This is a genomic window from Sphingobacterium detergens (assembly GCF_003610355.1).
Taxonomy (GTDB): Bacteria; Bacteroidota; Bacteroidia; order Sphingobacteriales; family Sphingobacteriaceae; genus Sphingobacterium; species Sphingobacterium detergens.
The window spans coordinates 346030-403700 of sequence record NZ_RAPY01000004.1 but is presented as its reverse complement, the minus strand read 5'-3'; the positions used below and the strand labels follow the sequence as shown (position 1 = coordinate 403700).

The window sequence follows — 57671 nt, the reverse complement described above, 5'->3', positions numbered from 1 at the left end:
TACAATTGATCGCTGTAGACAAATCTGATTTCTTCTCTCAAATTATAGCGGGAAGCCATAACTTCACCATAAGCTCCTGCAGAACGAATAGCGATCAAGTCACCACGTTTTGATACCGGCAAAGGTACTTCCTTTCCAAAACAATCCGAGGATTCACAGATTGGCCCTACGACATCGTAGTTTAATGCTTCTGTAGCGCTGCCTTCACTAATATTTTCTATTTTATGGTAAGCTTGATACAAGGCTGGTCGCATCAATTCAGTCATCCCTGCATCCAGTACCAAAAAGTTTTTCTTGACACCATTCTTAACATATAATACACGGCTCACCAAGCTTCCACATTGAGCAACCAAAGCTCTGCCCAGTTCAAAATGAACTTCCTGATGCGGCTTACGCTCTAGGAAACGATCAAAAATGTCAAAATAAGCTTCAAAATCTGGAACTGGATTCCCATCTGGATTTTTATAATCTATCCCAAGGCCCCCTCCGACGTTCAACACACGAATCTGTGTTCCACGCTCCTCAAACCAGTTTTTCCACTCGTTAACTTTTACACACAAACTTTTGAATACCGTCATATCGGTAATCTGGGATCCGACGTGGAAGTGTAAGCCTACCAATTCTATAAAATCACATTTCTTAAGAACAGCGGCACATTTCTCCAGATCCGCATTTGGAATACCAAATTTGTTTTCGTCGAGTCCTGTTGTAATATAATGGTGTGTATGCGCGTCAACATTCGGATTTATTCGCAATGCAACATTCGCTTTTACACCTTGTTTTGATGCCAATTCGTTAATAACTTCAAGCTCCTGAATAGACTCGACGTTGAATGCAAAGATATTTTGTTGTAATGCATAATTGATCTCTTTATCCGATTTCCCAACGCCAGCGAAGGTAATATTCTGAGGCGCAAAACCACACTCGATAGCTTTTTTCACTTCATTTCCGCTCACACAGTCCGCACCGAAGCCAATCTGTTGCATGGCTTTTAATAACACATCGTTAAAATTAGCTTTCAATGCATAATGAACATGGAATCCCCTTTTGTGGGAAGCTGCGTAAGCCGCTTCCAAGGTTTTGTTTAACACGGCCAAGTCATAGTAATAAAACGGCGTTTCTTTCTCTGCAAATTTTGCCGCAATAGCTGTATTTATCATATAAAACCTAATTCTTAAAATAAACGATTATGCAATGAACGTAAAGCCTCTGTTTTATGATCCGAATTCAATAAAATGGATACATTAAAATCCGAACCACCGTATGAAATCATACGGACCGGAAGATGTTTGACAGCATCAAGTACACGTGCAGCATAGCCATGGCTATTCAAACCAAAGTCACCAACTACACAGACAATTGTCTGATCGCCGTCTACGGTAACAGATCCAAAATCTTCTACTTCCTTAATGATATCGGCTAAATTTGTCGTATCATCTATGGTCAACGAAACCGCTACTTCTGAGGTAGTGATCATATCGATCGGTGTTTTATAACGTTCGAAAATCTCGAAAACACGACGCAAGAAACCGTAAGCAAGCAACATTCTTGAGGAATGAATATGAATTGCGGTGATACCATCTTTTGCCGCGATTGCCCGGATACAACCTTTTTGTGCACCATCTTTGCTAATTAATGTTCCTTTAGCATTTGGCTCCATCGTATTTAACAGACGTACCGGTACATTATATTTTTGTGCAGGAAATACCGATTGTGGGTGTAATATCTTCGCCCCAAAATAAGCTAATTCTGCTGCCTCATCGAAGCTAAGATGTGCTATCGGTGTTGTCCCTTTTACGACACGCGGGTCATTGTTGTGCATACCGTCAATGTCTGTCCAGATCTGAACCTCATCCGCACGGATAGCGGCGCCAATCAATGAAGCTGTATAATCCGATCCGCCACGGCGCAGATTATCAATTTCACCAAACGAATTTCTACAGATAAATCCTTGTGTAATAAACAAGGTATTTTCGGGATGCTGAGCAAGAATAGCACTCAATTTCTCACCGATGTATTCCACCATTGGCTCATTGTCCTCGTCGATTTTCATAAAATCCAACGCCGGCAATAAGACAGACTGAATTCCGATTTCATTGAGGTAAAAATGCCATAATGCTGTAGACATCAATTCACCTTGCGCCAAAATAATCTTTTCTTCTATCGACGTAAACAGCTCGTTCGCCAAGCTAGAGATCAGGTTAAAATGATAATCGATTAATTCCTTCCCGTTTTTATAACCAGCTTCAGTATTAAAAAGTTCCTTAATAAGGTCTTCGTACTTATCCTTGTGCTTCTTGATCAAATCCTTAGCCTCGTCCTTCTTACCTGCTGTGTAAGCTTGACCAATTTCTACTAAAGCATTTGTCGTTCCAGCTACCGCGGACAACACAACGATCTGACGTTCCGAAGGGTTTACAATATCCAACAACCCTTTGATACGTACTGCACTTCCTACTGAAGTACCACCAAATTTTAAAACTTTCATACTAAAGTTACAATTATTAAATTTCTGTGCGCCAATATAGGCAATTCATGAATGTATATTAAAAAAAATGCGGCACAAAATCATGAAAGTTTTGTGCCGCATATATTTGTTCTATGCGGAAGAATTACTTCTTCAAGTTTTCGATCAGTAAACCGGCCAATTCTTCGCCGATTCGTTCTTGTGCTTCATTTGTCGCTGCGCCAATATGTGGTGTCAACGAAATCTTTGGATGTTTTAAAATTTCCTCACGTGGTGTAGGTTCGTTGTCGAACACATCTAAACCTGCAAATGCTACTTTACCTGCATCTAATGCCTTCACTAATTCCAACTCATCAATAACACCGCCTCTAGAAGCGTTGACCAGTCCAACACCATCTTTTAACAGCGGAAACTCTGCTGCGCCAATTGCTGGTTTGTCCAAAAATGGCACGTGCAAGGAAATAAAATCGGAAACTTTCAATAAGTCTTCCATTTCCACCTGTTTGATCGGAACCTCAACCTGAATACCACCAGAAAGTTCAATCGTTAAACCTTTGGGTCCTTCGAATAAATCTGTATAGACTACATCCATTCCCAGACCGATCGCGATTTTAGCTACTTCACGACCGATACGGCCAAAACCAACAATACCGATTGTTTTACCGCGAAGCTCAGTTCCGGCACCATAGGCTTTTTTCAAAGCACCAAATTTGGTATTTCCTTCAACAGGCATCTTGCGGTTGGAGTCATATAAAAAGCGTACACCGTTTAAAAGATGCGCAAAAACCAATTCAGCCACCGATAAAGAAGATGCAGCAGGAGTATTGACAACAGCAATACCTTTTGAACGTGCGTATTCCACGTCAATATTATCCATTCCTACGCCACCACGACCGATTACTTTCAAATTTGGGCAGCCATCAATTAATTCCTGACGAACTTTAGTTGCGCTACGTACAGTGATTGCATCATAAGCAAGCAGCTTTTCAGCTAATTCCTCTTGTGGTATATGATTTGTATCTACAGTATGACCAGCATCCTCCAACATTTTCTTTCCTAGTGGATCGATACCGTCATTTGCTAATATTTTCATCCTTTATATTTATTTATGAATGTCGATTTTTCATTGTATACATGAATCTTCGACACCCTGATTGTTTATTTAAGTGATGAAGCAATCAGATTCATTCGGACAGCGACGTGAACGGAATGAATCCGATGATTTCATCAAAATATTTTTGACCGAATAGACTATTTGCGTGTGTCTTCAAATTCCTTCATGGCATCAATCAATGCATTTATACTGCTCAATGGCAATGCGTTGTAGATAGAAGCTCTAAAGCCACCTACCGAACGATGTCCTTTGATCCCAATCAGATTACGTTCCTTTGCCAAAGCTAAGAATTCCGCTTCCAATTCAGGAGTATCCATCACGAAAGTCACGTTCATGCGTGAGCGGTCTTCAACAGCAGCAGTGCCTTTAAATAAAGGGTTGCGGTCGATCTCATCGTATAAAGCACGTGCTTTAATAATATTCTCTTGCTCTAAAACTGGCACACCACCTTTTGCTTTTAACCAACGTAGGTTCAACATGGAAACAAAGATCGAGTATACCGGAGGAGTATTATACATGGAACCGCCATCGATATGCAATTTATAATCTAACATCGAAGGTAGAACACGTCCGGATTTACCTAAAATATCATCCTTCACAATAACTAGTGTTACGCCAGCAGGACCCATATTTTTTTGTGCTCCAGCATAGATCAAATCGTAATCTGCGACATTGATCTCGCGGGAAAAAATATCTGAAGACATATCTACAACCACTGGTAATTCCGTCGCTGGTTTTTCAAACACCTCAGTACCGTAAATCGTATTATTTGAAGTATAGTGAAAATAAACGGCATCTGAAGGGATTGAATACCCTTTAGGTATATAAGAATAGTTTTTATCAATCGATGAAGCTACAACATCTACTGTTCCGAATTTCTTCGCTTCTTTTAAGGCCTTTGTTGCCCATACACCTGTATCCAAATAAGCGGCTTTACCGCCTTCAGGTAAAAGGTTAAGTGGTGCCATCGCAAATTGCAGACTCGCTCCACCTTGCAAGAAAAGAATCGAATATCCTTGTGGTACGGCTAATAATTCTCTTACTAACTGAGTCGCCTCATCTATCACTGCTTCAAACTCTTTGGAACGGTGAGAGATCTCTAAAATTGATAAACCTGTGTTGTTAAAATCAATTACAGCTTCTGAGGCTTGTTGAAATACTTCCTTTGGCAGAATACATGGACCTGCTCCAAAATTATGTTTCATTGATGTTATAGTTTGTTTGATTGCTCATTCAGAACCCTAGTAAAGCAATCTGTTGTTTTAAAAACCAAAGGTAAAATAAAATTATATATTTTTCAACTATTCTGTTTTTTTATTGAAAATTTACAAAATTCTGAATCATTTCAATAAAAATATTACACAAGTAGATCCCTGTTGGTTATTAAAACAATCACAGAAGAATCACTTTCCAAGCCATATCTAATTGATTATCTTGCAAATACTCCTTTGCTTTAAGCTGAAGATGGACGTTACGGGAGGATTGGTCCCCGATAAAGGCATTTAACAATTCGTAAATTTCGGGCAAGGACGTAATCTCATCCACCTCCAACGGTGTAGGCAGTCGGTCTAACTTTGCCAGTTTAATTTTATCTTCCGTACTAAAAACGGTGGATTCCTTTACAAAAGGAGGAAGTTGGTCGTAGTCCATAAAAAAAGCAGAAATTTTACTCAAATTTCTGCTTAATATCTTAAAAAAGAAAATCCTTATAATTTTTCGATGATCCGATCGGCAAACTCACTGGTTTTCACTAAGGTCGCATCATCCATCAGATTGTAAAAATCAACAGTGACCGTTTTCGCAATAATGGTTTCCCCCAATGCACGCACAATTGCCGCCGCTACTTCTGTCCAGCCCAGGTATTCAAACATCATCACACCGCTCAGGATTACGGATGAAGGATTCATGGTATTGGTATTCGCAAACCGAGGTGCTGTACCATGGGTCGCTTCAAAAACAGCGTGACCGGTTTTAAAGTTAATATTCGCTCCCGGTGCAATTCCTATCCCGCCAACCATGGCTGCCAAAGCATCCGAAATATAATCCCCGTTTAGATTTAAGGTTGCCACCACAGAAAAGTCGCGCGGATTAAGCAAGATTTGTTGCAGGAAGTTGTCTGCGATAATATCCTTAATCAATATTTTACCTGAAGCCAAGGCTTCTTTTTGTTCCTGATTGGCCGCGGCCTCGCCTTGCGCTGCTTTGGTACGTTCCCATTGCCCCCAAGTATAGGTCTTATCTGCAAATTCTGTTTCTGCAACCTCAAAACCCCAGATTTTAAAGGCTCCTTCTGTATATTTCATAATATTACCCTTGTGCACTATAGTCACCGAGGGTAATGTATAATGGATAGCATGTTCAATCGCTGCTCGAACCAAGCGTTTGGATCCTTCTTCAGAAACCAGCTTGACCCCTACCCCTGTGGTACTCGAAAAGTTATAGTCAATATCAAGTTCGTCATGTAAAAAATCCTGTAGTTTATTGGCTTCTGCACTTCCCGCCTGAAACTCTATTCCGGCATAGATATCTTCGGTATTCTCCCGAAATATGACCATATCCACATATTCTGGATGTCTGACCGGAGATGGCACACCTTGGAACCACTTCGTCGGTCGCTGGCAGACATAGAGATCCAGATCCTTCCGTAAGGCAACATTCAAGGAGCGTATGCCACCACCTACAGGTGTGGTCAAAGGCCCTTTTATACCAACCAGGTATTCGCGCAATAGATCCAATGTCGCTTTGGGCAACCACTCTCCGGTTTCATCAAATGCTTTCTCCCCTGCCAAAACTTCCTTCCAACTGACTTTTCGTTGTCCGTTATAAGCCTTCTCCACGGCTTTATCAAAAACACGCACGGCGGCATGCCATAGGTCAGGACCTATACCATCACCTATGATAAAAGGAATCGTTGGGAAATCTGGAACCTGTAATGTTCCATCGTTGGACATTGTAATCTTATTTGACATAATCAGCGTTTTTTGCGGATAGCAACTATCCTTTATTAAACATATTTCCAATCTCTTTACTAATCTTTCGGAATATCGGAGCAGCCTCAACATCCTCGTATTCGTCGATGTGTGCATTCTCTACCCTACTAGGAAACACCAAAACAAGGTTTTCGTTTGCATAGATCCGATCTAATTTTTTTGCCACACCATCCAACGAATCGCGATATGAAACCTCTCCATTTCGTGCAGACACAAAAATGAACATGGACTCTTCGTCCTTAAACGCTTTTAATCCCTGTAAATTATCCCAGTCATCGTAGTGTTTAAAAGTAACCGGTACGGAGTTCTTTATTTCGACCAAGTGCGCCTCAATTGCAGATGTAGAGCGCGTATCCACAACAAAAGAGATTGGAACAGATAGTTCCTGTGCAAGTTTAATAACCTTCTCCAACCAATACTCGAAACCAAACTCTGCCTCACACATTGGTGGTGCAAATACAACGATAGCTTTATTGGAAATAAAGGGTTTTCTAAAATGGCAGAGCATCACATTTGCCGACGTTCTGTTGAGGATACTTTCTGTCTTTTCGCCAACAAATTTATCCATAAAATTTGCTGCGCTTGGCCAACCAAGCACAATACAATTTGCGGAAACTTCTTTCGCTGACCGAGCTACACCGCTTGCAATATTTAAATCTATCGTTGCACTGATATTAACATTGGTCTCCGAACCAGAAGCATAACGCACCATATTGTCCAAATTTTTGCGCGCTTTGCTCATATTCAGCTGTGCCTGTTCATTATCTTTTACTACGGATACAATATTCACAGGCTGAGTGCATTTTTTACTCTTGATGTAAGTGGAAAAGTCAAGGATAGGTTCCATATTGTCCATATTCGCAATAGAGATCAATATATTTTCGTCTTTCTCCTTCACCACATCAGTATGTTCTTCATCTTGCTCCCCATCCATAACCACTTTCCGGGAAGCATTCCCTGTCACAATAGTGGCAACAATACAAGTTACCAAGATCAACAAAATCGTACCATTCAAGACATTTTCATCAATGATCCCATTTTTATAACCAACCATAATAACAGCCAAAGTCGCTGCAGCATGGGCGCTGCTCAAGCCAAAAATCAAGTTGCGCTGCCCACGGCTATATTTAAATGTTTTCTGTGTCAGCCAAGCAGCGGCATATTTCCCCACGATTGCAACGACGGTCAAGGTACCTGCTATAATTAATGCCTGAGGTCCTTTTAAAATTACACTCACATCCACTATCATACCGACTGATATGAGGAAGAAAGGAATAAAAATGGCATTCCCGATAAACTCAATTCGATTCATCAGAGCCGAAGAATGCGGAATCAATTTATTCAAGGCCAGACCAGCCACAAAGGCCCCGATAATAGGTTCCAATCCCGCAATTTCCGCTAAGAATGCCGCAAAAAACACTACGGAAAGTACAAAAATATAGTTTGATGTCTTTTCGCTGCCCAACCGTTCAAAAAACCATTTTGCGATCCGCGGGATAATACCGAACATGATAAAGAGGAATATGGCGAAGGAAATCCCAAGTGTAACCCAAAATTCATTACCAATATTACCCTGTGAAACTCCGGTAATAACAGCCAATATAATCAGTACTGCCGTATCGGTCAGGATCGTACCACCAATCGTAATTGCCACAGCTTCCATCTTGGAAATACCATAACTATTCACAATGGGATAAGATACCAGGGTGTGCGTCGCAAACATACTCGAGATCAAAAGACTCGCCAGTACATCGTAACCCAACAACAAATGACAAACAGGATAACCTATGCTTATAGGCACAATAAATGTAAAAAAACCAAACAGCAAACTTTTGTTCTTGGTCTTTTTAAATTCATTCATATCCAATTCCAAACCGGCAATAAACATGATATACAAAAGCCCTATCGTGGAAAACAGATTAATTGCAGAGTTTTTTTCCAGCCAATTTAATCCATGGGGTCCAATAATAACACCAGATATAATCAAACCAATAATACCCGGCACCTTGATCGGTCTGAGGATAATGGGTGAAAGTAGGATAATAAAGAGTACCAGTGAAAAAATAAGTACGGGATTCTGTAAGGGCGCTTCGAAAGCGTGGGAAATATGCTCGAAAGTTTTATTCATATGTGCTCGTATGCTATCGGTAAAATGTGTCAACTTATTTTTCGTTACCAGCCGTAAAATAGCTAACAGCTTTAAAAATACAATTTTTCCAACAAAACGACGTCTAAAAAAGGGCTTACTTAAAAGAAATTGCTTTTATCGGACTAATCTTGGTGATTAACATCGAAGGAATAAACAAGGAAACCATGCCAATAAATACCACCGCAAGATTGACCAAAATAACGTCAGACCAATAGAGTTTTACGGCAACATAAGAAATATAGTAGGTCTGCTGATCCAGTTTGAAAAAATGGGTATAATCCTGTAGAAAATAAAAGCCCAACCCGATGAGATTTCCAATCAGTAAACCAAGTCCTATGAGATACAGGGCACTATACATAAAGACACGGCGTATACCGGCATTATGGTAACCCAAAGCCTTTAATATACCAATCATGGATGTGCGCTCAAGGATGGTGATCAATAAAGCTGAAATCATATTGATAATCGCTACCACCGTCATTAAGATAAAGATAATTTTGGTGTTCATATCCAATAAATCCAACCACTGGAAAATATCGGGCACCTGGTCTTTAATATTGATTGCCTGCATATCAATAGGCAGCATATCTTCTATTTTTTGTGTTGTCTGTTGGAGTTGGCTGAAATCCTTGATTCGAATCTCATAGCCACCGACCTCATTATCATCAAGATTGCTCAGCTTCCTAATGACATTCAAAGATCCGATTACGTAAACTTTATCAAGCTCCTCCGACCCGGTATTAAATATTCCCTTGATGACAAACTTTCGCTTACGGATGGGCTCCTGGACAAAATACATAATAAAATCGTCACCTACTTTCAGCAACAATCTATCTGCCAGATATTTAGAAATTAAGATCTGATTATCGGTGTTCTCGGATTTAAAATCTATCGTATTCCCTTCGAGCAGCATCTTTTTTATAGGCTGCTGATCGTATAGCGAATCAATACCTTTCAAAACCACGCCTTCCACTTCGTCGTTCACATTGATAATCCCAGCTTTGGTTGCAAATGGATTAATGGAATATACTTCAGGGTCTGCTAATATAGACTTATGGAGTTGAGGCGTAAGAGAGATGGGTGAATTTTCATACGATTTATTGAGATCATAACGTAGCACCAATACATCCGCAAAAAAACCACGTTGCTTGCTGATGATCTCCCCCTTAAATCCCCGCAAAACCGCAATAGATATGATAATGGCAGCAATGGCTAGCGCAATTGCACCGATCGTAACCCGAACGATCAATTTTGAGAACGTCCGTTTACCTGAAAATGCTATTCGATTTGCTAAAAAATAAGGAAAATTCAAGCTTTCAATATATTTATGTAACTTCGCAAAGTTATAAAAATTTGTTATTTACAAAACTTTAATAGCAAATTATTAGCGTTTTCGCAGATGATTTCTATCATCCCAACGATTTTATTGATTTTAAGGATTTTACAAAAAACACAGCTCTTATGCGTATTATTTTCATGGGCACTCCTGACTTTGCCGTTGCTTCACTTGATGCACTCATTCAATCTGGCGAACAAGTCGTTGCTGTAGTTACAGTACCGGACAAACCGGCAGGCCGTGGGCAAAAGATACATGAATCAGCCGTTAAAGTATACGCTACCCAACACCATATCCCCGTCCTTCAACCAGTCAAACTTCGGGATGAGGCCTTTCTTGCCGAACTCAAAAACTATCAAGCCGACCTTCAGGTCGTGGTGGCATTCCGTATGCTGCCTGAAGTTGTCTGGAATATGCCGAAACATGGAACCATTAACGTCCATGCCTCTTTGCTCCCACAATACCGCGGTGCAGCTCCAATCAATCATGCCATTATGAATGGGGAGAAAGAATCCGGAGTGACTACATTCTTATTGCAACATGAGATTGATACTGGAAATATACTTTTAGCCGAAAAAGTTACAATAAATGAAACTGACACCGCTGGAGATCTTCACGACAACCTGATGGTTGCGGGAGCCAGAACACTCCTTCAAACGATACAACAGCTGAAAGAGGGAAATTTACAGCCGAAAAGCCAAGATGATATCCTCCCAACAGAAACGTTGAAACACGCGCCGAAAATTTTTAAAGAAGATTGTAAAATAAATTGGGACCAATCTACTGATGTTGTTTATAATTTTATACGCGGACTTAGTCCATATCCAACGGCATTTACTGTACTCAATGATAAGGTATTAAAAATATATAAAACAGAAAAAGAGCAAACAGCTACTACTGCTGCACCGGGAACAATAGAGACAGACCAAAAAAGCTATTTAAAGTTTGCGACACAAGATGGCTATATCATGGTATCGGAACTTCAACTGGAAGGCAAGAAGAAAATGAATGTGGTAGACTTTTTAAAAGGCTATAGATTCTAGTTTTTCTCGTCATCTCCATCATAATATTGCAACAAATCACCAGGCTGACAGTCTAGCGCTTTACATATTGCTTCAAGTGTATCTAATCGCAGGGCCTTAGCCTTTTGATTTTTTATGATTGAAAGATTAGAAAGTGTAATCCCTACACTGTCACTCAATTGGTTAAGTGACATTTTTTTCTCTTTCATTATTTTATCCAAATGAATTAAGATTGGCATATTATAATTTTTATTCCTTTAAATTTATTTAATGTCTCTTGTAAAACAAAACATATATCTTTTTGTTTTATCATAAAATTATCATTTTAAAATAAATTCAAAGAATACGTTTTACGTAACATATCTGATATCATTAGATAAATTACTTGAGAATAGAAAAAAATAAAATTTGTTAGCGCTTTAAATATCAATCAGTTGAATATTACAGCCACAATTGAGAAAGAAAAACAATTTTAAATGGAATAGTTTTTGATAGTGTAAAATGAAGATCTACAAAATCATAACTCATTATAGATGAGAGGTTAGATAATCCATTTTCCATTAATAATTCAAAAATTTTTCGTATTTTCGCAAACATTTCTTAGAGAGGAGAATTAATAAAAATTAATGAGACAGCTCAAAATTACACAATCTATCACCAATCGTGAGTCCCAGTCTTTGGACAAATACTTACACGAAATTGGTAAAGTAGACTTAATTACAGCAGAAGAAGAAGTAGAATTAGCACAGCGCATCCGCGAAGGCGACCAAGTTGCCTTGGAAAAATTGACTAAAACCAACCTTCGTTTCGTAGTATCAGTAGCAAAACAATATCAAAATCAAGGATTGACCTTAGGTGATTTAATCAATGAAGGCAACCTGGGCTTAATTAAAGCGGCTAAACGTTTTGACGAAACAAAGGGTTTTAAATTTATTTCTTATGCCGTTTGGTGGATTCGCCAATCTATTCTTCAAGCAATTGCTGAACAATCACGTATCGTACGTCTGCCATTGAACCAAGTAGGTTCTCTAAGCAAAATCAGTAAAGCTTTCTCAAAACTAGAACAAGAATACGAGCGGGAACCATCTCCAGAAGAATTGGCGGATATCCTTGAAACCACAGTTGACAAGGTTTCGGATACCCTAAGTAATTCTGGGCGTCATGTGTCTATGGATGCACCTTTCGTTCAAGGTGAAGAAAACACACTCTTGGATGTATTGGAAAACCATGACCCAGACACCGATAGTTCTCTAATTGATGAATCTCTATCAGAAGAAATCAAGCGATCATTGGCAACTTTAACAGAAAGAGAACGTGAAATCATCGTTCTATTCTTTGGATTAGGTTCCAACCACCAACTGTCGCTCGAAGAAATCGGTGAGAAATTCAATTTGACACGTGAACGCGTCCGTCAAATTAAAGACAAGGCTCTTCAACGTTTGAGACACACTTCAAGAAGCAAAATCTTAAAATCTTATTTAGGTTAAAAGAGATATTTATTGAAATTTTTGGTAATCCCAATCAGAAATGATTGGGATTTTTTGTGTAATAAAGTTTTTTGTACAATAAAGGCTGCTTGCTTTTCGCAAACAGCCTTTACCCTGCATTGATATTGGACCAATGTTATTCTTTATTTAGAATCCGGCATTAAAATAAATTCGAAAAGCCGATCTTTCTTCAGATATTTTCCAGCTACATCTTGTATTGATTTTGGCGTCACCTTATTCAAATTCTCCATCCGACGTGTATATCTACTGATATCCAAATCATTTTGATAAGAACTCGAAATGTAATTCAGCCAGTAGCCATTTTCACGTAAACTCAATTCATTCTGTCTTTTTTGTTCAGCCACAAATTTTTCAATATCTACTTTATCCGCACCTTGATTCTGTATCTTTTTCACTTCATCCAAAGCAGAAGCAATCAAAGCATCCGCTTTATCCACTGCTGAACCAAAACCAATTGAAAAGGCATAGCGTGCTTTAGGTAATTTGCCGAAGCTGGCACGGGCACCAACACCATAAACACCACCTTCTTTCTCACGCAGTCGTTCAAGCAATTTGATTGTCAATACACTTTCCAAAGCTTCCATATTGACATTTTCACTTTCACTATAATTATAGTCTCCGTAATAAGCCAACTGGGTACTTGCTTTTTCTTCCTTACCTTTATGAACAACCACACGTTCCCCTTTATTCGGTTCCAGAATATTTAAGTCTTTGTAAGTCTCTCCTCGTTTGACCGCAGGAAGGGAAGCAAGATAAGTCTCAATAAACGGTTTAATTTGCGCTTCGTCAAATGAACCTACAATGGTGAACACAAAATCTGAAGCATCTGCAAATCGCTCTTTGTAAATTGCCAGTGCACGATCACGGTCGATTTTTGTAAGCGTCTCGACAGTAGCATTTTGTCGACGAACGTTATTCCCATAAAGCACTGCCTTCACTTTATCTGAAAAAACATTATTTGGATCGCTCAATCTATTTTCCAAAGATCCTTTTGCCCTTGTCATTGTACTTTGGAAAACGTCACTATCCAAACGAGGCTCTGTAAAATAGCCATAAATCAGCTCAAAAGCATTTTTCAAGCCTTCTTTGTCTGTGCTACCTGAAAGTCCCTCATATCGTTCTGAGATATATGGCGAAATCGACACATCTTTTCCGGCAAGATACTTAGTCAGCTCCACATTGCTCATCTGTCCGACACCGCTCGCATCGACCAATGAAGAGGCATTTGAAGCGGAGAAATAATCAGCATCAGTATACAACGATGTTCCTCCAGGGCTATAGGCCATAATCTGGATTTCGTCATTTTTAAAGTCTGTAGGTTTTAAAATCACCTTCACGCCATTGCTCAAAACCAATTCTTTAGCTTGGACAGCTGCGATATCCTTTGAAGACACAATTGTACCTTTAATAGGTTCTTTGGAAAGCAAGGGAAGATTGGAAACCTTATCCTCATAAGCAGAAACCGGACTATCTTCGACCGCCTTCACCCATCCCAAAACAGCTTGTTCCGTAGGCAGGTTCGCCTTTTCCTTTTCTGGCCCCATAATTAATATATCACGATTTAAATCGGTATAATATTTTTTGACCAGACCATTCACTTCTTCGAGTTTCAATGTAGGCAACAACTGTTTCGTTAAGCTATAAGAAGCTTCATTGCTCAAGGCCGGCTCATTGTCGATGAAATAGTTCAGATAACGGTTGACATAGCTATCGGATTTCTTCTTATCCCGCTCGATATATGCCATTTCATTTCCTTTCTTCATATCGGCAAGCGCACGATCCAATTCGGTCTGCGTGAAACCATATTTTTGAATACGTTCAAATTCAGTCAGCATGGCCTTAAATCCAGACTCCAGTTCACCCGGTTTAGGTACAACCAATAAAGAGAAGGTATTTAAATTAGCAACAAAATCACCAATACTACCACCAGCTTGCATAAAAGGTGGATTCGGTTGCTGCATCAGTTCAGAAAAACGACCAGCAATCATCTGATTGAAAATATTTTTGAGTAATTCATTACGGTAGTCTCCGACAGTGACAACCTTGTCTTTCTCATTTTTGATTAAGACCTGAGCGACAGTATAAGGCAATTCCGGATCCGAAATAGTCAAAAACTGATTTTTATTTAATAAATCGACCTTGTACTCTTTGCGTGGAAGCACCTTTTTCGGCATTGTCATATCCGAAAATAATACTTTCACTTTTTCCTCAATTGCTTTGGGATCAATATCACCTACAATAATGAGCGCTTGTAGATCTGGTCGATACCAATCCTGATGAAATTTGCGTATTTCAGTATACGGAAAACTCTTTAAAATTTCTTCGGTACCAATAGGTAGACGTTTTGAATAGAGGGAGCCATTAAGCACCATAGGAAAATACTGATCTTGCAGACGTTGCTGCACACCTCTTCCACCACGTTTCTCTTCCAAAATAACACCACGTTCTTTGTCAATTTCTTCACCGTCCAATAAAGCATCCTGTGCCCAATCGCGCATGACCTGTAGTCCATTTTTCAGCAATTCCGGATCATCAGATGGGATAGGTAATTGATAGACAGTCTGATCAAAGCTTGTGTAGGCATTCAGATCCGAGCCAAATCGTACACCAGCTTTCTGAAGGTAATTGACAAGTTCATTTTTCGGAAAATGCTTCAAGCCATTAAAGTTCATGTGCTCTAAAAAGTGCGCCAACCCAAGCTGTTTTTCGTTTTCTAGGATTGAACCCGCTTTCATACCCAAATACATGGTAACACGCCCCTTAGGCTCAGTATTTTTGCGGATAAAATATGTAAATCCATTTTTCAATTTACCAGTGACAACTTCATTGTCGAAAGGTAGCTTTTGGTTTAAGGCCAAACTATCCTGCGATAGAATAGCCCTGGCATGTGCCGTTAAAGTAGTTGGCATTTTTGCCTCTACGCCGTAAAATGTAGCCGGAAGCAAAAAGGCTAATGCAAGTGGTTTAATGAATTTCATACAAAAAAATCTCTTTTTTTTTAGTCAGTTATTTTTTGCTAATTGTTTATATTAGGGTAAACGGAACTGGAGACCAATTGTCCCGATAAATAGTAAAATACAGATAAATAATATTTATTAATATCCCTTATGGGATGGAGCGTATCATTGCTATAGCTTATGGTTTGTAAAAAACACGTTTAAAAATACAGAATATCTTTCGAAAAGAACAATAGTTAATTGTAATTTTGTTGCAAATGGATTTTAGCAACTGGCAGGTCATTAAAAAAGAATTCGAGCAATTTCTAAAGTTCGAACGGGGTTTGAGCATTAATTCGATCGAGGCTTACCTCAACGATGTCTCCAAATTCCAAATCTATTGTGAGGACAACGGACTCCTTTTAAACAAAATTGTCAGGAAAGATATTCAGGATTTTCTACACTGGTTACAGGAGTTCAATATCTCACCATTCACACAATCCCGCTTGATATCCGGACTAAAAACCTTTTTTAGTTTTCTGATCATTGAACATGAACTAGATAATAATCCAACAGAATTGCTACAGGCTCCACGTCTTGCGAGGAAACTCCCTAGTGTACTGAGTATTCATGAGATCGATCAACTGATAGCTGCCATAGATCTTTCTTCCACGGAGGGGCAGCGCAATAAAACAATTATTGAAGTTTTATATGGTTGTGGATTACGTGTGTCCGAACTCGTCAATCTCAAGATCTCCAATTTGTTTCTCGACGTAGAATTTATCAAAGTGGAAGGTAAAGGTAGCAAAGAACGACTGATTCCGATTGGCCAACAAGCGATCAAACATCTCAGGCTTTATTTAGATTCCATTAGACCACATATTAAGATCAAGAATGGGAATGAGGATATTGTATTTCTGAACAGAAGAGGTTCGGCTTTGTCTAGGGTTATGATCTTCCTGATCATTAAGGAGCTTGCTCAAAAAATTGGACTACAAAAGGTAATCAGTCCCCATACCTTTAGGCATAGTTTCGCCTCCCATCTCGTTGAAGGCGGTGCTGATCTAAGAGCTGTACAAGATATGTTGGGGCATGAAAGTATTACGACAACCGAAATATACACCCATATTGATCGGGATTACCTCCACTCCATCATCACACAATACCATCCCAGATCGTAATCAGCTAACATGTTTATGCAAGTCATTGTATTCGCTATCCTTTGCCCCTGGGACAATTCATGAACTTTAGTTATCGATTTAACGACAAGATTCTTTGCCCTACTTTTGCTGAAACTAGATTCGATTATATTTATTTCAGTTTGAATCCCAAAAGGAATTTGAGCTCAGAATAAAGCCAGCGAATAAACATCGTAGTGTACAACAAGGGCTCACTTGAATACATATTGCTTATAGACAAAAAGTTAGCGCAGAAAAGCGGAATGACGCAAATTATAAAAGCAGTGAGGTCAAAAACCACGAGAGATATACACCGGAAATTCCCCGTTCAAAAGTTTAAATTTTATAGCAAAGATTATTTGTAAGATCTAGAAAATAGTATATCTTTGCGACACGTCCCCGTAGTTCAATGGATAGAATTTCAGATTCCGGTTCTGACGATATGAGTTCGAATCTCGTCGGGGACACTTCCTATTTAACAATAAAAAAGACGATCAATTGATCGTCTTTTTTATTTAACAATTATAACTCCAAGCTCTTCAAGGATATCCAGCTAAAATTCTATTGCAGCATGCTTGTCTAGCCCGACGTTTATGACAAATTCTTTTGCAGTAATTTATGCTGAGATGCCGTAAATATATTCCGAAACAAAATATTGATTTCATTGTCAGCGGCTGCGCCCGAAATCCCCGTATGGGGATAGAGTTTAATGACATTGGACAAAATAATCTCCACAAAGTCTCTACTTTCTATCGCTATACGCTCATATAATGAGGTATTATCAACCTTATCCTTGAGATTCTCCCAAGAACGAGCAGCCAAATCCATTACAGAATGCGCTCTCGCGATATAGTCCTTTTGCATTTCATCCAATTTTCGGAAAGCAGCTTTACTTTCCATTTGCTCCCATTTCCCCTGATTGGACTTCAATACAAATAACTTCTCGATCAGATCCAAAAAACGATGGTACATCCCCATAAAATTCACCAATAAGGTCAACTCTGCAAATGGCATAAAAGGGTATTGATAGAGTAGCTCAGGTCGTGTACTTTTTGAGGCATCAATAAAAAAAGACTGGTTTTCGTCTACCTGTATATTATCTAGTGAAAAAGAATGCGATGCCGTCGCCTCAAGGCCGAAGGTATCCCAATCGTAATGAATCAATGCAAATTCACGCGCGACAAAGAAAGATTTTACAAGTGGATTTCCATCCTGATCCAACAGTTGTTGTCCATCCGCCTGAATATAGGCGTTCAAGGTAAAATGTGTCAGGTGGGGTGCTCCAGTAGCATATTTCCAAAGCCCTTTCAAGCGATAAGACTTGCCCTCACGCTCAGCGATGCCTGCAATCTGCCCACTTCCTCCAAAACATACCTGTTTTGAAGTGAAAATATCCTGCCCAACTTCAGGACCAATAAAACCAACAAAAAGATTCGCTCCCGCACATAAAGTTACCGTCCAGGCCAATCCCCCGTCCTGGTAGGCCAGCGCCTTCAACAGGGAAAGCCCACTAACCAGATCCAGCCCCAAGCCATTCAGGGATTGTGGTACCCAGATTTTAAACCACTTGTTCAGGTATATCAGTTCAAGCTGCTCATCAGACAAACTCTTTTGCTGAATTGCTTTACGTTGCTGATCTTTTAGAACAGCGATAGCTGCATCAGTCAGTTGCATATTTTTTTTCATCACTTAATATTCTCCGCCAATTAAAATAGCCACTAAAAGCCATCACAAATAAAAATAAGGTTAAACCAGCATAAAGGAATAGACCTTTGTGTATAAGCAAGGGAATTGCCATCAGGTTACTGATGTTCAACAAAATCCAATTTTCAAGTTTACGCTTTGCCAGCAGCCACATCCCCGCCCAGGCTGTACAGGAAACAAAAGAGTCCCATAACGGAACATCCGAATCAGTTAAATGCACCAGACCAAAATAGAACAATAGGAAACCGACTACACAGATAAAACCAACAATCTGCCAATCTCTGGCTGTATTACGACTGATCGGAACGATCGTATCACTGCTATATTTCCAATAGATCCAGCCATAGATGCTCATCACCAGATAATAGAGATGCAACAAGATTTCTGCATATAATTTTGCATGGAATAATACATATACGGATATAATAATGCCTATTATCCCAAAGAGGTAATTGATCGATTTATTTTGCCTTGAAAACCAAACCTGCAAGATACCAAAACATACCCCCAGCCATTCAGCTATGGTGGCTTGCTGCATTTGTTGAATAAAAGCCTCGAAAATTGTATCAGAAGTCATTCAATTGTTTATTAGTTCGTGTAATTACATAATAAACTTATGAGCGGAAAAAACGGATGTTTTTATTGAAATTAAAATCCCTACGCCAGCATTATCCGGATCAGGTATATAAAAGCGATTGCACAAGGTCGTACAATCGCTTTTATTGGGTATAATCTCAGCCCAGATGACATTGTCATTTCCGAGCACCCCATAAGTATATTGTATATTGAAATTAATCTATATCAATTAATTTCAACGCTTTATGCGTACGGATACGCGTCTCTCTACAAAGCTCAGCATCATCATTTAACGCTTTGCCATGCGAAGGAATCATCTCGCGTAATTTCTTGCGGTATTCATCTGATTTAGCACGCTCAGGGAAACATTTCTTCAATAGACTGATCATGATCGCTACCGAAGTTGATGCACCTGGAGAAGCTCCCAATAGCGCAGCGATAGAACCGTCTGCACTTGAAACCACTTCTGTACCAAACTCCAAAATCCCACCTTTCTTCTCATCCTTTTTAATCACCTGAACACGTTGACCGGCTTTCTCAATAACCCAATCTTCCAATTTAGCTGTTGGCATAAATTGTTTCAGCGACTCCAATTTATCTTTAGGAGATTTCATGACTTCCGTGATCAGATATTTGGTCAACGGCAAATTGTCAAGTCCTGCCGATAACATCGGACGGATATTGGATAATTTGATCGATGCAGGCAAATCAAAATAAGAACCTTGCTTCAAGAATTTGGTTGAGAAACCAGCATAAGGACCGAAAAGTAAGGCTTGTTTTCCATCGATATAACGGGTATCTAAGTGCGGTACAGACATCGGTGGCGCGCCAACAGATGCTTTACCATAGACTTTAGCATGGTGCGTATTGATAATTTCTTCGTTTACGCATCTCAACCATTGCCCTCCTACAGGGAATCCACCGTAACCTTTTGCTTCTGGAATACCAGATTTCTCCAGCAATAACAAGGAGTGACCTCCAGCGCCGATAAAAACAAACTTCGCTTTTAGCTCCCTCTTTACCCCCGTTTTCAAATCTTTCACTTCGATTTCCCAACGGCCATCGTCTTCACGTTCGATATCAACAACTTCGTGGTTTAAGGAAATTGAAATATTTTCTTTGTTTGCTAGGTTATTAATCAAATCACGTGTCAATGAACCGAAATTCACATCGGTACCTAAATCCATCTTGGTTGCAGCGATTTTCTCACTTGCATCCCGCCCTTCCATCATCAAAGGAATCCATGACTTCAATAGCGTTGCATCTTCGGTATATTCCATGCCTTTGAACAAGGTTTGGGTGTTCATTGTTTCCCATCTTGTCTTCAGGAATTTCACATCTTTTTCACCAAAAACCGCACTCATATGGGGAATGCTACGGATAAAGTTCTCCGGTTGGGCAATAATACCCTTATCAACCAAGTACGACCAAAACTGCTTAGAAACTTCAAATTGCTCAGCAATTTTAACAGCTTTATCAACTTTTACGGAACCATCTTTTTGTTCCGGTGTATAATTCAATTCGCACAAGGCCGAGTGACCTGTACCAGCATTATTCCAAGCGTCAGAACTCTCAGCCGCCACAACATCCAAACGCTCGAGAATTTCAATATTAACGTCTGGGCTTAATTCATTGATTAGAGTACCCAAAGTAGCACTCATAATCCCGGCGCCGATTAGAACAACGTCAACTTCTTTATTTGATTTTTTGCTCATGTTTTTGTGATTGATGCAAATTTAATATAGTTTTTGGTAAACCCCCAAGTCTTTTGTCAAAAAACTGTACTTTTTAGAAACACTTATTCAAAAATACCATTGATTTATTAAAATAATCCTAAGCATAACCGAAATTCTACTTTTTCCAGTTTTCTAAGGCCATACATAGGATATCGTTCATCGATACGGGAATAAATAATCTAAAATAAGACAAAAGCCCATTGCTTTTTGAATCGTTATTTATCGAAAGATTTTGTGTTATAATATAGTTTTAACATTTTTGCAAAAACATCAACGAATAACATTACACTCTTATATGAAACTACTTGAAGGAAAAATTGCTTTGGTAACTGGAGCATCAAAAGGAATTGGAAGAAAAATTGCGGAAGTGTTTGCACAACACGGCGCCAATGTTGCTTTCACTTACCTTTCGTCTGTAGAAAAGGGACAAGCGCTAGAAAAAGAGCTTCAAGCCTACGGAACAAAAGTAATCGGCTACCGTTCTGATGCTTCGAAATTTGAAGAAGCAGAACAATTAATCAATGCAATCGTTGCAGATTTTGGAAGCCTGGATATCGTAGTCAATAATGCTGGCATCACAAAAGATGGTCTGCTTATGCGTATGACGGAAGAAAACTGGGATGACGTCTTAAACGTCAACTTGAAATCCGTATTTAATGTTACAAAAGCTGCTTCAAAAATAATGATGAAAAACCGTAAAGGTTCTTTCATCAATATGTCGTCCGTTGTTGGCGTCCAAGGGAATGCTGGTCAATCAAATTATGCCGCTTCCAAAGCTGGTATCATAGGATTCACCAAATCCATTGCTAAAGAATTGGGTTCACGTAACATTCGTGCAAACGTTGTCGCTCCTGGATTTATCCGTACAGAAATGACAGATATATTGGATCCTAAAGTGATCGCGACATGGGAAGCTGGAATTCCTTTGAAACGTGCTGGATCTCCAGAAGATGTAGCCAATGCCTGTCTTTACCTTGCATCTGATTTATCCGCATATGTCACTGGACAGGTTCTTCCTGTTGATGGTGGTATGTTGTAGCATAACTAAAGTTGGTGTCGGATATCTTCATCTTGACACCAACTTATATATTCAGTTAGACGCATCAGAAATTCCCTACCCATCTTCTCCTCATTTAGCTCTATTGGATCAATATTCTACATTTATATAATACTTGAATTATGCTTACCAAAGAAGATTTAGCTTTATTTAAGAGTCAAAGTAAAATCATCCAAGTCAAGAAGAATGATTTTTTTGTAAAGGAAGATGAAATTTGCAATTACATTGGTATTGTCCAAAGTGGCACCCTATATGGATATTTCGAAGACGCTGACGCTAATTTTATTGTTAGCGAATTATATGGAGAACAAAGTCTCCTTACATCTTATCGAAGTTTTTTAACGGACGTACCCTCCCCCGTTTTCATCAAAGCTTATGCTAATGCGGAGATCGCTGTGATTGATAAAACCCAATACGTCGAATTGGTGAAACAACAGCCCTGGGCCTATATTTTTAAAAAAATTTCCGACCAATTGTTTATCAATAAATGCTTCAAAGAAACAGCGTTAATTAAACTGAAGGCCAAAGACCGTTACTTAGAATTGGTTCAAACCCGTAAACAGATCGAGCAGGATTTCCCACAGCATCTTATTGCATCTTATCTAAAAATTCGTCCAGAGACGCTGTCAAGAATTAAAAGTCTTGATCTATATCAAGATAGAAAGTAAATATTCTTATGGATTTTTGTAATGAAATCAAAACTCATTACCATGCCGCTAGTAAGAATTACATTATCAGAAAATTACGATATAAATACACAGGACTTAATTTCCAATAGTGTACATCGTGCATTAATGGACGAATTTCAAATTCCAAAAGATGATTTTTTCCATATTATAGAATCTGTAAGTTCTCCTCAACTTCGTTTCCCGCAGGAATATTTAGATATAAAACATACAAAAGATATTGTTTATATTCAAATAACCGCTGCCATTGGTAGAGATGTCAACAAAAAACGAAAATTGTATCGACAAATTTCATTAAATATTTCCAATTCCACCCCTATCAATCCTCAAGACGTCATCATCGTACTCCTCGAAAACTCAAAGCACGACTGGTCTTTTGGCAACGGAGAAATGCAAACCTTTAATCACGTTTAAAATGGTAGAAATCATAAATGCGTTCCGATCTCTTAAAGAAGTATCTAAAGCTGAAGCGATCATGCAAAAAGTCGCCTTCTTAACAGGGGATGACAGCATGTCTTTGTTCATTATTGCGCTCAATAAAAATCAGGTCTTGCCCGCACATTATCACAAAAAGGGAATTGAAATTTATTATATCCTTTCCGGAAGCGCAATCTTAACAACAACTTTATTTCACCCCAAAAACCAATTGGACATTGATGTTAAGACTGTAATTAAGGGAGATACATTCTCAATCCCCCCCTTTAATATACATCAGATAGCAAACCATCGTGCTGAAATAGTGATCATTTTGGCAATAGCGCCAAAAAATCATAATCATATCGACCGTTATTTTGTTGAACTAGATCTTAATAAGCAATGAAATTTTCTAAAATAAAATCGACACTTATCTTACTTCTGATGCTACTGTCTTTTTCCTGTAAAGCTCAGAAAAACATAATTCAACGAGAAGATTTACAACATATTATACTAGATCAGCATTTGCATCAGGTGGAAATGCAAAAAATCACATTAAAAAAAGCGCAAAAAGCACCCGCACATTTCCACCCATGTCCAGTGATCGGTTTTGTCGTTGAGGGTGAAATTACCTTTGAAATAGCAGGACAAAAACCAAAGTTATTACAATCTGGCGACTCGTTTTATGAGCCAAAAAATGTAAAGATCCTAATGTTTAATAACAATTCTCAAATCAGAGAAGCCAAATTTATTGCAATTTATTTAAAAGAAGATAATGAAAAATCCATCCAAATTTTAGATTTTGTCAAATAAATAGTGTTTGCGATATCCCCTCAATATTTCTAAATTTTAGCTAATTTTGTCCATCAAAATTTAAATGCTATGACGAATTGGACGGATTTTTTTGCAATTCAAACAGAAGACGACTTTAATCAACATTGTTTAGAAACTTATCACTTCCAACTGCTGCATTGTCAGGTTTACCGAGACTATGTTTCGCTGATAGGTAAAGAAAAAAATCAAGTCAAGCATTATAGCGAGATCCCCTTCCTGCCGATAGAATTTTTCAAAACACAAAAAGTCCTGGCTGCCGGAATGGATCCCCAAATTGTGTTTTCAAGCTCAGGCACAACAGGTATGGTCACATCCAAACATCTTGTTGCCGATGTATCCATCTATGAGCAAACTTTTCGACGTATATTCGAAGATTTCTATGGACCGATTACGGATATCGCTGTTTTGGCCCTACTCCCATCCTATCTGGAAAGAAGTGGTTCGTCCCTGATCTACATGATCGATGATTTGATGAAACAGAGTAAACAAACGGAGAGTAATTATTTCCTCTACAATCATCAGGAGCTATATGATACACTTGTTCAATTAAAAGATAACGGAACTAAAACCATCCTTTTTGGTGTCACCTATGCCTTGCTTGATTTCATTGAGCAATATGCTTTTGAATTTCCGGAACTGATTATCATGGAAACTGGCGGAATGAAAGGTAAACGCAAAGAAATGGTGAAACAGGAAATTCACCAACTGCTTGAGGATGCTTTTAAGGTCAGTGGGATCCACTCAGAATATGGCATGACCGAATTATTGTCACAGGGGTACTCTTCGGGTCAAGGGATTTTCCATTTGCCCAAATGGATGAAAGTATTAATTCGCGATACAAATGATCCTTTGAGTTTAATTTCCTCCGACAGAACCGGAGGCATTAATGTCATCGACTTAGCCAACCGCTACTCTTGTTCATTTATAGCAACACAGGATCTCGGAAAAGTGTATCAGGATGGTTCATTTGAGATACTGGGGCGTTTTGACCAAAGCGATATTCGAGGCTGTAATTTATTGGTCCAATAAAAAGCCCCATAAAAATTTATAGGGCTTATCTTTACCATACTACAGTTGGTAGCACTTATGGAATCTATTCTTACTATCTCAGACTTGGATCCTCAAACGTATTTCCGGCGCGCATGTCCCCTGAGTCATATCCTTTTTTAAACCAAGTCATTCGTTGCGCTGAGGTTCCATGTGTAAAAGATTCTGGAACAGCATAGCCTTGCGCAGCCGTCTGTAATTTATCATCCCCTACCGCTTCTGCGGCTTTCATACCATCCACGATATCGTTATAATCTATTTTTATATCCGTGTATTCATTGAGGTAATGCGCCCATACACCAGCATAGAAATCAGCTTGAAGTTCAGTCATGACCGAAATCTTGTTGTTTTCACGTTCACTTAGTTTCCCGCGGGCTTGATTGGTTTTAGGTAATAATCCGACCAGTTGTTGAATATGATGCCCTACCTCGTGTGCAATAACATAAGCCATGGCAAATTCCCCCTTGGCACCAAATTTATCGGAAAGTTCGCGGTTAAAGGTCAGGTCCAAATAGATTTTCTGATCTCCAGGGCAATAAAATGGCCCATACGAAGCCTGTCCCATCCCACAACCGTCTGTCTGCGTACCACCATCATAAAAAACCAGGGTAGTTGGCGTATAATTTTGCTGCATTTGCTCTTTAAATAGCTTAGCCCAGATATCTTCTGTACTCTGAAGTACAGTCAACGAAAACTCAGTTAACCTCTTTTCCTCAGGGTTCAGTTCACGCGGTTGCCCAGACTGCTCCGTTTGCCCACCCATATTTTGCGCCTGTTGCAACAACTGCATGGGATCGCCACCCATCAGAAAACCAATAACCAATACGATGATCCCCCCTATACCTCCCAATGCTAGCTTTCCACCACCGGACATACCTCTACGATCCTCAAAATTGCCACTTTGTTTACCTCCTTGCCATTTCATATGATTTGTATATTTATTTCAGTTAATAATCTTTTCCAACTTCGTTAGCGTACAAATTCAGTACCAATATAACAGCTCATCCTATTTTTTTTAGAGAAAGACCAGCTTTATTTTAGCAACGACAACTTACTACAATTTATATTCTTATTTTTGGGCTTTTATAGAAACAGATATGAAATTAGAAGAACAATTACTAGCGCGAGCTGGCGGAAAATGTGAGCTGACAGACACTGTAACGGACTTAATAACCTATACATTACCTCCGGAAACCAGTTCAACTTTGGATAACACCCTACTGATTTCAGCAACATTGGCCAACCAGCTCAACAAAACAGAGCAATTAAATCCTGAAGACTGGAAATTTCTACCGAATGCCATGTGGTCAGAAATCCCTGCTGTACAGATTGTCTGCTGGCGCATGTTAAATCGTCTGAAAAATGAAGGCTGGGCTTCCGAAGCACTCGATATCCTCTACCTTGATGATGAAACATTAGCCGAGGCAAAGAAAACCGGAGATCATGAAAACGACGGTTACGTTTCTTTTCATGAAGATAGCATCGGACAGCGATTATTAGAAGGCGATACGGTTGTGCTTACAAAAACATTGGATGTAAAAGGCTCTTCGCTCAAAGCAACCTTAGGTACTGTGGTTAAAAATATCCGATTAGTAGCTGATAATATTGAGCAGATCGAAGGAAAAATTGAAGGCCAGACAATCGTCATATTGACAAAATATCTACGCAAACAAAACTAAGAAGAGGAATTCTTCCCCTATAAAAATTTAGCCCTAAACCAGTAATCTTATACTACTGATTTAGGGCTAAATTATATAGATTGTGTAAATTCCCTATTGTGGATAATTGCGCATAAACTCAAAGCGATAGTTCGGATGTTGTTTAAGACTATCAATTAAATCTGACAGTAATTTCTGTCCTTTTTTCGTTTGGTACATATTATCATGGGTCAACAGGACAACATTATTTTTTGTGTAGGATGTACCTTTACGAAGCAAGTTTTTCATCTGTGTATACAGCTGGTTAACTGACAAATCCGGTTTACCTGTCACACCATTAATCTTCCATTCGCAATCCCACCCCATAATTTTATAACCGTTTTGGTGCAGTAGCTCTGCGGTAGAAGCGCCGCTTTTTAGATCAACTTTTTTACGATCCCCTACATACCAGATATTTCTTCCGGGGAGTCTCACGATTTTGTGCTCCAGGCCCAGAGATTGTTCTGCCAATTCAAAATCTTCAAATGCGGTCTGTGGATTTGAATAAAATGTACTATACTTATTATGCGCATGCCAATAACTATGATTGTAGCAATCGACCAGCGGGTTATTTTTATACCGCTCTGTATAGCCGTGTAATTTTTTGCTCATCTTATCATGCTCACCAATCAAAAATGCATTGATCTTGATACCCTTCGCTGTTGCGATAGAATCCAAATACTGGCTACCATTAAGCGGGCCGTCATCAAAAGTAAGATAAATATATCGCGGCGAAACAGAGTCCGTCAATAAAACTGTGGTATCTTTGGCGCCACTATAGGAAACATTCGCCTCCATTTTGGTAATGGAATCCTTGCGCAGCGAATCCACTTTTGTAATAGAATCCTGCACAACAATTAGACTATCTTTCTTGTGCTGTACAGAATCGACAGTAACACCCTTTTCTTCCTTTTTACCACTGTTTTGATTACAAGACTGTAATCCTAAACTAGCTATTCCCAAGCCCATCAATACAAAGCTTGATTTAATTACTTTTCCCATTACATAAATTAACTTACACGCCACATGCTATCTTTTGCACACAAAATGCCCTACTTTATTAAAGTCACTTCCTATGCTCCTGTCGCAAAATTAAGATAATTTTCATGAATCAACGCTTTATATCCTGTGATTTATTCCTTACACTTTATTTTATTGAACATATCGTTATAAAATTTTAGCATCTATCTAGAAATTACACTATACAAAAGACTAACTCAGCCAAAATCAATGCTATAAAAAAAGGGGCCTGTCTTGCGACAAGTCCCTTTCCTATTAAACGATTAAGATACTCAAACTAGACACATCCAATTAATCTCTATGTCTCCCTCTGTGTCCGTGCTCGTGTCGGTCATTATCTCTATCTCCGTATCCGCGCCCACGCCCTCTTCCTCTATCGTTATGTCTTCTATTGCTCTCACCCCAGGAATGATCTCGTCTTACACTACGTTCACTCGCAAAGGAATATCCACTACGTCCATGGTGACTATCCCGGATAGAAACCTGTCTGCCCCGTGAGTGGCCATATCTGCTTCTATAACGGTCATGGTGATGCCAAGGTGTGCGATCATTGATCACTACTTTATGCGCCCTATAAAAATCATAATGCCGATATCTTCTTGGTAAACTCGCCCTTCTTATCCAACCTCCATTGTCATAGTAAACATAACATCTCGCGGGTACATCATAATACATATTGTATTCAGGCATGTAATAATAACGGGCATAATCATAACCCACCGGTCCCCAACTTGGCTGACTCCCAATATTTACGCTGATACTTACCTGTGCATCAGCTGTCCCAGCCACAAAAAGACCTGCAATGATAGCAGCGGTGTAAAACATTTTTTTCATAAGTAGCTCCTCCCTTAGTTTTGTAATTTATTCTTTACAATACGACAACAAACTGTATGCAAAAGATTAAATGATAAATGTTAATTTTTGTTAACAAAAACTTAATCTATTCAGCACAAACAACTTAGTTTTATTTTTACATTCAAAAACAGAGAAACTTTTTAGGGAGCAAATTGTTCAACCAATAATACTATTAATACTTTAATTGAACTTGAGTATGAATACTTACAGCATTGGAATCATCGTCGGCAGTTTGAGGAAACAATCCTATAATAGAAAGATAGCTGATTTTATTCTTGAACAAACACCTAATAAGTTTAACTATCGTATTCTTGAAATTGGTGATCTTCCCTTATACAATCAGGATTTTGACGACGAAGGCAATCCGCCCGAAAGTTATATCCGGTTTCGTAAAGAGGTCGCAGCACTGGATGCTATTCTGTTCATTACACCTGAATATAATCGCTCCGTACCTGCTGTACTAAAAAATGCAATAGATGTAGGATCCCGGCCATACGGGAAGAATAAATGGGATGGCAAACCGGGAGCCATCATCTCCTCTTCGACAGGAGCTTATGGTGGTTTCGGTGCAAACCATCATATCCGGCAGTCCTTGGTATTTGTCAATATCTATCCCATGCAGCAACCCGAAGCTTATCTTGGTAATATAAAAGAGTGTATCGGCGGGAGCGGAAAAGTTGAATTACAAAAAACAAAAGACTTCCTCCTTGACTTCAAAAAGGCTTTTGAGCACTGGATCATCAGAATAGTACATACAAAAAGCCAAGATTAATCTTGGCTTTTTGTATGTTTATCAATTATTTCTTGCAAACTTAGCTTTGCTCCTCGTTTGAATCATAATTCCAACTCAGCAATTTTTCTTGCAATATCCGTGATATCTTGTTGAAATAGCGTTTCTGCTTGTAGCCCATGACCCATTGCACCCCTTGTACCGCATTGGTACAAAAAATCTCATCCGCTCTTTTCATGATTTCAGCGCTTATTTGTGCCTCCACAACTTCAATCCCTTCAGACCGTGCCATATCCATCACTACCCGTCGCATGACACCTTCGATACATCCCTCGGATAGCGCAGGCGTATATAATATTTTTTCGTAATACACGAAGATATTTGAGGTCAAGGACTCACAAAGGTAACCTTCCTGATTTAAGATCAATACATCATCAAAGGCCATTTTTTTCTTATAGATACCCGCCAGTACATAAATTTGCGAATTGAGCGATTTTAGTTTTGACAAATCACTATAAGGCTTTTTGAACTCACTATATAAGCCCACGATCAGACCGACTTTCTTATCTCGCAGATTGGGTTCTATGCGTTGTACCTGCAAGACAAATCCCGGTTTATTTGTGGTTGGACTATATAATCCACCACCCATCCGAAATACAATCAATCGAATACGAACCTGCTGTCCCAACATGTTATTCTTACGAATCAGCTCCTCCGATCTTGAACGGATAAAAAATTCGTCAAAAAGATTCGCATCATCAAGGTGTATCAATTCCATCCCCTGTTGCAAGCGCGCTACATGAAAGTTCAGAAAACGAATATCACCATCTTTATACAACATGGTTTCAAACAATCCATCACCATAGCGAAAGCCTCTATTTTCTACGCTAAATATTTCCTGTTCTTCCGGCACTACATTGCCGTTAAAATTGATATAGTTTGTCGGCATCTTTATTTGTTTTCTAAATTTTAATCATTTTCTACAGCCATGGAATTTGCGGCGTAACCACGCCACTTTTCTAAAGCTAAACGAAAATCTTCAGGATATGGTACCTCAAAATAGATATTTTCTTTTGAAGTCGGATGAATAAATCCCAATACCTGTGCGTGAAGCGCCTGTCGCGGAAGCAGGTTAAAGCAATTGTCCACAAATTGCTTATATTTTGAGAAGACAGTTCCTTTTAATATTTTATCCCCGCCGTACATCGCATCATTAAACAATGGATGACCAATGGATTGCATGTGCGTACGAATTTGATGTGTACGCCCCGTCTCCAACTGGCATTCGATCAAAGTCACATAACCCAATCGTTCCAGTACTTTATAATGCGTCACGGACCATCTTCCTTTGTCCTCACTATCGTACATGGCCATAATACGTCTATCTTTCAAATGACGACCAATGTAACCAGTAATCGTTCCATCCTCTTTCAAATCACCCCATACCAAGGCAATATATTTACGGGTAATGCTATGATCGAAAAATTGCTTAGCCAAAAATGCCATCGATTTTTCGTTCTTAGCGATCACCAACAATCCGGAAGTATCTTTGTCTATTCGATGTACCAGACCGGGACGGTCTGAATTTCCCGGCAACTGTGGCAGCTGTTGTATATGATAAGTCAATGCATTAACCAATGTACCTGTATAATTATTATAACCTGGGTGAACAACCATCCCAGCTTCTTTATTTACAATAAGGACATCGTCATCTTCGTATTTTATGTCTAACGGAATATTTTCGGGGTAAACCTCATTATCGCGTGGTGGATCTGGTAATACCAACGTAATGACATCCTCTGGTCTGACTTTATAGCTCGCCTTGATCTCTTTTCCGTTAACCATGACAGAACCTGCTTCAATGGCATGCTGAATTTTGCTTCTTGTCGCATTTTCCACCCTATTCATCAGATATTTATCAATACGGAGTAAAGCTTGCCCCTTATCCACTTCAATGCGTAGATGTTCAAATAACTCTTGTTCTTCTTGATCTTGCGATCCCATTTGTTCTGTCATTCTACAAAAATAAACCAAATGAAACAATTTTCGTTAAATTTGTTTTCATTTAATGTTATGTTGCCATTCAAAATCCATAGCCCCGAAACAGAAGTCACATTACCTTTATGGGAAAAAAAGCACATCAAGGTAACACTGAAGCGAGACGACCTGATCCATCCATTTATTTCGGGCAACAAATGGCGAAAATTAAAGTACAATCTTCAGGAGGCATTGCAGCTCCAAAAAAATCATATCGTTACTTTTGGTGGTGCATGGAGCAATCATTTGCTAGCGACCGCTTGTGCAGGAGCAACATTCCGGCTCAAAACGACAGCTTTCGTCAGAGGTGATGAACAGGTTAATAATCCGGTTCTGACCATGTGTCAATTATTCGGGATGCACCTTATTTATGTAGATCGGGATTCCTATAGGGGCAAAGAAAAGCTCTATAGCGACTATTTCGGTCAGGATCCAACGGCCTTCTATGTCCATGAAGGAGGCTATGGCCTCTTGGGAGCCAAAGGCTGTGCCGAACTTGTCGATGAGCTCCAACAGGACTACCAACATATCTTTACCGCCTGTGGTACCGGAACTACGCTTGCCGGAATTGCCAACGCAATTGACAAAAAAGATCTTTTCACCCAGATACACGGGGTACCCGTACTCAAAAACGGCAGCTTTATCAATGATGAAGTTGCTCAACTCTACCCCCATCTTGCCGCACCTATTTTACATCTGGACTATCATTTTGGAGGGTATGCTAAGACTACACCTGAACTCCTTGCATTCACACAGCATTTTATCAGCAGTACAGGGATTATGATCGAGCCTACTTATACCGGAAAATTGCTTTATGCTGTAGATGATCTCATCAAAAAAGATTATTTCACACCAGCAGATCAGCTACTGGTTGTTCATACAGGTGGGCTCACCGGATTACTCGGGATGTACGAACGCTTCGCATTTCATTGACCTAGGTCAATAAATAGGCTATTATGCCCCTAGCAGACATTTTGCTGACATTTTTTTTGTGATTATGTTGTAAGTTTGACCAGTTTAAAAATTAAAACTGATACACAGATGAAAATATTAGCATTTGCAGGAACAAGTAATAAGAATTCTATCAATAAAACTTTTGTAACAAGTACTTCCAAATATTACAAAGAAGCTGATGATAGTGTAGAGCTTCTTGACCTCAATCATTTTGAAATGCCTATTTATTCTTATGACAAGGAAGTAGAATTGGGCATTCCACAATTAGCGCATGATTTTGCAGCAAAAATGGATGCTGCGGATTTCTTGCTTATTTCACTGGCGGAACATAATGGCTCCTATACTTCAGCTTACAAAAACATTGTTGACTGGGTATCACGGATTCCGAATCGCAAAACCTTCAATGGTAAGCCTGTTTTCCTATTAGCTACTTCTCCGGGTCCAATGGGTGGTTCAACTGTGTTAAATGCTGCAGTCAATAGAATTACCTGGGATGGTGCTGATATCCTGGATTCGTTCTCCCTACCTGAATTTCATAAAAATTTTGAGGAAGGAAAAGGTATTACCAATCCCACTTTGAGAAGCCAGCTTGAGGCTAAAGTACGTAAGACTAAACGTGCTCTTGCTGAAAAATCACTGGTTCAAGGTTAACAAAAGATTAACAAATAACCATTGTAAAAACCTCTTTTAATATGTAAATTCAGAACCTACTAAAAGAGGTTTTTGATATGGCAAAAAAAATATTATTACTTGTTGGAGACTTTGTAGAAGACTACGAAGCGATGGTTCCATTTCAAGCGATGGGATCAATAGGAATAGCAGTTGATGCCATTGCCCCTGACCGAAAAAAGGGCGATGTGGTGCCTACCGCGGTACATGATTTTACAGGTGATCAAACCTATAAGGAACTACGGGGTCATAATTTTGCGATCAATAAAGATTTTGATCAGGTCAACCCTGAAGAATACGATGGACTCTATATTGCAGGTGGCCGTTCGGCGGAATATATCCGTCTTAACCAACGTGTATTGGAAATTACCAGGCATTTCTTTGAAAAGAATAAGCCTGTTGCAGCAATATGCCACGGGATTCAGGTATTGACAGCAGCAAAGGTTCTGACAGGGCGTACATTGACAGCCTATGTCGCCGTAGGGCCGGATATTGAATTGGCGGGTGGTATCTGGAAAAATATTCCAGCTGATCAGGCTGTTGTAGATGGAAACCTGGTCACATCTCCTGCTTGGCCCGGACATCAGGCCATCTTAAAAGAATTTTATAAATTATTGGATATAAACATTACTATTTAAGCGTATTTTAATGAAGAAGAATAAAAAGGTATGGCTTTTGGTCATCCCGGTTTTAGTGTTGTTGGGTTTTATTTTAAAAGATACTTTCAATCAGAAAAGTATCGAAGATCTTCCTGGCGGATTTAAGGAAGTTGCTTTTGTTAGGAATGAGCAAAATAAAGGTGGGATTATCCGTATCTATGCCGTTACAGTAGGCGACCTATTGAATGCAGATTATACAGCCTGTCTGGAGCTCCTGCCGGTCAACGATTATGGCAGTACGACCACCGTATATTTTTTCGATCGTACGGCCCCCTACCCTACAACATTAGCAATTGATGCCCCGCATTTTGACGGCACCAAGTATAAAGCGGTCCAGATTTCAAAAAAATACGGAAAAAAGAAATAACAACACAGTCAACGATGTTGTTCACCCCAAAAGGTCTCGCACTTTTTGGGGTATTTTTTTGGAAGTAGATGAAGAAAAAATAAATTAATAATTCTTTAACACGAAAAAGTTCGTTTATCGCGCCTAGACCTATAGTTTTGCTTCTTAAATTTATGTATATTTAGCTATGGCGAAAAGATTTATTCCTAGAGATATTAGCTGGTTGAGCTTTAATGGCAGAGTTTTACAAGAGGCTGCAGATGAGACTGTACCTTTGCCTTTAAGGATCAAATTTTTAGGTATATTTTCCAATAACCTGGACGAATTTTTTCGTGTACGTGTGGCAGGCCTTAAACGTGCCATCGACCTCAAGGACAAAAGTGCCAATCAATCTTTTTATGAAGATCCGCAACTGATTTTAGAAGAACTCAATATTCGGGTAATCAAACAGCAAAAGAAATTTGACAACACCTGGAATCGGATCCAAAAGGATATGGCCAAGCAAAATGTCTTTATCAAGACGAGTGAAGAGCTTAGTCCAGAGCAACAGCAGTTTGTCAGTGAGTATTATCAGGATGATGTGGAGTCGAATGTCATTCCGTTAATTCTAGATGATGTTCGTCCAATGCCTTATATCCGTGACAAAAGCCTCTATTTAGGTATCGCCATGGGAAAAAGCGAATGGCAATATGAGACTAAGTTTGCACTAATTGAAATTCCCACCAGCCAGAACGGACGCTTCGTCCAATTGCCGGCACCAAAGGATGAAAAACATATTATTCTTCTTGAAGATGTCATTAAGTTCAATCTTCCGTTGATATTTTCCTATTTTGGTTTCGATGTATTCCATGCACATGTGTTTAAGGTCACGAAAGATGCAGAATTCGATATCGATAACGACATCAATACAACGCTGGTTGAAAAGATAAGCAAAGGCGTCAAAAATAGACGGAAAGGTAAACCGACCCGTTTTATCTTTGATCAGGAGATGGATCCAAAACTCGTCGAGTTTCTGATCAAAAAACTCAACTTATCAAAAAAAGATAGTATCATACCTGGGCAAAAGATCCATAATTTCAAGCATTTCATGGATTTTCCCAATGTGTTTAAGTCCTATCATCAACCACAAGAGAGAACTTCATTTCCACATCCCTATTTTCAAAATTATGAACGGGTCACCGATACAGTTTTGAAGAAAGATGTTCTGCTCTCCTTTCCTTATCATGAGTTTCGGCCTATCATTGACCTGCTACGTGAAGCAGCAATGGATCCCGATGTAAAAACGATACAGATTACGGCCTATCGCTTAGCTTCGAATTCCAAAGTCGCCAATGCATTGATAAATGCTGCCCGGAATGGCAAGGAAGTAACGGTCATGCTTGAACTGCGGGCGCGATTTGATGAGGAGAATAATCTGGACTGGAAAGAAAAACTTGAATTGGAAGGTATCAAGGTCCTAACAGGAATTCCTAATAAAAAGGTACATGCCAAATTATGTGTCATCAAAAAGCGGACTGGCGCAAAAACAATTCAATATGGCTTTGTCAGCACCGGTAATATCAATGAAAAAACGGCGAAATTATATGGGGACTACTGCTTGTTGACGAGCAATAGAGATGTCATTGCGGATATTAATAAAGTCTTCAATTACCTCAGAAGACCAAAATCAGACCCCGCTGAGATGATCAAAAACTGTAAAAGCTTATTGATCTGTCCAATTGATATGCGCAGGGAATTGCTGCATTTTATCGATCTGGAAATCGCAGAAGCTAAGGCTGGTCGAAAAGCAGCTATCATTGTCAAAGTAAACTCGCTGAGTGATAAAGATATGATTAAAAAGCTTTATGATGCTGCAACAGCTGGAGTTAAAATAGATCTTATTATCCGCGGTATTTATTGCGCGATGAATCAGAAAACATTTAAATCCCCGATGAATGCAATTTCAATCGTCGACGAATATTTGGAACATGCCCGAGTCATGTATTTCTACAATGCCGGTAAAGAATTAATGTATATCTCCTCGGCGGATTGGATGACCCGAAATTTAGATCATCGTATTGAAGCTGCTGTAAAAATCACCAGTAAAAAAATCAAGGAAGATTTAAAGGAAATGCTTTACATTCAACTAACCGATAATGTTAAAGCTCGCATTCTGAACAACTCCCTAAGCAACCACTACGTCGAAAATAAAAAGGAGCCTTGCCGCTCGCAGATCGAGATCTACAACTATTTAAAAAGAAAAATAACAGATCATTAAGTCTAATTTCTGACAAGCCTCAGGCATTCATTCCCTGAGGCTTTTCTTATTCATCTTCTTGTTATTGTTTGCAATACGTTTTCGCCTCATAGCCGAATGCTAGAATTGAGCATCAAAATTTGTATCTTCATCCTATGAAACTCAACTTCTGTCTATCCATTTGTCTTGCTTTTTTTGCCTTCCAAACGAAAGCCCAACAAAAGATGCCAGCAAACTTCGTCTACGTAAAAGAATTCATCCCGACAATTACCCTCGAAATGCGTTATTTTGGAAGCCACAATTTTACAGGGAAACCTATCCGTGGCTACGAAAAACCTGTTGCGATTCTGACCAAGCGTGCCACATTGGCCTTACAGCAAGTCGAACAACATCTAAACAATCAAGGCTTGGCATTAAAAATTTTTGATGCCTATCGTCCGCAACGCGCAGTTGATCATTTTAAAGCCTGGTCACTGGCTACCCAAGATACGATCGCTAAGCGGGAGTTCTATCCAGAGCTGGATAAGAAAAACTTATTTAAACTCGGTTTCATTGCGACCAAATCAGGACATAGTCGCGGTAGTACCGTCGATTTAACATTGGTCAGTCTTAAAGATCACAAAGAAATAGATATGGGCGGTCCTTTTGATTTCTTTGGTGCCGTCTCTCATCATAACTATACCAAACTAACTGCAAAACAAAAGGAAAACCGCAGGATACTACGTGAGGCTATGGCTAAATTTGGGTTTAAGGCCTACGATAAGGAATGGTGGCACTATACCTTAAAGGATGAACCCTATCGTAAAACATATTTTGATTTTATTGTAAAGTAAGCATGTCCTCTATCGATAAACTCATTGACAACAGAGATTTTTTCGCTTTTCACATCAAGGGAAACAAATCCAAACCGGTCTTCAGTCCACAGCAACAACATGTATTGGCGAACAAGAGCCTTTATTCACTCTGCCTAATAAAAAAGGGGGAAACCTCTTTTATTATAAATGACGAACGGGTACAAGTTGGACAGCATCATCTGCTCTTGACTCACCCCTCGTCGAAAGTCAATGGAGCATCTGTCACCAAATCTTGGGACTGTGAAGTCTATCTGATTTTCTTTAGTATAGATTTTACGTTTAAATTGGAACTTCAAAAAGACTTTTTTGACTTCACAAAAAAGTCGCTCGCATTGGATAGCAATCACATTTTTTCACTTTCGGCACCAGATGCCGCAAACCTGTCTAACCTATTCAAGCAGTTTATTCATTACAACAAGCAAGGTGGGGACTATATTTTCAAGCCACAGATTATCAAGTCACTGACGGAAGTGCTGTTTTGTGAGATCGCGCGTTTAGCCAGCCAAAACATAAAAAATATTCCCGTGGTACCTTCACGGAAAAGGGAAATATTGGCCAATTTCTACTTGCTATTAAAACAATCTTTCCGTCGGGAACATATGGTACAGTTTTACGCTTCAGAATTAGGTATTACACCCAAACACCTCTCGGTGATCACGAAAGAACTCACCGGAAAGCCAGCGATAGAATTGATTCAGAATGTTTTGGTGGAGGAGGCTAAATGTTTGCTCCGTCAGGGGCTTTCGATCGGAGAAATCGCGAAACAGTTACATTTTTCAGATCAGTCTTTTTTTGGAAAATTCTTTAAGCGAAATGTAGGCATATCGCCTAAAGAATTTCGTCAAAAAGCCTGATTAAACAAAATCCTTGAGATCAAAGATGGTACTAAATTGTTTATCTGCGGCAGAAGTATCCTGTAGTTTATCTTCTCCCCAAGTCTGTCCTTTCAGCCATAGCGTCTGACAACCGACAGCCTTTGCTGGAGCCATATCCTTACTATAGGAATCACCCACGACTAAGATCTCAGCAGCAGGCAAACCCATCGCCTCGACACCAAGTGCATAAATTGCAGGATCTGGTTTACGTACCCCTACTACCGCTGACTCGACAACCGCTTTAAAATAGGATAAAATCCCAAAATCAGCCAACACAGCTTTTAGATTTCCATAGAAGTTGGATACCATCACAATGGGATATTGATCGGCCAGAATAGCCAATAATGGCTTTACCTGTGCTACAGTATCTTTGGCCAGAGAATAACCGTCAAATGCGATTTTATTAGCCAATTGCATATCCAGATCATAGCCGGCGGCAATGAGATATTCAAACTGTACTTTCAATTTCGCTTCAAGTACTTCCAGGAAATTGAAATCCGGTTTAATAATCGGCTGAATCGCCATTTGACGTTCGGCGTAGGCGTAGGCTTCTTGAAAGGAATTCAGGTTAACCGGAACTTGATATTTTTCGTAACCGGACCATATCACAGCTCCCCAATGTCCCCCATTCGTATCTAATGTACCACCGTAATCAAAAATGATCCCCTTAATTATAAACTTATCCATTGCTATTTCTTTTTAACTAAACTCATCCAACCTAAACCAATCATAATCCAAACAATCTCTCTGATCCTTGTCACGATCCCCATAAAAATACCGACTGAAGCAGGTAAGCCTATGCTCATCACAGCCATTGCCAAACCACCTTCACGAGTCCCTAATTGCATTGGGAAGAAAAACACCAAATTAGCAAATAAAGAGGATCCGGAACTAATGATCATCGCATCAATAAAATCAATGTTGATATCCAGTGCCAGACCGATAAAATAGATTTCAAAACAGCCGACTACCCGGGCAACAAATTCCCAGAGGAGAGCTGTATAAAATCGGTCTCTACGATTTTGAAATAGATTCTTCACCTGTTGGTCAACATCGTTCAATGTTTCGAACTTTGCCTCCAGCAGATTATTGATTTTCTTTCCAACTAAGGGCAAGCGCGACAGGGTCTTTAATAAAGAAACTGTAATTCCTTTTTTATAGAATTTTGTAAATAACCAGGTACATACAATAGCCATAACAAAAATTACGGCACAGGCAACATCAACCAGGGTACTCGCCGGTACAAACCATAGAATCAGGAAAACGGATACCACCCAAAATAAAATATGGGATAGAATGTGCATCACGCCATATAACAGAACGGATGAACCTGCTTTTGAACCGCCAACATAATTTTTCAGTTCGATAATGCGGTAAGGTTCTCCCCCTAGCGCCACAAATGGCGTAATGTAATTAATGGCATAACCAGAAACCGTTAATTGCAAAACTTTCCAGAAAGGAACATCGGTCTGTGGCAATTGCGGCTCCTGAATGATCGCTTTAAAAGCCATGGCATTCATCCAATAAAGAACAGCCCAGCTACCCAATACCGGCAAAAACCACCAACCAATTTTCTCCAGATTCGTCCAAATCTCCTGAACTCCCATTGCATGAATCATATAGGCCAAGGTGCCTATACCAATCAGCATAAAGAGTACTTTATAGATTTTACTCCCCATAAGTTGGATCGTTTGTTAATTTATCAACAAAATAACCACTTACCTTTTCCTGTCTATTACACATATAGATTAAGATCGGGTTTAAAACAAACATATCAAAGAAAAAGTAAATCCACGGTTGACCGATAAACAACCAAACAAAAAGGAAGATTACCCGTGTATTGAACTGCACAATGTTGGTGTACTTCATCAATGGTTTATTTTTCATTCTGAAATCAACCATCAATTGTTGGGGCAAATCATCTTTGTACCGGGATTTGACGATATGCAATAACTTCTGCAATTTTGGGGATAGCTTTTCCTGATTTCGGGTATAGCCCATATAACCATTCAGCACAAACTTGCTAAAAAAGTTCTTCCGCCAGGACAAGGCATCGTAATCAACTTTCAAATCACGCGTATTATCCAATTCGCTTCCTGCCTTACCTTTGATAAAAAAGAGGTGGACATTGCGGTAATAGTCAGCCATTGCAGATTGCAACATATGGGAAACCCCAGCAAGGATACAAAATACCCACAACCATTCTGGCCAGCCTTCATTGATACTGCGCAAACAGATGGCAATATGGATGGAAGCAAACCAAAAATCGCCCGCAAAGCCGTCCAGAATACGACCAAAGCGACTCTTATTATCTGTCATCCGGGCCAACTGTCCATCTGCACTATCCAAAGAGTTTGCAAAGACCAACAAAAGCATTCCGATCACATTAATCCATAGATCTTGGTAGTAAAATAAAATACCGGCCGCAACACCAAAAAAAATACTGATGATTGTCACAGCATTGGGTGTAATCCCAATTTTTGCACATACCTGTGCAATACGGAAACCAATTGGTCTATAAAACCAAATATCTATTTTTTCTTCTGTATCGTTGGATTTTAAAGATTGTTCGAATGCACTCAAATTCTCTTCTTCGATTACATTAACTTGTTCTCTCTGCATTGTGGTTCTTTTCAGTAAATTTATGGTAAACCATTTGTGCAATGGCTTCAGCTGCTTCAGCTCGACAAGGAGCAAAACTGGGCCAATCATTTAGATCAATAATATGAAAATCTCCATTTGCATCAATAATCACATCACCGCCATAGATATGGACATCCAGCACTTCAGCTGCACGATTGGCTACTTGCTTTAAATTAGCCAAATCAAATGGAAAATGGACAACTTCATCATTGATCTGTTCGTACAAATCGTACTTATGATGATTATGTTCATAGGGATAAAAGTAGAAAAAGAAATCGGTATCCCTAACCGCATAAAACTTTAATAGATCTCCTGCCAGATGCTCGGAGATAACGGCTTCCTTAATCCCCCGGAGCGCATATTCGTTTAGAATATGCTGTGCTTCTTTGAGACTGGCAGCAAAAGTGACATCTTCTTTATGGATTGCATGGAAGTCACCACGTTTGATCCAGACACCCTTTCCTTTCAGTTTTTCAAAAATAGCCTGCATGTCTGCGACCGTTGAAATGACGATACTCTTCGGATAGGGAATCCCCCCTTCCAACAACTTAAGTGTCATATTTTTTCGAAAACAGCTTTCAATACCGAAACCTGAGTTCAATACATTAACACCATTATTTTGAAGAGATTGCAACTTCTTAACCAAAGTCTTTGTTCTTCCCATGGTCAGAACATTCTTCTGTTTTATCGTATCCAAAGCTAAGAATTCGTCCTCATTACAAATTTCAACTGACGCACCTTGCTCGGTCAATTTTAGCACAACTTCATTAAATATTGCAGCATCATTCCCCACATGATTGGGAGAAAAACGGTTTTTACGTGTCACGCCTAAAATAGAAATCATTTCGCTCATTTTACTAACTAACTTCCTCACTCAAAAACTGTTCCGCTACAATACGGTCTTTCAAGTGATCGATATCTACTACTTTTTCAAACACAAATGCCTCAACATGCAAATCATTTTCCAAAAGCGCACGTTGAAAGTTACGCATTCTAGAATTTCCTGCCGCAACGGAACTTAATGCACAGCTCATTGCCGCTTTACGAAAGCAATAAATACCCCCCGAAACAAATTTTGTTTCCGCTGTAGCCTGATCTAAAAATGCTTCCACCTTTAGCTCCTGATCTGTGTTCACATAAAGCGGGCTCTCGTCATCGACAAATGGTGTAACAGCCATAAAAGCGTCTGCATTTTCTTTTTGCTGGAAAGCTGTTAGGTATTCGTGAAATTCATGGGGTCTAAAAACAGTATCTGTGGTTGTCAGACAACAGGAGGTCCAATCTGGATTGCTTTCGACCAATAAGGCAAAACTATGTAGGGAGCTTGGTGTATCCTCCTCGATCAGGACGATAGGAAGCTCGAATGCTGTATGCGTTAAAAATGTCTTCAATTCAGGTGATTGTCTGTTGATAATAACATGCACTTGCTGCGCACCTTCTTTAGCAAAGACACGAATCAATCGTTCAATTAATGGAACACCATGTAAAGGTAGCAGGGGCTTAGGCAAATTAAAGCCTTCTTTTCGCAATCGAGATCCTTCTCCCGCCGCAATGATAGCAAATTCCATTCCTTCTAATTGCAAAATAAAATCATTCATTAAAAAAATAAAACCCCTGTCACGATCTTAACGTTTGCAAACGCAAAAATTTACAGCGGGTTATTTCCGGACAATTGCTTGATAGCCCCCTCCATCATCTCTAAATAGAGCGGGTTATACAAGTTCATGTAATAATTGTCCCGAAGAAAAAGGGGAAGAACTGCCCGAAGCAATTATTCCCCTTTTTATAAAGGTAATTTATTGAATACTGTCTACTAACTCTTGGTAATAATCTAATCCCAAGTGCGTAATCAAATCCTCGCCCATAATATGACGCAAGGTATTTTGCAACTTCATTAATTGTTTGAAAATATCATGCTCAGGAGGTAAACCTGGTGCAGTTTGTGGGGATTTCAAGTAGAATGACAACCACTCTTGGATACCTGACATGCCAGCACGTTGCGCCAAATCAATAAATAATGCCAAATCCAATGCAACCGGAGCTGCTAAAATTGAATCCCTACATAAGAAATTAATCTTAATTTGCATTTTGTAACCTAACCAGCCGAAGATATCGATGTTATCCCAAGATTCTTTGTTGTCACCGTGAGGTGGATAGTAATTGATACGTACCTTATGGTATAGATCACCATATAGTTCAGGATTTTTTTTCGCATCTAAGATTTCTTCCAATACGGATAATTTAGAAACTTCTTTCGTTTTGAAGTTTTCAGGATCATCCAATACCAATCCATCACGGTTACCTAAAATATTTGTTGAGAACCAACCTTCAACGCCAAGCGCTCTTGCCTGAAGACCAGGAGCAACAATTGTTTTCATCAATGTTTGACCAGTTTTGAAGTCTTTTCCAGCAATTGCAACACCATATTCATGAGCTAATTCAACGATCGCAGGAACGTCACATGTCAAGTTTGGTGCACCATTAACATAAGGAGCGCCTTCTTTTATTGCCGCATAACAATAGATCATGCTTGGCGGAATGCGTTGATCGTCATTATCCAAAGCCTCTTCTAATTTTGCAATTGTTGAGAAAGCTTCGTTTGTTTCAATATAGCGTTCCGTAGAACCACACCATACTAATACGACACGGTCTAAGCCGTTTTTTTCTTTAAATTCGCGGATATCACGTTGTACGGCATCAGCCAATTCGCGACGTGTTTTCTCTGATTTGATGTGCGTGCCGTCCAAATTTTTAACAAAATTGCGATCAAACACAGCTTTCATTGGTTGAATTGCTTCCAATTCAGCTTTTACAGCATCAAGTTGGCCTTGTTCTAAAACCTGTGCTTTTGAAGCAGCTTCATATACGTTATCTTCATATACGTCCCAACCACCAAAAACGACATCTTCCAACTTTGCCAAAGGGACGAAATCCTTGATTAAAGGATTTCTATTCTCCGTGCGCTTACCTAAACGGATTCTGCTCAATTGAGAAACAGATCCTATTGGTTTTGAAAAACCTTTGTTTATAGATGCCACACCAGCGATCAATGTTGTAGCCACAGCACCCAATCCCGGAATAAGAATACCCAATTTACCATTGGCATCTTTCACTTGTTGTCCCATATTAATTCTATATACTTAAATTGTTATTTAATTGATGTTTTATGATAAAATAATTCTTAAAATTAGCTTAAAAAAACATATTTCATATCCATCGTCACTTTATTTATAAAATCATGACAATTGCTGTTTCGATGCCTATTCGAAGGCAAAAGAAACGAGATGAAATGAATAAGCACCCCGAGCTTACATCGTCCATCTCACTGAAATATAAGGCATTTGATCATACTTGCGAAAACAAAATATAATCATAACTAATTTAACTCAATATATTAACATTAAAAAACTAATCCAAATACAATTCGAAAAAAGTTATTCTTTCTAAAAAATTGGTCAATTTTTCTTTTTCTATTCTATATAAATATGACAATAAAATTGGAAAATGACTTCGGGAGCGTTACCTTTAGGCTGATAATTGATGAAACCGTCATGAGTTTAGGCTAAACGACTATAGGAGGTTTATATAAACCATGAAAAATCAACATTCCTAAATAATTATTTCAATGAAAACTACAATTTCGTTTCTGGCTTTAGCATTGTTAACCGGGAGCCAGCTCCATGCACAGACTGCCACAGATTCCGCTTATGTTCGGGATTATTATGAGAAAACCGAAGTAACGGTTCCGATGCGAGATGGCAAGAAATTGTTTACCGTAATCTACAGCCCCAAAGATAAATCCAAGAAATACCCCATTTTATTAAACCGAACACCTTATACCGTGGGGCCTTATGGCCAAAATGAGTACAAGAAAAGTTTGGGCAACTTTCCATCGATGATGCGGGACGGCTATATCTTTGTCTATCAGGATGTCCGTGGAAAATGGATGAGTGAAGGCGATTTTGAAGATGTTCGGCCAACAAACCTGAATAAAGATAAAAAAGCGATCGACGAGAGCACAGACACCTACGACGCTTTAGAATGGCTACAGAAAAATGTGAAGAACTACAATGGAAAAGCGGGTCTCTATGGGATTTCCTACCCCGGTTTCTACTCCACAGTGGGGCTGGTCAAGACCCATCCCAGCCTCAAAGCGGTCTCGCCACAGGCTCCGGTGACCGATTGGTTTATTGGGGATGATTTTCACCACAACGGTGTATTATTCCTGCAAGATGCGTTCACATTTATGTCAACATTCGGTGTGCCACGTCCAAAACCAATTACCCCCGATCAATTCAAAAGTAACATTCAGATCAACGAGGTCGATAAATATAATTTTTTCCTTGAAGGCGGAACCGCCAAAGAGCTCAAAGAAAAGTATTTTGGCGATTCGGTCAAATTCTGGAACGACCTCTTTAAGCATCCCAACTATGATGAGTTTTGGAAAACACGTGTCATCACCAATTACCTGCAAGATGTCAAACCAGCTGTGATGGTTGTTGGCGGTTTTTTTGATGCCGAAGATGCCTATGGTACATTTAAAACCTATCAATCCATTGAAGAAAAAAGCAAAACAAATAATTCGATTTTGGTTGCGGGTCCCTGGTATCACGGCGGATGGGTTCGCGCAGCAGGAGATCATTTGGGCGACATTCAATTTGAGAAAAAAACAAGTATCACCTATCAGGAAAAATTTGAACAGCCTTTTTTCAGTCACTATTTAAAAGAAGAAGATAGCTTCTCTGCTGCCGAGGCCAATATCTTTATTTCGGGGAGTAATGAATGGAAGCAATTTGAACAATGGCCGCCCAAAAATGTCGAAACAAAAAAACTTTATTTTCAGCCACAGGGCAAACTTGGTTTTGAGAAAGTCCAACGCACGGATTCATGGGATGAATATGTAACGGACCCCAACAAACCTGTTCCACATCAAGGCGGACTCATCCAAAACCGTACACGCGAGTACATGGTCGACGATCAACGTTTTGCAGCCAATCGCCCCGATGTTATGGCCTACCAAACAGCAGCTTTGACCGAAGACATTACCATTGTCGGTCCGATCAAAAACTTCCTTAAAGTATCATCAACAGGTACCGATGCGGATTATGTTGTTAAACTCATCGACGTTTATCCCAATGATGCCCCCAGTTTTGAAGGAAAAACAATGGCGGGATACCAAATGATGGTTAGAGGTGAAATCATGGCTGGAAAATACAGAAACGGCTTTGACAAACCACAGGCGCTGACTCCCGGTCTCGTGGAAAAAGTAGATTTTGTGATGCCGGATGTTGCGCACACCTTTAAAAAAGGACATCGTATCATGGTTCAGGTACAAAATTCCTGGTTCCCATTGGCGGAACGGAATCCACAGGTATTTATGCCCCCCTATACTGCAACCAAAGCCGACTTCCGTAAAGCAACACAGCGCATTTTCCATGATGTCAATAATGCGACCTATATCGAATTTGACATCTTAAAAGATTAAACAGAGCTGAACCAACTTGACAATATCAACAAGTGGTTCATGAGTAAGCGATTCATATAGACAACAGCCCCATTATTTTAAAATAATGGGGCTGTTAGCATTTACCAAATGTTGTTTACGCGATTATGATTCTTCCACAAATTTATTTTCTGCCGCTTTTATTCCTGTCAATAACAACAGGAGAACACTAGCTGCAAGAAAATAAAAGGAATAGTTCCAAGATGGGTCTATCTCATGCAATTTCCCAAAAATTGGGGGCCCGAATGCAGCAATTAAATACCCGACTGATTGTGCCATTCCTGAAATTTTGATGGCATTCGCTGTCGATTTTGCCCTTAAACTAAAAAAGAGAATAGAAAGGCTAAACGACAGGCCATTGGAAAGCCCTAATAATATGGCTGCAACATAGATCCCATTTAGCTTATATAAAAAGAACATCAAAATGCTGCCCAGCATACCCACCGCAACAGCAACAGCCATCAGTCGCTGATCTTTCATTCGGTGCGCAATAATAGGCCCGACAAACATAATAGGGATCATCGCAATCTGAATCAAAAATAACAACCAACCGGTGTCTTTGGCAGCCATCCCATAATCGACCAATACCTTGGGCAACCAGGAAATCAAACTATAATAAACCAATGATTGAATTCCCATAAATATACTGATATACCAAGCCAATCTGGATTTAAAAATATGCCCAATCCCAGTCTGCACTTGCTTCTTCTGCTCAGGAATAACATTCTTCTGCCCACGTAACTGATCAAAAAAAACAGCAATAATAGATCCTATCGCCAAGACCACCCAAACACCTAGGGAACCTCTCCATCCAAAGCTAGTCCAGTCACCCAGACGTAGACTAAAGCCTGATGCGAATGCTGCCGTCAAGTTCATTGCTACAGCAAAAATACCAGTCATCAGTCCGATTTTATTGGGAAAACTGGTTTTAATATACCCTGGAGCTACAACATTACCCACACAGATTCCTAAGCCAATCATGACGGATCCCACAAACAAAGAAGTTGTACCGCCCCCTACCCGCACAATGATTCCCACAGCAAGGACAATCAATCCAAACAACAAAAAACGATGCATACCCTGAACGTGGGAATACTTACTCACCAGGACCGAACAACTTGCAAACATAAAAAGAGGAATTGCCGTCAATAAACTACTTTGAAAGCTATCTAATGTAAGATAGTCACTGATCTGCCCCAAAACAGGCCCCACAGCCGTAATCGGCGATCTCAGATTCGTTGAAACTAAAATAACAACCAATACAGACAACCAGCTCCAGGATAAAATGTTTGATTTTTGCATATTATTATTCATATAAATTATTTATTTCTTGGGTGTAATAGCTAATGTTTAGCGGATGGATCCTTCCACTAGTATACGATATTACCGCATGATGAATACACCTACAAGATGATTTGTTGCAAAGATATATTCAGTTATTTAATTAAATTTGCCATTGATTTAATTTATAACGACATGGGCTGTTCCAATCATATTGATACAATTGATAATATAAAAAAATCTAATTTTGTCTGGTTCGAAGAAAATTGGGTTCACGACGATGCGTTACATACCCATCGTAAGGCGCAGTTGATTTATGTCGAGCAAGGTTTTCAATACCTCACCGTTGAGGGAAAAATGTACCTCCTCCCCCAGAATCATGTGGCGTGGGTTCCCTCAAATGCTTTACATAAGACCAATTCACATTCCGAGAGTATCAAGTTAATGATCGTCTTTTTTGATATCGAACAGGAAGATCCATTTTTCGAAAAGGTTCAAATATTCGCTGCTCCGAAGGTGTTAAGAGAGATGATCCTATATGCCGAAAAATGGTCAAAATTAACCGAAGAAAATGAACATGAAACAATTTTCCTTCGTGCACTCCTTAACGAACTCCCCGCCTTTGGATCCCGCTTATTGCATCTAGAAATTACGCTGCCGAGTGAAAATAGATTACAGATAGTCTTAAATCACCTACACGACCACTATACCCATCCTATTAAGATGGAAGAAATTGCGTTATTATCCAATCTTTCCCTGCGCACGATCGAACGATTATTTAAAAAGGAAACGGGAATGACACTGGTTAAATACCAGCAATTGTTGCGGATAATTAAAAGTCTTGAATTATTAAGTACAGGTGAACTGACCATATCCCAGATTGCCTACAAAGTTGGGTACCAAAGTGTACAGGCTTTTACAAATAGTTTTTATGCTGTCATGGGCTACCGGCCTTCTGCTTTTATTGAGCTTTAACAGCATAACAAGAAAGTGTTTGTAGTTTTTTAGCTACAAAATTTAAGCGATTCATTAAAATAATAAACAACATTTGCATATGTGTAAAATACACACTATCTTTGTTGCATCATAATTTAGGTTTATAATTGGTTATTTAAGGTTTTCATTCTCCCCGTTTGAAAACCTTTTTTTTTGTCCCTATACTTCCTATTAAATTCTATTTGACCTGCCTTTTATGGCTGATCCTGTTATAATCTCATGTATAAAATAGGGCAGGAAATCTTACAAAATAGCAGCCTTCAGAAAATCATCATTCAAATTAAATTCTTAAAAAATTCAATAATTCTTCAACAATAGTGTATTTTTAACCATATGTTCAAAATAGGAGAATCCTATTCGTAACATAAACATACAAATACATCGAAAATATAAATAAACACATATGGCAGAGCATGGGGATTTACAAATCGCAATATTAATCGATGCGGATAATGTTTCTTATCGAAAGATCGAAGAGATTCTGAACGAAGTCAAACGCTACGGTATCCCGACGATCAAACGGATCTACGGTGACTGGACCAATCCTTATGTCGAAAAATGGAAGGATAAGCTCCTCACCCATGCGATAACCCCCATCCAGCAGTATAGCTATACCCAAGGTAAAAACTCCACCGATTCAGCTCTTATTATCGACGCGATGGACATCCTACATTCCGACAGGGTCGATGGCTTCTGTATTGTATCGAGCGACAGCGATTTTACAAGATTGGCAACCCGTTTAAGAGAATCGGGTAAGTTGGTGATCGGTATTGGAGAGAAAAAAACGCCGAAACCTTTCATCGCTTCTTGCGACAAATTTATTTATGTTGAGATCTTTGAAAAGAATCCAAAAAAGGAACCTAACACAAAGAAAAAACAGCAGAATCAGCCCAAACCGGCACCTGTAGACAATCCAACCAGCATAGCAGTGCTTGACGAAGAGACACTGGAATTATTAAAAGACACCGTTGATGACACCGCAGATGAAAATGGATGGGCATTTTTAGGAGAAATTGGTAGTCTTTTCAATAAAAGAAAACCAGATTTTGATGCGCGAAATTATGGTTACGATAAGATGTCCCACCTTTTTAAAGCCTATACGGAGGATTTTGAAATTGAAGAACGTAACACGGATAAATCGAGAATAAAACATTATTACATTCGAAATATTATCAAACGACCTTTATCTGCCGTCGCTCCCTCACCAAAAGCTGAAGACAAAAAAACAGTAGCAACCACTGAAGCAAAAGCGCAGGAAGTTACGGCAAAACCTACCAATCAAAATGCACGAAAAAAAGGTCGCCAAAATAAAAAACCTCAGGAGACAGCAGTAACTGAAAATCCACCGAAAGAGCTTGCAGCAGTTCAACAGAAGGAGGAACAACAAGCAGTAGAAAATATCGCTCAAAATGATTCTCCCAATCATATGTTATTTCCAGCAGCAGGAAATAAAATTACAGCGGATGATACAAAAAAAGCGCAAATCAGAATTACGAAAGATTTTAAGCCTCTATTTCCAACGAAATCACAAAAGCTCCGGATCGTTATTGATTCCAATGAGTATGAATGCAATTTTACGTACCGTGGTCGTGGATTCCATGTCCTTAAACTAGGAAAAGAGGCCGCAACCCAACTTGGACTAGCGGAAGGTATCCAGCTAGAAATTACGAAACTCAACGAGCATACCTATACACTCCAAAATCAATCCCGCTAATTTTAGGGCCGGATGGACTGAAAAAAACACTTGAAGTACTGATTGAACCCAATGTAGTTGATCAATCAGTACTTCAAATGATACAAGATCATGTGCGAGCTCATGTATCTATCGTATCAGCATCGTCTGATCCGGCAGCAGATTAAAATTCCCTGAAAACAAGAAGTATATCATCACTATTTTCCAGCTATATTTGTTTATATTCAGACTGACCTTGGACATTATTTAAGGATGATGACCCTGATAAAAAAATCCAAGGCGGACTAAATGTCGGATCTGATGTACCGACAAATAAGATCATTCATTCTTGTTTAATACAATGGAGATAAAAAAGGTTTTCAATTATATATGGGTACTAAGTAGTACCCTAGTATTTCTCGCATGTGGGCAGCGTAGCGCCGCAGATTCAGCGCAACCGTCGACTAGTGAAAATAACCACACGGACGTTCTGCCTTATGATTCCACAACGCGTACAATTCATGTACTTGTCGCATTATGTGATAATACCTATCAGGGAATCGTACCTGTTCCCAAAGCAATCGGTAACGGTCAGGATCCGGTCAACAATCTCTATTGGGGCTGTGAATATGGTATAAAAACTTATTTCAATCGCAGTAAAGATTGGAAACTTTTAAAAAAGTATAAAGCAAAAGATGCAATCCTCGAGCGTTTGGTCTATAAACACAGGTCTGAAAACTATTACCTTGTTGCAGATGCCTATGATGGCAAAGAGATTAAGCTGTGTACAGTTGATTTTCTCCGAGGCCTGCATGGCCAGCTAAAAGATACACTGCAGGTAGACAACAAGATTATCGGAATAGCAGGCAATGCAAAGCTCAATGCTTATATCGGACATGATGGCCTTATGGATTTCCAACTAGACCAGCGTTTCAAAAACACCGACCACCAAAAGCGGAATGCGATTATCCTCGCTTGTTATAGTAAAAAGTATTTTGCACCTCATATCGATAAGGAAGCTGTAAACCCCATTCTCTGGACAAGCCATTTGATGTGTCCAGAAGCCTACAGTCTCCATGATGCGCTAACAGGGTATATAAACGGAGAAAGCAACGAACAAATTCAGGAAAGAGCAGCAAAAGCCTATTCCAAATATCAGAAATGTAGTCTCCGTGCGGCAAAGAACCTGTTGATCACCAATTGGTAACAGGTTTATCTTCCACCGGCAAACTCCATCGTGAAATGGTAGTTTTCGTCAATAGGCACTACTTTTCTATCAACCTTGCGCAGATCACGCGCTTCTTCTGTCCATAGAAAAGGATAAAATGAAAACACCTGATTTCCATCCAATTTTTGTACATCTTCAGCCCATTCCTTCCATTTAAATGTTTCATAAAATTGACGGATGTCACCCTTCAATGTCCAATAAATAAAATCAGAATAGCCGCACTCCAAACTTTCCCATTGCAAGGTGTCCTGTGCAAAATAATAGACCTGTCCGATGCCCTCGCCCAAAGCTCCGGCATTAATCGCGAAATATCCTCCCAAAACATCATCGGCAATTAACAAAAAACCACCTTTCTCCCCTTCTTTGTCAAAGCTTTTCCCTTTGTTCCACTCCATGATACCTCGATTCAATTTAGTCGAACCAGAGCCTAGGATCCGTAGCCATCCACCATCGATAAGTATTCCACCAGTTTGATGAATAATAGCACCCATAGGTGATTTTGTGGTAATCTGAGCTCGTAGTAACTCTTCATCTGCACGTTTTGGATTTCTGGGCAGTACCTCATAAGAATTACTTGCTCCCTTCATCCATTCTTCGACCAGACCCCATCCTGAATCTGTCGGATTAATCAACTCATTTAGACTCTTCATTCCTTGTCTTTTATATTCAAAACAAACCATACTTACTTCCCTTACGACCTCATCTGCCGTAGAAAGAAGAATAAAGCGACGCATCTTGAATTGCCGAAATTACCACAAATCTTCCTGTCATCCAAATCACATAAGTTCATTAACTAAAGTCCAAAACAGGATTTAACCGCCACTTTACGCACAAAACATAAGAACCTTGCAGCAATTTTCGTTAAATTTAGACCATGCAACATGAATTAGAAAAACTTCGGTATCCCATAGGCCGCTTTGCCGTACCAGATCATATTGACAAGCAACTACTGAATGATTGGATAAAAACAATCGCAGACTTCCCCGCACGACTCAAATCCGAAGTCAGCGACCTGCCAGATATCGCTTTGGAGAAACGATATCGTCCAGACGGTTGGACCATCAGACAGGTGGTGCATCACTGCGCTGATAGCCACATGAATAGCTTTGTCCGTTTTAAGTTAGCGCTGACAGAAGATGACCCTACGATAAAACTCTATGAAGAAAATCTGTGGGCCGAACTTCCGGATGCAAAACACAATCCAATTGAAAGCTCCCTTAAATTATTAGAAGGCTTGCACCAACGTTGGGAAATCTTGCTTAAGAGCCTGAGTGATGAGCAACTTGAACGAGCCTTTATTCATCCGGTTACAAAACGGTATATTTCCCTTAAAGTAAATATAGGTCTCTATGCCTGGCATTGTAATCACCATTTGATGCATATCGTCAACGCAAAAAATAGATCGGTCTAACGATAAAGTCTTATTTTCAGGTAGCTGCCAAAAAAATCAATGCGCCCCCTTGAGAATCACGTATTCCTAGGCCATCAGCGACAGCGTGATAATAAAGGCACCAAAGGCTCCCAAAGCAAGACCTGCGATACCGGCGATCAAAAATGTCCGCAGATAATAGCCAAACGTTTTGGTCTTTTTCTGGATGATATGGATAATCCCCACAATCAGGGAATAACCTACACCTACGCCAAAAAATAGCATAAAGGCTAGGTCGATCAGCATACCTGTGAAATCTAAATTCGCAGAAGATAACATCGTGCAGGTTATTTTTTCTTTTTAAACAGTTTACTAAAAAAGGATGAACCACTATTTTCTGTAGGTTCGTCCTTTGCTTCTACTCCCCCAATTTTCTCATTCGCCCAAATCAACAATTCGGGTTCAATATCCAATTCGTGTTGTCGGGCAAAGTTCGACCAGTAGGCATGTTTTTCCTGATCCATAAAGTCGGGATCATTTTTATAATAACTCAATAAGCTTTCTGTAGCAGACTCATAAACACTATAATGATTTGCCCGCTCAAAATAATGAACGGCTTTTTTACTGTCCTTTTTAAATTTTAACCCCGTATCATACATCAAACCGTAATAAATATTGGAATAGCTATCCGCTTTATCTTTCTTCAGATAAACAAGTAGACGGTCATAGTCATCTAAACTATAATAAATCGAAGCAATATTGCGATTATTTTCAACCAGTTTCAATTCCGCTTTTTTGTAGTAATCCAATGCTTTTTCGAGATCTTCCTCTACATAGGTCCCACTAAAATAGAAATAACCCAAGTTGGATAATGCATAGCCATTCCCAAGGTCAGCCCCTTTGTTATAGGCCTCAAAAGCTTTTTTTAGATCCGAAGTATAGCCTATTCCATGCTGATAAAGATAACCGATGCTATTCCAAGAAGCTGCATACCCCTTTCCGGCGGATCGCTCATAGTATGCAATTCCTTTTTTCAGGTCTAGAAAACGTTTATCTTCATTATCGGTATCCGTATAGATATTACCAAGTTCATACATACTGCTTTCATTGTCCTGATCAGCTGAAAATGTAAAGTAACGGATAGCATTTTCGACGTCTCCATTTCTGCAGCAATCCATGCCCATGTGATACAAGGTATAACTATCATAAGCAGATTCAAAATCTACGCCCCGATCCGATTTCCACTGGGTAAAAAAAAGGTCAAAAACCTCAAGCTCCTTCCCTTCCAGCTTGTCCAATGCCTTGATATAATATCCATACTGATCTTGAGGCACCTCTTCCAATCCCTCATATCCTTTATTGAACAGTTTGCCGTCGCGCAACATCATTAGATCTTGATAATGCCGTACACTACCACAGATAAAATCGAAGGATTCACTCAGTTCTTTGCTATCAGTATCGTAGTAATAATACCCGCCCACCTGATCTTGCAGGATAAAATAGTCCATCAGCGCATAGCTGATTGTGGCATAATGTGCTGACAATGGTAGCAGCCAGCTTTTAGTCTCCGTGTGATAGATTCCTCTTTCCGATTCGGTTTGGATGATATAACAATTATAGGCACCATTACCAAAATCGGCACCTCCCTGTATAGATTTAATCGTCAGATCTTGCAGAAAAAAACCCTTGCTAGCGAGGTCATACAGAAAATATTTGCCTTCCGAAAGATAATATAATGCGCTGAGCCCATTCATGGCATTTAGCACAGCCACATCTTTTACCAAAAGGGAGCCGTCTGCTGCATGGACTGATTTCTTTTTTTTATTGTTTAAATTGACCGCGTAAAAATCAAACAACAATTCGTTCAAAACCCCTTCTGGATATTCGCCCAATAGAGCGCCCTGATTGGAATAATATTTACGTAGTTTGCTGTTTGCTATCGGTTGATAAATAAAACCCTCGTAGTCTATTTCAAAAGGCTCATCAGAACCTTTCGTATGAAAGCCCTTACCTTCGGCATCGATAATATCATATTTTCCGTCCCGCTGTCCCTGATAGAATCCATAAGCAAAATCGTCCAAAACCGCATAGTTTAAGGGAATAATTGTAGCTCCAGTCTCCACGTCCACCAAGCCATATTTGCCCGCTAAACTCACTTTTCCTACAATCGTACCACGGCCGCTCTGTACAGGCGCTGCAGAGGCGTACATACAAGGGATGGTCTCTTCGCCCTTTCTATTTAAATAGCCAAACAAACCTTCTTTCGCAACAACTGCAAAGCCATTGTAATCAAAGTCTCCGATCTCGTCATAACAGGGTTCGACTTTTACCTCAGCCTTCGCATTCCGGATTCCCCAGCGTCCATTTTCTTCAAAAAACTGGTTATCAAGGCTATCAATCGCTTCCGTATTCCACCAGCCCAATCCATAGTTGCTCCACTCAGCTTCTAACATCGCTAAAAAAGAATCATAGCCTGAGCGGCTCAAAATAGGATAAAGCTCTGATAACGACTGCTTCTCTATTGCTTTTTCGTAATACAGGTCCTTCTCATGAATTTCAAATGCAAAATCCTTTGCTTGTTGACTATGTTTCACCTCAGACATATTAAAAACATCACGCGCATTGATCTGGAAGCATTCAAATGGAAGTCCATGCAGAAAATCGAACATTTTTTCGATGGTCAATAGGACAGCAGCATTGGATATCAAGTTATACTCCTGAATAAGCAGATCGTAGAATTTCCTTAATCTTAAAACACCTGCTTCTTTTTCAGCATATACCAAGGTACCTTTTGCTTTTGGATTTGCGGCAAACAGGGGCAGCAACAAATCTGGAATGACATAGTTCCATTCACCCAAATAAGCATGGAAATACTCCTGATCTTTTTTATCAGTGTTATAAATATAAATTCGATGTGCCATATTCTTTTTTATTCTTCAATATCAACGTCATTGTTTTTGGCAAAATCCAACCAAAAGTTGTATTTAGCGGTATCTGCAAACGTTCCATTTTTATAGTAATACAAGAGACGATTGACGGCATAAGCATAGGCTGCGTTTTCGTTTGCCTGTTCATAGTAACGCAGTGCCTTCACCATATTCTGTTTTACGCCCCAACCTTCCTCATACAAAATACCATAATAAATCGCAGCATACTGTCCGTCTTTATCCTTTTTCAGATAAGGTAATAAATTGGCGTAATCTTTCTGTTGGTAATAAATTTCGGCTACCTGCGCATCGTTATTGATGCCGTCTTTTTCAGCCTGCTTAAAGTAGTGTAAGGCCTGCACATAATCCTGTTCCAGATGTTCCCCTTCATAATACCAATTGCCAAGATTACTCATTGCTTGCGTTTCCCCTAGCGCCGCAGCTTTTTGGTAAGCCTCTAAAGCTTTGGGAATATCAAGCGGAAGGCCGAGGCCCGTAGCATAGATGAACCCTAAGTTCGTCCAAGCTTGTGCATGATCCTGTGCGATAGCCTGCTTGTAGAAGCCGATCGCTTTAGGAATATCCAGAAAATCTTCATGATCTGTATCGCAATAGATATTGCCGAGAAGGTATTGGCAGTCGGCGCTACCTCGGGAGGCACCGATAGTCAACAAAGGTATAGCCTCGGTTATCTTACCGGCCCAATTTAGTTTTCGCGCTTTTTCGTATAACGTCTCGTTATCAAGATAAGATTCGTACCCCGTCCCCTTTCGTTTTGTCCATGCTTGATAAAATTGCACAAAGTAGCTCTGGTCAGCTCCCTGCAAATTATATTTTTCGGCATACAAACGGCCAAATGCTGTTTCAGGAAATTCAGCAACATTTCGCTTTAGATCTACATAAAACAGCCTTTCGCCTTTAAATAAAAGTAGGAATTCACCTTCGCTTCGTTCCGGATGTGGATCATGAATCGGCGCACTGACATAATCATAAAGTTCGCTACAGAAATTCACTTTTGTATCAAAATAGCGCATTCCTTCGGATTGTTGGATACGCATAAAGTCCATATAGCAATATTCGATTTTTAGATAAGCCGGATCAGGTTCGAGTAGCCATTGATCAAGATAGGCTTCATATATCCCCTGCCCTTCAGCACAGGCGACAACAAAGACATCTTTTCGGAAGTTTTTAATGCTATCGACCAAGATTTTAGCAATAGATCGATCGACTAAGCGGAATAGATCATGCGCAAGTGCGTAAATCTGCCATTGTTTATTTTCCAGGTATGCGATGCTACGATAGTCATCCAGAACAATGATACGATCAATCTCTTCATCCAACACAGTACCATCAGGCTTGATGATTGAAATCTTGCGCTGCAACTTATTGGGTTTGATCCAGAAATAGGCGTTGGGAAGAGCCTGTAGGCTATCTTCCAGAAAACTGCCCAAATAGTGACCATCCATGCGAAAGTATTTCCGCTTCATGGTCCCTTTTTGCCGCTTATAAAAAAGCTTACTGTAATCGTATCCAAAAGGTTCATCCGCCGATTCGGTAATAACCTGTGTTCCATCAGCGGCAAAAAGAAAATAGTTATCACCTTGCTTTGCATTCAAAAAACCACGGGCAAACCAGTCCAGATCATCATAGGCAGCGGGTAATGAAAGTTGCTTGCTATCAATATTCAATATACCACGTTTCCCTTCGATTTCAACCTCAGCATAATTAACCCCATCGACAACATGCGCGTCAAATGCTTCAACGTACTGACAGGATACGATCTCCTCTCCCCGATCATTGATGTAACCAAATAGATGATCCAGTTCAACCAAAGCAATCCCTGCTTCATTGAACTCAAATAGCTCATCATATTTTGCAGCGACCAGAATATTTCCAAGAGTATCCTTTAATCCTTGTTTTCCATTTTCTTCAAAGACTTCGGTTCCCTCCTGCTGAAAAGCATGCTCTTCCCACAAGCCCAAACCATAGTTAATCCAGTCTGTCTCGAGCATTTCCAGAAAAGTATCATAGCCTGATAATTGCAAGATCTTCTGAAGAGGATCCAAACTCTGCTGCTCAAAGGCCTGTGTGTATAAAGCTCCCGTCGTCCTGATCTCATCAACCCAGTCACTTGCCTGTTCAGTATGTTTTTCTACATTCATATTGAAGACATCCCGTCCATCGATTTGAAAGGTATCGAATGGCAAACTTTCCAAAAATTCAAACATCTTGTTGACCGGTTCGGCATACTTCTTTTTGTAATGCAATTGATAAACATCAGCAAGCAGCGCATAAAAATAGCGTAACCTTGCAATACCGTCTTCCTTATTGGCATAGAGCTGTGTTCCTTGGGAACGGATACCCGA

General features: G+C 39.5%; 52 protein-coding genes and 1 tRNA gene (2 of these 53 only partly in view). 24 read left to right on the top strand and 29 right to left on the bottom strand.

Features of this window, described 5'->3' with window-relative positions; translation table 11 throughout:
- The 8 genes from lysA to DFQ12_RS20170 form a co-directional block, all read right to left on the bottom strand.
- Positions 1 to 1160: the 5' portion of a diaminopimelate decarboxylase gene (gene lysA / locus DFQ12_RS20205; RefSeq protein ID WP_120260846.1), read on the bottom strand. 1 nt of this gene lie to the left of the window's left edge; 1160 of the gene's 1161 nt are visible here — the first part of the coding sequence; its start codon is at positions 1158 to 1160; only part of the stop codon is in view: it crosses the left edge, with 2 bases visible at positions 1 to 2.
- A gap of 14 nt (positions 1161 to 1174) precedes the next feature.
- Positions 1175 to 2488: an aspartate kinase gene (locus DFQ12_RS20200; protein WP_120260845.1), complete on the bottom strand. Its 1314-nt coding sequence runs from the start codon at positions 2486 to 2488 to the stop codon at positions 1175 to 1177.
- Positions 2489 to 2612: 124 nt separating this feature from the next.
- A complete protein-coding gene (locus DFQ12_RS20195; RefSeq protein WP_120260844.1) occupies positions 2613 to 3560 on the bottom strand; it encodes a D-2-hydroxyacid dehydrogenase in 948 nt (315 codons plus the stop codon).
- Between the two features lie 158 nt (positions 3561 to 3718).
- The gene (gene serC / locus DFQ12_RS20190; protein ID WP_120260843.1) at positions 3719 to 4786 is read right to left on the bottom strand and encodes a 3-phosphoserine/phosphohydroxythreonine transaminase; all 1068 of its coding nucleotides are present in this window, start codon (positions 4784 to 4786) and stop codon (positions 3719 to 3721) included.
- Between the two features lie 187 nt (positions 4787 to 4973).
- Positions 4974 to 5231: a hypothetical protein gene (locus tag DFQ12_RS20185; RefSeq protein WP_120260842.1), complete on the bottom strand. Its 258-nt coding sequence runs from the start codon at positions 5229 to 5231 to the stop codon at positions 4974 to 4976.
- A gap of 56 nt (positions 5232 to 5287) precedes the next feature.
- Positions 5288 to 6550, bottom strand: coding sequence for an NADP-dependent isocitrate dehydrogenase (gene icd / locus DFQ12_RS20180; protein WP_120260841.1), 1263 nt, complete (start codon positions 6548 to 6550; stop codon positions 5288 to 5290).
- A gap of 25 nt (positions 6551 to 6575) precedes the next feature.
- Positions 6576 to 8699, bottom strand: coding sequence for a cation:proton antiporter (locus DFQ12_RS20175; RefSeq protein WP_120260840.1), 2124 nt, complete (start codon positions 8697 to 8699; stop codon positions 6576 to 6578).
- Positions 8700 to 8814: 115 nt separating this feature from the next.
- Complete coding sequence (locus DFQ12_RS20170; protein WP_120260839.1) at positions 8815 to 10032, bottom strand: ABC transporter permease; 1218 nt, start codon at positions 10030 to 10032, stop codon at positions 8815 to 8817.
- 149 nt (positions 10033 to 10181) lie between these two features.
- Between DFQ12_RS20170 and fmt the strand changes: the two genes are divergently transcribed.
- Positions 10182 to 11099, top strand: a complete 918-nt coding sequence (fmt, locus tag DFQ12_RS20165; protein ID WP_120260838.1) for a methionyl-tRNA formyltransferase — start codon at positions 10182 to 10184, stop codon at positions 11097 to 11099.
- Here fmt and DFQ12_RS20160 read toward each other — a convergent pair.
- Positions 11096 to 11317 carry a helix-turn-helix domain-containing protein gene (locus DFQ12_RS20160; protein ID WP_120260837.1) on the bottom strand — a complete coding sequence of 74 codons (222 nt, stop codon included), beginning with the start codon at positions 11315 to 11317 and terminating at the stop codon, positions 11096 to 11098. The genes fmt and DFQ12_RS20160 overlap by 4 nt on opposite strands.
- A gap of 387 nt (positions 11318 to 11704) precedes the next feature.
- On the opposite strand from DFQ12_RS20160, the gene DFQ12_RS20155 reads away from it, so the two are divergent.
- A complete protein-coding gene (locus DFQ12_RS20155; protein WP_028068906.1) occupies positions 11705 to 12565 on the top strand; it encodes a sigma-70 family RNA polymerase sigma factor in 861 nt (286 codons plus the stop codon).
- Positions 12566 to 12708: 143 nt separating this feature from the next.
- On the opposite strand, the gene DFQ12_RS20150 is transcribed toward DFQ12_RS20155, so the two are convergent.
- Complete coding sequence (locus tag DFQ12_RS20150) at positions 12709 to 15564, bottom strand: M16 family metallopeptidase (protein ID WP_120260836.1); 2856 nt, start codon at positions 15562 to 15564, stop codon at positions 12709 to 12711.
- Positions 15565 to 15800: 236 nt separating this feature from the next.
- On the opposite strand from DFQ12_RS20150, the gene xerD reads away from it, so the two are divergent.
- Positions 15801 to 16703 carry a site-specific tyrosine recombinase XerD gene (gene xerD / locus DFQ12_RS20145; protein ID WP_120260835.1) on the top strand — a complete coding sequence of 301 codons (903 nt, stop codon included), beginning with the start codon at positions 15801 to 15803 and terminating at the stop codon, positions 16701 to 16703.
- Positions 16704 to 17095: 392 nt separating this feature from the next.
- A tRNA-Arg gene (locus DFQ12_RS20140) sits at positions 17096 to 17167 on the top strand.
- A 124-nt stretch (positions 17168 to 17291) separates the two neighbouring features.
- On the opposite strand, the gene DFQ12_RS20135 is transcribed toward DFQ12_RS20140, so the two are convergent.
- The 3 genes from DFQ12_RS20135 to DFQ12_RS20125 all read right to left on the bottom strand — a co-directional run bounded on the left by DFQ12_RS20135 (position 17292) and on the right by DFQ12_RS20125 (position 20695).
- The gene (locus DFQ12_RS20135) at positions 17292 to 18386 is read right to left on the bottom strand and encodes an acyl-CoA dehydrogenase family protein (protein ID WP_120260834.1); all 1095 of its coding nucleotides are present in this window, start codon (positions 18384 to 18386) and stop codon (positions 17292 to 17294) included.
- Positions 18361 to 18981 carry a nicotinamide riboside transporter PnuC gene (pnuC, locus tag DFQ12_RS20130; RefSeq protein ID WP_120260833.1) on the bottom strand — a complete coding sequence of 207 codons (621 nt, stop codon included), beginning with the start codon at positions 18979 to 18981 and terminating at the stop codon, positions 18361 to 18363. Before pnuC ends, DFQ12_RS20135 begins: the two co-directional genes overlap by 26 nt.
- Before the next feature lie 214 nt (positions 18982 to 19195).
- Positions 19196 to 20695, bottom strand: a complete 1500-nt coding sequence (locus tag DFQ12_RS20125) for a malate:quinone oxidoreductase (RefSeq protein WP_120260832.1) — start codon at positions 20693 to 20695, stop codon at positions 19196 to 19198.
- Positions 20696 to 21011: 316 nt separating this feature from the next.
- Here DFQ12_RS20125 and fabG point away from each other — a divergent pair, with 316 nt between their 5' ends.
- The 6 genes from fabG to DFQ12_RS20095 all read left to right on the top strand — a co-directional run bounded on the left by fabG (position 21012) and on the right by DFQ12_RS20095 (position 24736).
- Positions 21012 to 21755, top strand: a complete 744-nt coding sequence (gene fabG, locus DFQ12_RS20120; RefSeq protein WP_120260831.1) for a 3-oxoacyl-[acyl-carrier-protein] reductase — start codon at positions 21012 to 21014, stop codon at positions 21753 to 21755.
- 140 nt (positions 21756 to 21895) lie between these two features.
- Entirely contained in the window at positions 21896 to 22441 is a 546-nt protein-coding gene (locus DFQ12_RS20115; RefSeq protein ID WP_120260830.1) for a Crp/Fnr family transcriptional regulator, read from the top strand.
- A 21-nt stretch (positions 22442 to 22462) separates the two neighbouring features.
- Positions 22463 to 22873, top strand: a complete 411-nt coding sequence (locus tag DFQ12_RS20110) for a tautomerase family protein (RefSeq protein WP_208642591.1) — start codon at positions 22463 to 22465, stop codon at positions 22871 to 22873.
- A 1-nt stretch (position 22874) separates the two neighbouring features.
- Positions 22875 to 23279: a cupin domain-containing protein gene (locus tag DFQ12_RS20105; RefSeq protein ID WP_120260829.1), complete on the top strand. Its 405-nt coding sequence runs from the start codon at positions 22875 to 22877 to the stop codon at positions 23277 to 23279.
- On the top strand, positions 23276 to 23686 hold the full coding sequence (locus DFQ12_RS20100) for a cupin domain-containing protein (RefSeq protein ID WP_120260828.1): 411 nt from the start codon (positions 23276 to 23278) through the stop codon (positions 23684 to 23686). The genes DFQ12_RS20105 and DFQ12_RS20100 overlap by 4 nt, the downstream gene beginning before the upstream one ends.
- 69 nt (positions 23687 to 23755) lie before the next feature.
- Positions 23756 to 24736, top strand: coding sequence for a LuxE/PaaK family acyltransferase (locus DFQ12_RS20095; protein ID WP_120260827.1), 981 nt, complete (start codon positions 23756 to 23758; stop codon positions 24734 to 24736).
- A gap of 73 nt (positions 24737 to 24809) precedes the next feature.
- On the opposite strand, the gene ypfJ is transcribed toward DFQ12_RS20095, so the two are convergent.
- The gene (gene ypfJ, locus DFQ12_RS20090; protein WP_120260826.1) at positions 24810 to 25679 is read right to left on the bottom strand and encodes a KPN_02809 family neutral zinc metallopeptidase; all 870 of its coding nucleotides are present in this window, start codon (positions 25677 to 25679) and stop codon (positions 24810 to 24812) included.
- 172 nt (positions 25680 to 25851) lie between these two features.
- On the opposite strand from ypfJ, the gene DFQ12_RS20085 reads away from it, so the two are divergent.
- On the top strand, positions 25852 to 26433 hold the full coding sequence (locus tag DFQ12_RS20085; RefSeq protein WP_120260825.1) for a PhnA domain-containing protein: 582 nt from the start codon (positions 25852 to 25854) through the stop codon (positions 26431 to 26433).
- A 93-nt stretch (positions 26434 to 26526) separates the two neighbouring features.
- Here DFQ12_RS20085 and DFQ12_RS20080 read toward each other — a convergent pair whose 3' ends face one another.
- Complete coding sequence (locus tag DFQ12_RS20080) at positions 26527 to 27453, bottom strand: polysaccharide deacetylase family protein (protein ID WP_120260824.1); 927 nt, start codon at positions 27451 to 27453, stop codon at positions 26527 to 26529.
- 309 nt (positions 27454 to 27762) lie between these two features.
- Complete coding sequence (locus tag DFQ12_RS27975; protein ID WP_147420447.1) at positions 27763 to 28305, bottom strand: hypothetical protein; 543 nt, start codon at positions 28303 to 28305, stop codon at positions 27763 to 27765.
- Positions 28306 to 28522: 217 nt separating this feature from the next.
- Here DFQ12_RS27975 and DFQ12_RS20075 point away from each other — a divergent pair, with 217 nt between their 5' ends.
- Positions 28523 to 29098, top strand: a complete 576-nt coding sequence (locus tag DFQ12_RS20075; protein ID WP_120260823.1) for an NADPH-dependent FMN reductase — start codon at positions 28523 to 28525, stop codon at positions 29096 to 29098.
- A 40-nt stretch (positions 29099 to 29138) separates the two neighbouring features.
- On the opposite strand, the gene DFQ12_RS20070 is transcribed toward DFQ12_RS20075, so the two are convergent.
- Positions 29139 to 30005 carry an aminotransferase class IV gene (locus DFQ12_RS20070; protein WP_120260822.1) on the bottom strand — a complete coding sequence of 289 codons (867 nt, stop codon included), beginning with the start codon at positions 30003 to 30005 and terminating at the stop codon, positions 29139 to 29141.
- Between the two features lie 20 nt (positions 30006 to 30025).
- Positions 30026 to 31072: an RluA family pseudouridine synthase gene (locus DFQ12_RS20065; RefSeq protein ID WP_120260821.1), complete on the bottom strand. Its 1047-nt coding sequence runs from the start codon at positions 31070 to 31072 to the stop codon at positions 30026 to 30028.
- Between the two features lie 18 nt (positions 31073 to 31090).
- Here DFQ12_RS20065 and DFQ12_RS20060 point away from each other — a divergent pair, with 18 nt between their 5' ends.
- From DFQ12_RS20060 to DFQ12_RS20030, 7 genes are all read left to right on the top strand, one after another.
- Entirely contained in the window at positions 31091 to 32026 is a 936-nt protein-coding gene (locus DFQ12_RS20060) for a 1-aminocyclopropane-1-carboxylate deaminase/D-cysteine desulfhydrase (protein WP_244211803.1), read from the top strand.
- A 108-nt stretch (positions 32027 to 32134) separates the two neighbouring features.
- Complete coding sequence (locus DFQ12_RS20055) at positions 32135 to 32698, top strand: NADPH-dependent FMN reductase (protein ID WP_120260820.1); 564 nt, start codon at positions 32135 to 32137, stop codon at positions 32696 to 32698.
- 77 nt (positions 32699 to 32775) lie between these two features.
- A complete protein-coding gene (locus DFQ12_RS20050) occupies positions 32776 to 33354 on the top strand; it encodes a DJ-1/PfpI family protein (RefSeq protein ID WP_120260819.1) in 579 nt (192 codons plus the stop codon).
- Positions 33355 to 33364: 10 nt separating this feature from the next.
- Positions 33365 to 33742: a hypothetical protein gene (locus DFQ12_RS20045; protein WP_120260818.1), complete on the top strand. Its 378-nt coding sequence runs from the start codon at positions 33365 to 33367 to the stop codon at positions 33740 to 33742.
- Between the two features lie 166 nt (positions 33743 to 33908).
- On the top strand, positions 33909 to 35978 hold the full coding sequence (gene ppk1 / locus DFQ12_RS20040; protein WP_120260817.1) for a polyphosphate kinase 1: 2070 nt from the start codon (positions 33909 to 33911) through the stop codon (positions 35976 to 35978).
- Between the two features lie 203 nt (positions 35979 to 36181).
- Positions 36182 to 36790, top strand: a complete 609-nt coding sequence (locus DFQ12_RS20035; RefSeq protein WP_120261028.1) for a M15 family metallopeptidase — start codon at positions 36182 to 36184, stop codon at positions 36788 to 36790.
- Between the two features lie 2 nt (positions 36791 to 36792).
- Positions 36793 to 37665 carry a helix-turn-helix domain-containing protein gene (locus DFQ12_RS20030; protein WP_120260816.1) on the top strand — a complete coding sequence of 291 codons (873 nt, stop codon included), beginning with the start codon at positions 36793 to 36795 and terminating at the stop codon, positions 37663 to 37665.
- On the opposite strand, the gene DFQ12_RS20025 is transcribed toward DFQ12_RS20030, so the two are convergent.
- From DFQ12_RS20025 to DFQ12_RS20000, 6 genes are all read right to left on the bottom strand, one after another.
- Positions 37666 to 38373, bottom strand: coding sequence for an HAD family hydrolase (locus DFQ12_RS20025; protein ID WP_120260815.1), 708 nt, complete (start codon positions 38371 to 38373; stop codon positions 37666 to 37668). It abuts the gene before it with no gap.
- 2 nt (positions 38374 to 38375) lie between these two features.
- Positions 38376 to 39365, bottom strand: a complete 990-nt coding sequence (locus DFQ12_RS20020) for a lysylphosphatidylglycerol synthase transmembrane domain-containing protein (RefSeq protein WP_120260814.1) — start codon at positions 39363 to 39365, stop codon at positions 38376 to 38378.
- Positions 39355 to 40308 carry a CDP-alcohol phosphatidyltransferase family protein gene (locus tag DFQ12_RS20015; protein WP_120260813.1) on the bottom strand — a complete coding sequence of 318 codons (954 nt, stop codon included), beginning with the start codon at positions 40306 to 40308 and terminating at the stop codon, positions 39355 to 39357. The genes DFQ12_RS20020 and DFQ12_RS20015 overlap by 11 nt, the downstream gene beginning before the upstream one ends.
- Positions 40289 to 41173 (bottom strand): ATP-grasp domain-containing protein, encoded by an 885-nt coding sequence (locus DFQ12_RS20010; RefSeq protein ID WP_244211802.1) that lies wholly within the window; start codon positions 41171 to 41173, stop codon positions 40289 to 40291. Before DFQ12_RS20010 ends, DFQ12_RS20015 begins: the two co-directional genes overlap by 20 nt.
- Before the next feature lie 13 nt (positions 41174 to 41186).
- Positions 41187 to 41927, bottom strand: coding sequence for a nucleotidyltransferase family protein (locus DFQ12_RS20005; RefSeq protein ID WP_244211801.1), 741 nt, complete (start codon positions 41925 to 41927; stop codon positions 41187 to 41189).
- 198 nt (positions 41928 to 42125) lie between these two features.
- Positions 42126 to 43454: an inositol-3-phosphate synthase gene (locus DFQ12_RS20000; protein ID WP_120260811.1), complete on the bottom strand. Its 1329-nt coding sequence runs from the start codon at positions 43452 to 43454 to the stop codon at positions 42126 to 42128.
- 500 nt (positions 43455 to 43954) lie between these two features.
- Here DFQ12_RS20000 and DFQ12_RS19995 point away from each other — a divergent pair, with 500 nt between their 5' ends.
- Entirely contained in the window at positions 43955 to 45814 is a 1860-nt protein-coding gene (locus DFQ12_RS19995; protein ID WP_120260810.1) for a CocE/NonD family hydrolase, read from the top strand.
- A gap of 123 nt (positions 45815 to 45937) precedes the next feature.
- Here DFQ12_RS19995 and DFQ12_RS19990 read toward each other — a convergent pair whose 3' ends face one another.
- Positions 45938 to 47146 carry a CynX/NimT family MFS transporter gene (locus DFQ12_RS19990; protein ID WP_120260809.1) on the bottom strand — a complete coding sequence of 403 codons (1209 nt, stop codon included), beginning with the start codon at positions 47144 to 47146 and terminating at the stop codon, positions 45938 to 45940.
- A gap of 162 nt (positions 47147 to 47308) precedes the next feature.
- On the opposite strand from DFQ12_RS19990, the gene DFQ12_RS19985 reads away from it, so the two are divergent.
- The 3 genes from DFQ12_RS19985 to DFQ12_RS19975 all read left to right on the top strand — a co-directional run bounded on the left by DFQ12_RS19985 (position 47309) and on the right by DFQ12_RS19975 (position 50988).
- Positions 47309 to 48088, top strand: coding sequence for a helix-turn-helix domain-containing protein (locus DFQ12_RS19985; protein ID WP_120260808.1), 780 nt, complete (start codon positions 47309 to 47311; stop codon positions 48086 to 48088).
- A gap of 424 nt (positions 48089 to 48512) precedes the next feature.
- Complete coding sequence (locus DFQ12_RS19980) at positions 48513 to 49823, top strand: NYN domain-containing protein (protein ID WP_120260807.1); 1311 nt, start codon at positions 48513 to 48515, stop codon at positions 49821 to 49823.
- A 319-nt stretch (positions 49824 to 50142) separates the two neighbouring features.
- A complete protein-coding gene (locus DFQ12_RS19975) occupies positions 50143 to 50988 on the top strand; it encodes a hypothetical protein (RefSeq protein WP_208642589.1) in 846 nt (281 codons plus the stop codon).
- Between the two features lie 5 nt (positions 50989 to 50993).
- On the opposite strand, the gene DFQ12_RS19970 is transcribed toward DFQ12_RS19975, so the two are convergent.
- Complete coding sequence (locus DFQ12_RS19970; protein WP_120261025.1) at positions 50994 to 51659, bottom strand: DUF2625 domain-containing protein; 666 nt, start codon at positions 51657 to 51659, stop codon at positions 50994 to 50996.
- 224 nt (positions 51660 to 51883) lie between these two features.
- On the opposite strand from DFQ12_RS19970, the gene DFQ12_RS19965 reads away from it, so the two are divergent.
- Positions 51884 to 52420 carry a YfiT family bacillithiol transferase gene (locus tag DFQ12_RS19965; protein WP_120260806.1) on the top strand — a complete coding sequence of 179 codons (537 nt, stop codon included), beginning with the start codon at positions 51884 to 51886 and terminating at the stop codon, positions 52418 to 52420.
- Between the two features lie 66 nt (positions 52421 to 52486).
- Here DFQ12_RS19965 and DFQ12_RS19960 read toward each other — a convergent pair whose 3' ends face one another.
- The 3 genes in view from DFQ12_RS19960 to DFQ12_RS19950 are tightly spaced (at most 8 nt apart) and all read right to left on the bottom strand, a layout consistent with a single transcriptional unit that may run on beyond the window.
- Positions 52487 to 52717, bottom strand: coding sequence for a hypothetical protein (locus tag DFQ12_RS19960; protein ID WP_120260805.1), 231 nt, complete (start codon positions 52715 to 52717; stop codon positions 52487 to 52489).
- Between the two features lie 8 nt (positions 52718 to 52725).
- The gene (locus DFQ12_RS19955; protein WP_120260804.1) at positions 52726 to 55299 is read right to left on the bottom strand and encodes a tetratricopeptide repeat protein; all 2574 of its coding nucleotides are present in this window, start codon (positions 55297 to 55299) and stop codon (positions 52726 to 52728) included.
- A gap of 8 nt (positions 55300 to 55307) precedes the next feature.
- On the bottom strand, positions 55308 to 57671 hold the 3' portion of the coding sequence (locus DFQ12_RS19950; RefSeq protein WP_120260803.1) for a tetratricopeptide repeat protein. The gene runs 114 nt beyond the window's last position; 2364 of the gene's 2478 nt are visible here — the last part of the coding sequence; the start codon falls outside the window, past its right edge — the gene reads right to left on this strand; it ends in the stop codon at positions 55308 to 55310.

What these genes read in the sequence shown, in the direction of transcription:
- DFQ12_RS20200 (WP_120260845.1), bottom strand. Translation starts at nt 2,488, where the DNA reads ATGAAAGTTTTAAAATTTGGTGGTACTTCAGTAGGAAGTGCAGTACGT.
- DFQ12_RS20195 (WP_120260844.1), bottom strand. Translation starts at nt 3,560, where the DNA reads ATGAAAATATTAGCAAATGACGGTATCGATCCACTAGGAAAGAAAATG.
- serC (WP_120260843.1), bottom strand. Translation starts at nt 4,786, where the DNA reads ATGAAACATAATTTTGGAGCAGGTCCATGTATTCTGCCAAAGGAAGTA.
- DFQ12_RS20185 (WP_120260842.1), bottom strand. Translation starts at nt 5,231, where the DNA reads ATGGACTACGACCAACTTCCTCCTTTTGTAAAGGAATCCACCGTTTTT.
- icd (WP_120260841.1), bottom strand. Translation starts at nt 6,550, where the DNA reads ATGTCAAATAAGATTACAATGTCCAACGATGGAACATTACAGGTTCCA.
- DFQ12_RS20175 (WP_120260840.1), bottom strand. Translation starts at nt 8,699, where the DNA reads ATGAATAAAACTTTCGAGCATATTTCCCACGCTTTCGAAGCGCCCTTA.
- fmt (WP_120260838.1), top strand. Translation starts at nt 10,182, where the DNA reads ATGCGTATTATTTTCATGGGCACTCCTGACTTTGCCGTTGCTTCACTT.
- DFQ12_RS20160 (WP_120260837.1), bottom strand. Translation starts at nt 11,317, where the DNA reads ATGCCAATCTTAATTCATTTGGATAAAATAATGAAAGAGAAAAAAATG.
- DFQ12_RS20155 (WP_028068906.1), top strand. Translation starts at nt 11,705, where the DNA reads ATGAGACAGCTCAAAATTACACAATCTATCACCAATCGTGAGTCCCAG.
- DFQ12_RS20150 (WP_120260836.1), bottom strand. Translation starts at nt 15,564, where the DNA reads ATGAAATTCATTAAACCACTTGCATTAGCCTTTTTGCTTCCGGCTACA.
- xerD (WP_120260835.1), top strand. Translation starts at nt 15,801, where the DNA reads ATGGATTTTAGCAACTGGCAGGTCATTAAAAAAGAATTCGAGCAATTT.
- DFQ12_RS20135 (WP_120260834.1), bottom strand. Translation starts at nt 18,386, where the DNA reads ATGAAAAAAAATATGCAACTGACTGATGCAGCTATCGCTGTTCTAAAA.
- pnuC (WP_120260833.1), bottom strand. Translation starts at nt 18,981, where the DNA reads ATGACTTCTGATACAATTTTCGAGGCTTTTATTCAACAAATGCAGCAA.
- DFQ12_RS20125 (WP_120260832.1), bottom strand. Translation starts at nt 20,695, where the DNA reads ATGAGCAAAAAATCAAATAAAGAAGTTGACGTTGTTCTAATCGGCGCC.
- fabG (WP_120260831.1), top strand. Translation starts at nt 21,012, where the DNA reads ATGAAACTACTTGAAGGAAAAATTGCTTTGGTAACTGGAGCATCAAAA.
- DFQ12_RS20115 (WP_120260830.1), top strand. Translation starts at nt 21,896, where the DNA reads ATGCTTACCAAAGAAGATTTAGCTTTATTTAAGAGTCAAAGTAAAATC.
- DFQ12_RS20110 (WP_208642591.1), top strand. Translation starts at nt 22,463, where the DNA reads ATGAAATCAAAACTCATTACCATGCCGCTAGTAAGAATTACATTATCA.
- DFQ12_RS20105 (WP_120260829.1), top strand. Translation starts at nt 22,875, where the DNA reads ATGGTAGAAATCATAAATGCGTTCCGATCTCTTAAAGAAGTATCTAAA.
- DFQ12_RS20100 (WP_120260828.1), top strand. Translation starts at nt 23,276, where the DNA reads ATGAAATTTTCTAAAATAAAATCGACACTTATCTTACTTCTGATGCTA.
- DFQ12_RS20095 (WP_120260827.1), top strand. Translation starts at nt 23,756, where the DNA reads ATGACGAATTGGACGGATTTTTTTGCAATTCAAACAGAAGACGACTTT.
- ypfJ (WP_120260826.1), bottom strand. Translation starts at nt 25,679, where the DNA reads ATGAAATGGCAAGGAGGTAAACAAAGTGGCAATTTTGAGGATCGTAGA.
- DFQ12_RS20085 (WP_120260825.1), top strand. Translation starts at nt 25,852, where the DNA reads ATGAAATTAGAAGAACAATTACTAGCGCGAGCTGGCGGAAAATGTGAG.
- DFQ12_RS20080 (WP_120260824.1), bottom strand. Translation starts at nt 27,453, where the DNA reads ATGGGAAAAGTAATTAAATCAAGCTTTGTATTGATGGGCTTGGGAATA.
- DFQ12_RS27975 (WP_147420447.1), bottom strand. Translation starts at nt 28,305, where the DNA reads ATGAAAAAAATGTTTTACACCGCTGCTATCATTGCAGGTCTTTTTGTG.
- DFQ12_RS20075 (WP_120260823.1), top strand. Translation starts at nt 28,523, where the DNA reads ATGAATACTTACAGCATTGGAATCATCGTCGGCAGTTTGAGGAAACAA.
- DFQ12_RS20070 (WP_120260822.1), bottom strand. Translation starts at nt 30,005, where the DNA reads ATGCCGACAAACTATATCAATTTTAACGGCAATGTAGTGCCGGAAGAA.
- DFQ12_RS20065 (WP_120260821.1), bottom strand. Translation starts at nt 31,072, where the DNA reads ATGACAGAACAAATGGGATCGCAAGATCAAGAAGAACAAGAGTTATTT.
- DFQ12_RS20060 (WP_244211803.1), top strand. Translation starts at nt 31,091, where the DNA reads ATGAAACAATTTTCGTTAAATTTGTTTTCATTTAATGTTATGTTGCCA.
- DFQ12_RS20055 (WP_120260820.1), top strand. Translation starts at nt 32,135, where the DNA reads ATGAAAATATTAGCATTTGCAGGAACAAGTAATAAGAATTCTATCAAT.
- DFQ12_RS20050 (WP_120260819.1), top strand. Translation starts at nt 32,776, where the DNA reads ATGGCAAAAAAAATATTATTACTTGTTGGAGACTTTGTAGAAGACTAC.
- DFQ12_RS20045 (WP_120260818.1), top strand. Translation starts at nt 33,365, where the DNA reads ATGAAGAAGAATAAAAAGGTATGGCTTTTGGTCATCCCGGTTTTAGTG.
- ppk1 (WP_120260817.1), top strand. Translation starts at nt 33,909, where the DNA reads ATGGCGAAAAGATTTATTCCTAGAGATATTAGCTGGTTGAGCTTTAAT.
- DFQ12_RS20035 (WP_120261028.1), top strand. Translation starts at nt 36,182, where the DNA reads ATGCCAGCAAACTTCGTCTACGTAAAAGAATTCATCCCGACAATTACC.
- DFQ12_RS20030 (WP_120260816.1), top strand. Translation starts at nt 36,793, where the DNA reads ATGTCCTCTATCGATAAACTCATTGACAACAGAGATTTTTTCGCTTTT.
- DFQ12_RS20025 (WP_120260815.1), bottom strand. Translation starts at nt 38,373, where the DNA reads ATGGATAAGTTTATAATTAAGGGGATCATTTTTGATTACGGTGGTACA.
- DFQ12_RS20020 (WP_120260814.1), bottom strand. Translation starts at nt 39,365, where the DNA reads ATGGGGAGTAAAATCTATAAAGTACTCTTTATGCTGATTGGTATAGGC.
- DFQ12_RS20015 (WP_120260813.1), bottom strand. Translation starts at nt 40,308, where the DNA reads ATGCAGAGAGAACAAGTTAATGTAATCGAAGAAGAGAATTTGAGTGCA.
- DFQ12_RS20010 (WP_244211802.1), bottom strand. Translation starts at nt 41,173, where the DNA reads ATGATTTCTATTTTAGGCGTGACACGTAAAAACCGTTTTTCTCCCAAT.
- DFQ12_RS20005 (WP_244211801.1), bottom strand. Translation starts at nt 41,927, where the DNA reads ATGAATGATTTTATTTTGCAATTAGAAGGAATGGAATTTGCTATCATT.
- DFQ12_RS20000 (WP_120260811.1), bottom strand. Translation starts at nt 43,454, where the DNA reads ATGGGACAACAAGTGAAAGATGCCAATGGTAAATTGGGTATTCTTATT.
- DFQ12_RS19995 (WP_120260810.1), top strand. Translation starts at nt 43,955, where the DNA reads ATGAAAACTACAATTTCGTTTCTGGCTTTAGCATTGTTAACCGGGAGC.
- DFQ12_RS19990 (WP_120260809.1), bottom strand. Translation starts at nt 47,146, where the DNA reads ATGAATAATAATATGCAAAAATCAAACATTTTATCCTGGAGCTGGTTG.
- DFQ12_RS19985 (WP_120260808.1), top strand. Translation starts at nt 47,309, where the DNA reads ATGGGCTGTTCCAATCATATTGATACAATTGATAATATAAAAAAATCT.
- DFQ12_RS19980 (WP_120260807.1), top strand. Translation starts at nt 48,513, where the DNA reads ATGGCAGAGCATGGGGATTTACAAATCGCAATATTAATCGATGCGGAT.
- DFQ12_RS19975 (WP_208642589.1), top strand. Translation starts at nt 50,143, where the DNA reads ATGGAGATAAAAAAGGTTTTCAATTATATATGGGTACTAAGTAGTACC.
- DFQ12_RS19970 (WP_120261025.1), bottom strand. Translation starts at nt 51,659, where the DNA reads ATGAAGAGTCTAAATGAGTTGATTAATCCGACAGATTCAGGATGGGGT.
- DFQ12_RS19965 (WP_120260806.1), top strand. Translation starts at nt 51,884, where the DNA reads ATGCAACATGAATTAGAAAAACTTCGGTATCCCATAGGCCGCTTTGCC.
- DFQ12_RS19960 (WP_120260805.1), bottom strand. Translation starts at nt 52,717, where the DNA reads ATGTTATCTTCTGCGAATTTAGATTTCACAGGTATGCTGATCGACCTA.
- DFQ12_RS19955 (WP_120260804.1), bottom strand. Translation starts at nt 55,299, where the DNA reads ATGGCACATCGAATTTATATTTATAACACTGATAAAAAAGATCAGGAG.